We start from the raw sequence: 56,716 nt of genomic DNA on the forward strand, positions 1-56,716 counted from the left end.
TTTGGCGATAACTTGTGGGTCAGCAGTTCCTGCTCGCTGCTGCACAGCCCGGTGGACCTGGAGCGTGAAGACAAACTCGACCCGGAACTGAAAAGCTGGCTGGCGTTTGCCGTGCAGAAGTGCGGTGAAATCGCCGTGCTGCGTGATGCCCTCAACGATCCGCAAGCGCCAAAAGTGCAAGCTGCCCTGGCTGAAAGCCGCGCCATTGCGGCCAGTCGCGCCCAGTCTCCGCGTATCCACAAAGCGGATGTTCAGACCCGAATCAACGCCATCGGCGCCGCGGACAGCCAACGTCACTCGCCGTTTGCCAAACGTATCGAACAACAACAGGCACGGCTGAAACTGCCGGCGTTCCCGACCACCACCATTGGCTCGTTCCCACAGACTGGTTCGATCCGTCTGGCGCGCCAGGCCTTCAAGCAAGGCAAGCTGTCGGCCAACGATTACACCGATGCCATGCATAGCGAAATCCGCCACGCCGTGCAAATCCAGGAACGCCTGGGTCTGGACGTATTGGTACACGGTGAAGCCGAGCGCAACGACATGGTCGAGTACTTCGCCGAACAACTGGACGGCTACTTGTTCACCCGGTTCGGCTGGGTCCAGAGCTACGGTTCGCGCTGCGTCAAACCGGCGATCATTTATGGTGACCTGAGCCGTCCGAAGCCGATGACGGTTGACTGGATCACCTATGCTCAAAGCCTGACCGACAAGGTCATGAAAGGCATGCTCACCGGTCCCGTGACCATGCTGATGTGGTCGTTCCCGCGCGAAGACGTCTCGCGAAAAGTTCAGGCGCAGCAACTGGCCCTGGCCTTGCGCGATGAAGTGGTGGACCTGGAAAACGCCGGCATCAAAATCGTCCAGATCGACGAAGCCGCCTTCCGCGAAGGGCTGCCGCTACGCCGGGCGCAATGGCAGGAATACCTCGATTGGGCGGTGGAAGCCTTCCGTCTGAGTGCATCGGGCGTACGCGACGAAACCCAGATCCACACCCACATGTGCTACAGCGAATTCAACGACGTGATCCAGTCCATCGCCGCCATGGACGCCGACGTGATCACCATCGAAACCTCGCGCTCGGACATGGAACTGCTGGAAGCCTTCGAAGCGTTCGACTACCCGAACGACATCGGCCCGGGCGTCTATGACATCCACTCACCACGAGTGCCGGACACGGCCGAGATGGTGAAGTTGATGAGCAAAGCCGTTAAGCGTATTCCGGCCGAGCGGTTGTGGGTCAATCCCGATTGCGGGTTGAAGACCCGTGCCTGGCCGGAAACAGAAGCCGCGCTGGTGAACATGGTCGCGGCGGCACGTCTGCTGCGTAGTCAGCTGGCCTGACAGCTGACTGACAACGGAGCGCTTCGGGCGCTCCGTTGTCGTTCTTCACAGCAGTGGAAAATGTTTGAGCGCCAGCGGTTTGCCGATGTCGCCCCGCCAGATTGACTCCACCTGAGCGCCGCTGTTGGCTTGAGCCTGTTGCCATTGCAGGCCCAGGTTGCGTTGTTCAGGCAATTTCAGATGACCTTTGACGAACTCGTTGAACGGTGATTTCGCCGAGGGGTAATGAAAATGCGCATACCACAGCGTTTGCAGCGGCTGGCGGGTCAAATCGCGAACTTCATACTCCTGCAGAAAATCCCGTCGACCGTCCGGGCGCTTGCCGATATCGCGCAATGCGCCTTCCTTGCGAATGTCCACCACCCGTTGTTCCAGCAGGTAGTCCAGATAACCCTCGGTGGGGGTTCTGCTGTTCATGGACTGTTCGATACGCAGGGTGCGTCCGGCACGCGCAAGATCCCGGGCCTTCTCCTTCAATTGCACGATGATCGGATCGGTGGGTGACAGTCGTTCGATGTCCCGCGCCCGCATGATGAGTTCGTCAGCTTCGCTGTTCATCATGTGCTCAAGGTCGACCGGCAGCATGCCCTGGTCGGCATAACTTTTGACCTTGCTCTGGTAGTTTTCTATGGCAGCGAGCCGTGTTCGGGACTCCGCCAGCAACGGTCGAACATCCGTCTGCTGCGGACGTTGTACGGCGAAAGATTGCTCGCTGAGGTGATATTTACCGCTTGAGCGCGGCAGCCAGGTTTCCGTGTGCCCATCGACCCCCTCGATGGTGAACCGCTTCTGCTGAGTCACCGCATCGGTTTTTTCGACGCCGATCAGTAACTGGTTGTCTTCGGTCTCAAAAAACTTTTTACCGGATGCGACTTCATTCGGTGAGGTGGAGGTGCGGTTACCCAAGACTTTTTGAGCAGATGTCTCGAGATTCGCCAGGTTATCCAGAAACCGGGTGACTTGTTCCTTATCCAGGTGTTGCGGATAGCCCAGTACCCAGGCATTCAGGTCGCGGCGGAATTTGGAGTAAGTCTCCAGACAGTCTTTCAGCACTCTGTGGCGTTGTGTCACGTTGGCGTGCACGGTCGGAAGGTTGTGCTGGGTGACCATGGCACGATCCACTTTGATCCTGGCGTTTTTCAACTGCACATGAAAATACAACCAGGACTGGTCGTGGACGGCGTCGTATCGGGTAATGATTTCGAGGCTGTGTGCTGCTTTCAGGTAACGGTAGCTTGTCCCGCTGAACGCCTTGTTTACCTTCGCCAGATCATCGGCCATTTCCAGTTTTTGGTTTTTAAGGGTGATTCGACCATTCCACAGGTTGGCCTGTTCGGTCGCGGTGTAAGCGTATTCGAGGTCCTGAAGAAAAGCTTTACGGACCGCCGTGCGTTGCGCCATCAAGTCCAGGTGTTTGCGGATATCGCTCGCGGGTGTGGTGTTGGAAAGTTCATTGAATTCATCGATCCGGTCGAGGCAGCCCTGTAGTCGCTGATTGGCCAGGTCGATCCGGCACAGGGTGCGATCAACCACTAAAAAGGCGCATTTGTTTTTAACCTCAGCAATTTCCCGGGCTTGTCGTCGCTCGCCAAAACTGCGCAGTTCTTCCAGATCGGCGTATTGGTTCTGAGCGATGTCGATGTCTTTGGTACAGGCAGCGTCGACAGAAGGTTGCAGTTTTATGCGTTGTTCAGTGCCGGCTTCATAGTATTCCATGAGGGCGATTTTAGTTTTTTTGGACTGCGTAGTGAGCTGCCGGGTACTCGCGTCGATGGTGTGTTTCAATGTCCCCAGACGACGCGCAGTCCGATCAGCCCACCAGCGGGGCAGCCAACGCCTGATGACCGCTGGCCAGAGCGGATCCATGCCGTCGGCCAGATGCCCGAGCACCGCACCGCCGCCCACGCCACCGCCCTCCATCAATGTGCCGTACACCGCATAGTGGGTGTTCCAGTTGCCGGCCTCATCGAGGGCGATCGGCTGTTTATAGGCGCGTGCCCATGTGCCGTGCAAGCGCCAGCCACGAGGAGCATCGCTCAGCTCGATCCGGTAGATGCGCCCCTGGCTGATCATGAAATCGCCCTCGGCATGCCGATAGACATTGCGATAGATGCCGTGTGTGGCAGGTTGCAGTTCAGCCAGAGAAATTTCGTGTTCATATTCGTAGCCGTGAAAGTAATCACGGACGCGATGGGCCTGTCGACGCGAGGGCATCTGCAAAGCACCGGCCTTTCTGGCCACTGTGCGTAACTGACGATGGCGCGTTATTGCACGGGCAGCACCGGGAGCCGCGTTGGCACCCGGAAGCACATCCATGGCAGCGTCGATCAACGACAACAACACCGCCTCCACTTCGGCCAGACCATGACCGACATCGCCACGCAGGAAAGCAGCGACCGCCAGATTGGCGCTGCCCCAAGCGTCATACAATGCAATGGCCGAGCCCACGAATGGCACTATGCCCAGGGCCATTTTCAGATAGTTGAACATCGCGCCGGACTTCAGTGCGCAGTGCTCCAGGTACAAGGCGTCATTGGAGCGTGAGGTACTTCGATGGGCTTCCAGTAAACGCCCCATATGCACATCGAGCAGATGCGCCGCCAGCGACGTGGCGGCCGGCCACGCCATGCCGACGCCGATCAGCGCATTGAAGTTTCGCAGCAATGCCTCATTGATCCGACTGACGTGAAGGGCGAAGTCGCCTTGCAAGGCACGCCCGGCCAAATAGTTGACCATGCTGTTGTGCAGGCACAGGTTGAACAGGCTTTGGCGTGCCTGCTCAAGGGTGTCGTATTGGCGCAGGTGGATACCGTCCGGACTGTCCGGCAGGTAGAGCAGCGTCAGGCCACTGACCTGTTCCTCGATGAAGGTGACCCCCGACAAAGTGCTCGGGCCCTGATGCGGCGTGTCTTCACCGCCCACTGTCAGATGGGCCGGCAGCAGCACGATACGCTTGCCTTGGGCAGCAAAGGCTTGCGCGGTATTGGCGTCAATCGCGATATTCAGCACTTGCCGTCCATGGGCGTCGATCTGTCGTTGCAGCAGGGCAAATTCGCCTTGCAGTTTCAGCATCAGGCGCCAAGGCTCGGTGAGGCTTTCACGGCGATATTCAAGGTCGAAGGCCGAGGCGGTGGGGGCGCCTAGAAAAGCGTGGCGGATCTGTGTCTCGTAATGTCCGGCCAGATCCAGTTCGGTGATCAGCTTGCGCAGATAGGGTTGTGTGATGCCGGTTTTCAGCTTCTTGCGTTCTGCCTCGTCATCCGTAGAGATCTCGACCTGCATGAGCGACAGTCGCCACCATAACTCCTGATCGATATTGGTTTGGGCCAGATCGGCGAGGGACCGCTTGCTGCGGTTTTTACTGGCTATCAGCACATTTTTTTGCGGCGTTCCCGGCGCGGCGCCTTCGATCACGACCTTCTGCCAAGTGGTTGAATCGGGCAGATCCAGCATCACCTCAAAGCCTTGTTTAAGGGCGAAGTCCTTACGCAGGCGAGCGTCGATGCGCTTTTTGCTGAAATCATCCCGTGGCGGCAGATCCCGTTCGAGTAACTCATGGGAGCGTTTCATGGCCGCAATGTACGTCTTGAACAGATGCTTGAACTGCAAGCGCCGAGCATCGGACAGCGTGCCGAGCCACTGTGGCAGTGCTTTAGCCAGGACGCTGCTGTGGTTTTGCTCGAGGAGTTGCGCGAAGGCCAGTTCCCGCGCGGCGGGCATCGGCACTGTCAGGCGGGCGAGGGTGTGTTCGCGCAGTTTTTCCAGCGCCACGGTACGCTGCTGGGCTTTGGCTGGCACGGGGTTGTCGGCAATCAGTCGAGTCGCCTGCTGTACGCAGCGGTAAAGCTGATTTTGCAGGGCATATTCGAACGGGTCGCCGCTCAACTCGCTCAGGTGCAAGGCCAACACGTCGTCGTTGGCGCTCAATTTGAACAGTGCTTGTTCCAGTGCTCGCCGAGAGGCGAAACGCTGCAAGCCACCGAACCGGCCGGGCCAGTACAACAACAGACTGTGGGGCGCGACACCGCGCAGTATGGATGGGTGCGTGATCAGCAGCACGCCGTCCAGTTCCTCGCTTTGAGTGCCGCCGTCGCCTTCAGTGGTCGACAAAGTCAGCCGCGCCACCGCGACATCTGCATTGCGCGGCGCAGCGGGAGCATCGAGAACTGCTTGAACCCAGCGGTGTTCTTCAGGGCTGAGCTGGTTCAGGGGCAATTGAATCTCTGCCTCGCTGCGCAACCCCGCTAACCGTGCCTGATACAGCGCGGTGTAATGCGGATTCGATGCATGGCGCAGTTCCAGCATCTTCAGCGCGTCGCGGGTGTCCAGCAATGCGGAGGCGGCGGTTTGGCTGGCCTGTTCTGCTGCCGCCAAGGCGTCGAGGTGTTTTTTCAGGTTCTGCAGGCGCGAGTCATTCAGATCACCTGCGAAGTCTTTGCCAAGCAGGGTTTCGAGCGCTGCGCAGTGATACGCCAAGGCACTCTGGCGGGTGTCCAGCGCAATGTCGGGGGTGAGCAAGCCGAACTGCGGAACACTGTCGCTGGTCTCTTCCTCGCTGAGGATATCCGCCGGCAATTCGGCTGGCTCGGCAAAAGCAGCTTCTTGCCGGTGTTGTCGATCCAATCGGTCAGCGGCGTCCAGCGCGGTGGCGCCGTGCTCGGCGATATCACTGCCGTTGACCTGACGAATGCTGTTTATCCAGGCGACCGATACACGTGTAATCAGCTGCTCGGCGGCGACTGCCAGCGGTGTGGTTACGATGCGGGTGTATTCGAAGCTGATACCGTCGAGCGGAGGCATCCCGGCAATATTTTGCGGGTGTGTGGTCAGCCAGCTTTCCACCTCATGACGGTGCTGGAAGTGCCTCCAAGCCGGCTGCTGCTCTGGCAAGTACAGCAATTGCGCGGCCGGTTGTTCGGTGCTGATGAGCAGAACACCGGGCAACTCGACACGGCGACTGTCAGCGAATCTGAGCGCCAGTTGCTTGATCGTCATTGGAGGGGCGTCGACAACCGTACTGTCGCTGGGGGCATCGATCAGCGTCAGCAGCGACTTCATCAGTTCGGCCGTCAAGGTGCGCTGGGCATGGGCCACCTGGCTGGAGGCTTCGAAGTGCTGGCGATACAGCTGGATGGCCAGCGCTCTGCGCGATACCGCCGTCCCGCGTGCCCGGGCGCTCCACCAACGATCCCAGTCGTGATTGAGCAGGCGCTCCGGGTTCAGGTTTTTCAGCTGTTCGAGCAATTCGGAGGGAGGCTTGCCGAAGAGGCGGTGTTCCCGTGCAAGACCGATCACCGCGCAACGCGCGTCGAGTGAAATCTCGACCGCAGGCTGTTGCAGCACAAAGGCGCAGGCGTGGGTCAGGCTGACAAAATGTTCCGGCCGGTTGCTGGCGGTGAAGAAACTCAGACCGACCCGATTGCCATCCAGATCCCAGTGGTCTTTGAGCAAACGCGTAATCGAGGCACGCGCCTGCGGGCTTTGCGCCATGAGTTCGAGCCATTGTCGGCGACAGTCGCGCCAGCGTTCCGAGGCTGTCAGTAACAGGCTCTGATCGGGTGCGGGGGCAAGCAGGTGGGAAAAGCCGAAATCGGCCTGTAAGGGCTTGGTGGCGTCGGACATGGCGACTGGTCTCCAAAGGGCAAGAGGGCCGGGTGTTCCGGCATCGGGGCCATTAGAGGTCAGTTGTGAGGGGGGCAGGTGGTACATAGTTATAGGGTTGTGCGTTTATCAACCGCCAGGTTACGTCCTCCAGGCTACGACCCATTTTTATCGCGATGAGCGACGGTCGAACGCGCTCGGCCGTATCGGTCGATGACCGCTCGGCAATCTTCATCAAACTGTCACGTAACTGTGGCAGCGCGCTTGAACAAACTTCATCAGACTCGCGCTCTACTGGAGTTCTGCGTTTCGGTGTTTTTCATGCGTGCTTTATTTTTATCGGCGGCCACTTTTCTGGCCGCTTTATTGTTCAGCCTGTCGTCCCTGGCGGCTGCGCGGTGCGATGTCAATGTTCCGACCGAGCGGGTCGATCTGGAACAGGTGAGCCTGGCCTACCAGAGCATTGGCCGTGCCTCGGATCCTGCGTTGTTGCTAGTGATGGGCCTGGGCGGGCAGTTGATTCACTGGCCGGACGAGGTGGTGGTTGCGCTGTGTCAGCAGGGTTTTCGGGTGATTCGCTATGACAATCGCGATGTGGGCCTCTCGACTTGGCGGCAGACGCCTATCGAGGCCAACCTGACCTTCGAAGTGTTGCGCTACAAACTCGGTTTGCCGGTATCGGCGCCGTACACCCTGACCGACATGGCGGATGATGCCTTTGGACTGATGGATGCTTTGCACGTCAAACAATTCCACGTACTGGGCGCCAGCATGGGCGGGATGATCGCCCAACATATGGCGGCGATGGCACCGCAGCGTGTCGAGAGCCTGACGTTGTTGATGACCAGCTCGGGTGCCGAAGGTTTGCCGGCACCGAGTGCGGCGCTGGTGCAGTTACTCGCGCGACGCGGCGCACCGAATCGCGAGGTGGCGCTGGAGCAACAGGCCGATTTGCTGGCGGCGCTGGGTAGCCCGGCGGTGAGCGATGACCGGCAGGCGCTGTTGCAGCAGGCGGCGCAATCCTATGACCGGGCATTCAACCCGGAGGGCGTGAAGCGCCAGATCATGGCCATCCTCGCCGAACGGAGCCGGGTGGCGCTGCTTAATCAATTGCGGGTGCCGACGCTGGTGGTTCACGGCACCGCCGATCCGTTGTTGCCGGTGATGCATGGCGTGCACCTGGCGGCGCACATTCGCGGCAGTCAGTTGAAGCTGATCCCGGGGTTGGCCCATCGTTTTCAAGAGGCGTTCAAGGCGCCGTTGTTGGCGGCAGTGTTGCCGTATTTGCAGGCCCATCGCGAAGACACCTCGCACTGGGCGCAGATTGATCCGGTGACCGCCCCAAATCTCCTGTAACCCCAAAATCCAATGTGGGAGCGAGCAGGCTCGCTCCCACAGGGTTTAGGTTCTCCGACAGGTTCAGGTTTTACGTTGGAACGAAGTTATCAAGCACCCGGTTCACCGCCAGTTCACCCAACATGACGGAGTTCTGGATGCCGAGCACGGTGTTGCGTTGCGGGCCGTCCACCAGCCCCGCGAAATCACTCAACATCACGCTCGCCGCTGCCAGGGATTCGCAGGCGTTGACCAGCAGGGATTCGTTATCGGCGTCGGGGGCGACGGAGTAAAGGGCGCTGGGTTTGCGTGGGATGTCTTTGGGAATGACCGGTTTGAGGTAGTAATCGAGGGCGCGGTCGGCGGCTTCGTTGAGCTTTTTGGAGCCTGGGATTTCGTACGGGGAAACGTCGTCGGTTTCCGGTGGATTAGGTGTGATCTTGAACATTGGAGGGTACTCCTGATAGTAGAGCCGCAACCTGTCTCGCTACTAAACGGAAGGGTGGCGGCTGTGCGCAAGTTAGTAGACCGGCCACCCATCCAAAACCGGCGCGCCCGAAGGCACCATGCGCACAGCCACCATCAAGTGCAAGCGAATGCCTGACTGGATGACACTTATACGTCCGGATGGAAAAAGCCGGGCTACTAAACCCGATCACTGGGAATCAGTGACAGGAACCAAGTTACCGACGGGCCTCCAGGCGCACAAGCCGGCGGATTCTGACGTGGTTGTAGGCGATGACGCAAGGCGCTGTAGCTTTCAGGAAGTAACGCTAAACAGAACTAAACACGCCCCCCAAAACACCCCAAAACCTGTGGGAGCGGGCTTGCCCGCGATGGCGGCGTGTCAGTCACCACAGATGTCGTCTTGAACACCGTCATCGCGGGCAAGCCCGGCTCCCACAGGGAGAGTGGAACCGTTGCCACACGGGCTCAGCCTTCGGGTGTATCGTTCAAACTTTCCGGCGCGACCCAAGCCTGCGAGGTGTGTAATGAGTACCCCCCTGAAAATCGATTTCGTCAGCGACGTGTCCTGCCCCTGGTGCGTTGTCGGTCTGTATAGCCTGACCCGTGCCCTGGATTTGCTCGGCGACGAAGTCCAGGCCGAGATCCGTTTCCAGCCGTTCGAACTGAACCCGAAGATGGGCCCCGAAGGTCAGAACATCACCGAACACATCAGCGAAAAGTATGGCTCGACGCCTGAGCAATCGCAGAAGAACCGCGAAATGATCCGCGCGCGTGGCGCCGAGGTCGGGTTTGCCTTTCGCACGGACGGCAACAGCCGTATCTACAACACTTTCGATGCTCATCGCTTACTGCACTGGGCGGGGCTGGAAGGGTTGCAGTTCAACCTGAAAGACGCACTGTTCAAGGCGTATTTCACCGAGGGCGGCAATCCGTCCGATCACGGGCAATTGGCGCAGATAGCGGAAAGCGTGGGACTGGATCGGCAGCGGGCCGAGGCGATTCTGGCGTCCGATGAATTCGCCAAAGAGGTTCGCGAGGAAGAACAGTTGTGGTTAACGCGGGGAGTGAGTTCGGTGCCGACGGTGGTGTTCAACGGGCAGTACGCCGTCAGTGGCGGGCAACCGGTGGAGACGTTTGTCGGTGCGATTCGTCAGATCATGAGTGAAGCCAAGGGCGGAACGGTCAACTAACGATTGTCGGTCGAAAAATATATCAATGTGCCACTACGGTTTTTGCCGGTGCTGCCGACATAGGCAGCATCGTTAATAATCATAGGGACTTGATCCATGAATCTTCACGCTCTACGCACCTGGGCAGCCCTGACGTTGCTCGCCTGCCTGACCCTCACGGGCTGTGCTCACGTGCAACCTCCAGTACCGCTGGACCACCAATTCTGGGATGCCAAAGAGCCGACTATCGGCGTGGCGATCACTGTGGTTCCGGAGCCGGTGCTGGCGTTGACCGGTAATCAGGGGATTCTCGATTACGCCATCAACAAGGGCGTTAACAACAAGCTCAGTGACAATGTCGAAAAATGGCAAGTGGGCGACCTCAATACCTTGCCCGATGTCCTTGTCGCCAAGCTGCAGGCAAAGGGTTACAAAGCCAAGCGGATCAACGAGCCGTTCGACCTGAAGATTTATAAGGAAACCAGTTTCCGCGAAGGCTACATGACCCGTGACATGACGCCGGTCAAAGCCACCTACGGCGTCGATCGTCTGCTGCTGGTGAATGTCTACGCCACCGGCGCTACCCGCAGCTACTACAGCATCGTGCCGACCAGCGTGCCGATGGCGCAGGTGGGCGGACAGGGCATGGTGATCGATCTGGCAGACAACAAATTGCTGTGGTTCAAACCCTTTGTCGCTACGCAAGCCGCCCAGGGCGAGTGGGACGAGCCGACCTACACCAACCTGTCCAACGCGTTCTATCAGGCTGTGGACAATAGCCGTCAGCAAATGATCACCCCGTTCGCGCAATGAAGCGTCTGCCTATAGTGGCTGGTGCGCTGGCCCTGCTGATGCTGCCGGGGTGTGCGCAAAAACCGGCCCCTGAGGCCGGTTTCAAGGACCAGAGTGCCTTGCCTTATGTCCAGACCCACGGGCTTAAGGTCGATGTGCAGTTGCCGCAATCCTTTGTGGGTGCGAGCACCGTGATTGACTCCCAGGCAGCCTTGAAGGCTGCGTCGTCGAGTCATAATCTGGTGGCGAGCTCGGGCAACACTGCCGGGCTTGCCGGTTTGCTGGTCGCCAGCCTGATCAACACCCAGATGGGCAGCGGCAGCTTGCAGCGCGATGCGGAAAAAACCGCGCTCAACGAGGCGCGACCGATGGCCGACTTGCTCGCTGGCGTTCCGTTGCAGGAGCGTCTGCAAAAGCGCTATCAACAGGCTTCGCAAGTGGCCGGGTTCAAGCAAGGAGAAGGGCAGGTCACCGCGCGCTTGGTGATAGAGCCCAGACTGATGCTGACCCCCGATCGCGGCAGTTTCGTGCTGGTCAATCAGGTGCAGGTTCAGGACATTGCCGGTTCGGCGCTGTATCGCATGCGGATCGAAGTCGTCAGCCAGCCGATTCGGCGCTGTGGCAAGCAGTGCATCGATGACGGCGGCCTAGATTTGGCAAAGGTCACGGCCGTGCTCGACGAGTGTATCGACGAGTCGATGCGCGTTTTGTCCACCGACCTGATGCAGTCGACACCGCCAGCGGCAGCCCAGGAAACCTTGCGTTATATCCTTGATGGCCAGCGAGTGGTCGAGCGTGGTTATCAACTGGCCAACAACGGTAACTATTGGCGTTATCGCAACCTCTACGGGGCGGTGAAATCGGTGCCGGTGCCGTTTGAAGATGCGTTGACACAAGCACAGTTGCAGAAGGTTTACGGGCAGTAACCAAGGGACTTGCCCCTTACCCCGTCCCCGTAAGAGCTGCCGCAGGCTGCGATCTTTTGATCTTGATTTTTTCCAGACCGCTGAAGGTCAAGATCAAAAGATCGCAGCCTTCGGCAGCTCCTACAGGTGTATGCAAATGCCGCAGGCCGCGATCTTTTTAAATTTAGCCGTGCAGGCGAACCCACACACTGACCAATACCGTCGCCGCCATCAACCACGCCACCGCAGCCACCGCCAACGAAGCCTCCAGCCGCATCCGGTCGACCATCACATACAAGGTCGCCAGGTAGACGAAGTACGGAATGATCGACCACATGCCAAACACGATGGTGGTTTTCAAATCATCCAGCGAACGCCCCTTACCGACGATGTAATGAGCGATCAGCGCAAAGGTCGGAAACAGCGGCACCAGGCCTGCGATGTAATAGTTTTTGGTCTTGGCCAGCATGGCCAGAATCACCACCACCGCCGCGCCCAGGGTTGCTTTGAAAATCAGGTCCATCAGTGACTCAGCCCGTATTTCTTCACTTTGTCGAACAGCGTGGTCTTGGCCATCCCCAGTTCCTGGCTGGCCTGGGTCAGGTTGCCGCCGCTGCGCTGCAAGGCGTCGCTGAGCAAGTTGCGCTCGAAGGCTTCCACCGCTTCGGCGAAGGCCAGGCCCTGATTGTTGCCATTGGCGCCGGATTTTTTGAAGGCCGGCAGGCCCAATGCGAAACGCTCGGCGACGTTGCGTAGTTCGCGCACGTTGCCTGGCCAGTCGTGGCTCATCAGGTTCGACAGGGTCTGATTGTCCAGTTCCGGCACCGCGCGGTCGAAGCGCAGGGATGACAGCTGCAGGAAGTGTTCGAAAAGTTGCAGGATGTCTTCGCGGCGCTCGCGCAGCGGCGGCAGTTCCAGGGTTACCACGTTCAGGCGGTAATACAGGTCGCTGCGAAACTCGCCGGCCTTGCTCGATTGATCCAGATCGGACTTGGTCGCGGCGATCACCCGGCAATCCACCGCCACACTCTGGTTCGAGCCGAGGCGTTCAAGGGTGCGTTCCTGCAACACCCGCAGCAGTTTGATCTGCAACGGTAGCGGCATGCTTTCCACTTCATCGAGGAACAGCGTGCCGCCGTCGGCGTGTTCGATCTTGCCGATCCGCCGCTTGCCGGCACCGGTGAAGGCGTTGGCCTCGTGGCCGAAGATTTCGCTTTCGAACAGGTTCTCCGGCAGGCCACCGCAGTTCAGCGCGACGAACTGTTTGGTGTGCCGACGGCTGAAGTCATGCAGGCAGCGCGCAACCAATTCTTTACCGGTACCGGTCTCGCCTTCGATCAGCACGTTGGCCGAGGTGTCGGCGACGTTGGCGATCAGTTCCCGCAGGTTCTGCATGGCCGGCGAGCGCCCGATGATCCGGCCTTCGAGGGAGTCGCGCTCGAACAGTTGTCGACGTAGCGACGACACTTCCCGCGCCAGGCTGCGTTGCTCTAGCGCGCGGCGGGCGACGTCTACCAGACGTTCCGGGGAGAAGGGTTTTTCCATGAAATCGTAGGCGCCTTTCTGCATCGCGCCGACGGCCATGGAGATGTCGCCGTGGCCGGTAATCAGCACCACCGGCAGGCTGCGATCGCGGGCCTTGAGCCGGGTCAGCAGTTCCAGGCCATCGATGCCCGGCAGACGGATGTCACTGATGACGATGCCGGCGAAGTTATCGCCAACCCGCTCCAGCGCTTCTTCAGCGCTACCCACACCCACGCAGGGAATGTCTTCCAGGGTCAGCGCCTGTTGGCAACCGAGCAGGACATGGGGGTCGTCTTCGACGATCAGCACACTAAGGTCGTTGTTCATATTGGCTCGGCGGGAGTGGGGCTTACCAACGGTAAACTTAGGACGAAGGTGGTACCACCGCTGGCCGGGTGTTCGACACCCAGATGCCCGCCGGTGGCGGCGGCCAGGCTGGCTGAAAGCGTCAGGCCGAGGCCCAGGCCCTGTTCGCCGGGTTTGGTGGTGAAGAACGGTTCGAACAAATGCTTGCGCGCTTCGGCATCAATACCGTGGCCGTTGTCGCGTACCCGCAGGCGATATTTGCCGTCGAACTCCTCGCCTTCGAGCCACAACTCCGGCTGGGGCTGTGACTGCATGGCGTCGAGCGCGTTGCCGATCAGGTTGACCAGGATCTGCTCCAGACGGGTCTGGTCGATCAGCACCTGCACGTCTTCGAGGTCGCGGTGCAAGTGCAGTTGCGCGCTTTCCATCCGGCCGCCTAGCAATTGCAGGGCGGCGTCTACGGCTTTGCCAAAGCTGGCCTGGCCCTTGTCATCACCGCGCCGGGCGAAGGAGCGCAGGCTGGCGGTGATCCGGCCCATGCGGTCGATCAGCTCATTGATGGTCTTGAGGTTGGTGCTGGCCACATCCAGCTGACCGCGTTCCAGAAAGCGCACGGTATTACCGGACAAGGTCCGCAAGGCTGCCAGCGGCTGGTTCAATTCGTGGGCGATGCTGGTGGACATCTGACCGATGGCCGCCAGTTTGCCGGCCTGGACCAGTTCATCCTGGGCGCGGCGCAATGTCTCTTCGGCCTGCCGCCGTTCGCGGATCTGGCCCTTGAGCCGTTCGTTGCTGGCGCGCAGGTCGGTGGTGCGTTCGGTAATCCGACGCTCCAGTTGATTGTTGGCTTCCTGCAAGGCTTCCCGCGCCGCGAGGCGGGTGGCGATCACCTTGCGTCGCTCGTTCCAGGCGATCAGCAGAAACGCCACCAGGGCAAACGCCACCGCCACCAGAATCCCCTGATTGATCGCTTCACGCCGCAAATCCTGCAGGGGGGTGAGCAGGGTGAAATTCCATGGGGTGTCGCTCAGCGGCCGGGTTTGCGAGAGGTAGCTGATGTTCTCTTCATCGGACATCAATTCGCTGTTGGCGGGGAAGGTCAGTTTTTCCTCGCCTTCGGCCAGTTTCTCCCGCGCCAGCGGTTGCAGTTCATTCAGCGGAAACCAGTAATACTGCAGGCTACGGGCCAGTTTTTCCTTGGTTTCCTCGCTCAATGGCACAACCGATTTAAGCCGCCGCGCCGGATCGCTGGAGAGAATGATGATGCCGTTCTCGTCGCTGACGAAGGCTTCCAGGCGCGCGCGCTGCCAGCGTTCTTCCATGGCTTCGAGGCGAACCTTGACCACGGCGACGCCGATGATCTTGCCGTGCTCTTCCAGACCGTGCGCCAGGTAATAGCCGGGTTCGCCGCTGGTGCTGCCGATGCCGTAGAAACGCCCCGACTGACCGCGTACGGCGTTCTGGAAATAGGCGCGGAAGGACAGGTCTTCACCCAGATAACTGTCGACATCGCGCCAGTTGCTGGTGGCCAGTACGCGACCGGTGGTGTCCATCACATAAATGGCCCGACTGCGGCTGCGCCGGTTCAGGCCTTCAAGGTATTCGTTGACCGTCTGCCGGAGTTCCGGAGACGGGTCGGCCAACAGCTTGGAAACACTGGATTCGAGTTCCAGCAGGCTGGGCAGGTAGGTGTACTTGCTGATCTCGCTCTCGACGGCGCGGGCGTGCAGTTCCAACTGACGCTGGCCATTCTCGCTGAGGCTGCGAATTCCGTAGTGTTCACTGACCCAGAAGCCGATGTAACCCAATCCGATCATCAGGGCGATGACCAGCGGCGGCAGGAACAGATGGCGAATCAAACGGGGTTTCACGGCGAGTGATGGCGGCGCGGCGCGATAGAGGGTGGAGTCGCATTTCATCACAGATGCCTTGGGTCAACCACAACACAAATATCCATATACCCACAGATCCTTGTGGGAGTTGGCTCTGTGGCGAGGGGGCTTGCCCCCGTTCGGCTGCGAAGCAGTCGTAAACCCGTTGCATGCGGTTTGACTTCGAAATGCCGGGGCCGCTTCGCGACCCAACGGGGGCAAGCCCCCTCGCCACACAAGCCAGCTCCCACAGGGGGAGCGGCGTCCGATGCTTAGTGCTGCAAAATTTTCGCGAGGAAGTGCTGTGTACGCTCGGCACGGGCGTTGATGTCGCCGAAGAACTCTTCTTTCTTGCAGTCTTCGATGATCTTGCCCTGGTCCATGAAAATCACCCGGTCCGCCACCTTGCGGGCGAAGCCCATTTCGTGGGTCACGCACATCATGGTCATGCCTTCGTGGGCCAGTTGCACCATCACGTCGAGTACTTCGTTGACCATTTCCGGGTCCAGCGCCGAGGTCGGTTCGTCGAACAGCATGACGATCGGGTCCATCGCCAGCGCACGGGCAATCGCTACACGCTGTTGCTGACCACCAGAAAGCTGGCCCGGGTGCTTATGCGCATGGGCAGATAGCCCGACTCGCTCAAGCAGTTGCAGGGCTTTTTTTGAGGCTTCTTCCTTGCTGCGACCCAGCACCTTGATTTGCGCGATGGTCAGGTTATCCATGATGCTCAGGTGCGGGAACAGTTCGAAATGCTGGAACACCATGCCGACGCGCGAACGCAGTTTCGGCAGGTTGGTCTTCGGGTCGGCGATGGACGTGCCATCGACGATCACGTCGCCTTTCTGGAACGGTTCCAGCGCGTTGACGCATTTGATCAGGGTGGATTTGCCGGAACCGGATGGCCCGCACACCACGATCACTTCGCCTTTTTTGACCTCGGTGCTGCAGTCAGTCAGTACCTGGAAGTCGCCATACCACTTGTTGACATTCTTGATAGAGATCATACGGCAAACCTTTTTTGCAGACGCTTGACCAGCTGCGAGGCGGCAAAGCTGATGATGAAGTATGTGAAACCGGCGAAGATCAGGAACTCATTGGAGCGGCCGATGATGTCGCCACTGGCGCGCGAGGCATTGAGGAAGTCCACCAGACCCACCGCGTAAACCAGCGAGGTGTCCTGAAACAGGATAATGCTCTGTTGCAGCAGCAGCGGGGTCATCTTGCGGAACGCTTGCGGCAGGATGATCAATCGCATCATCTGGCCGTAGCCCATGCCCAATGCCTGGGCAGCACCCATCTGGCCCTTGGGGATCGACTGCACGCCGGCCCGGACGATTTCGCAGAAGTACGCTGCTTCGAACATCATGAAGGCTACGATGCACGAGGCGAACGCGCCGATCGGTGTGTCTTCGCCGGTGATCCAGCGCAGCACGAACGGCACCGCCAGGTAGAACCAGGTGATGACCAGCAGCAACGGGATCGAGCGGAAGTAGTTGACGTAGGCGCCGGCAATGTTCGACAGCAGTTTGCTGTGGGACAGGCGCATCAGTGCCAGGATCGTGCCGAGGATGATCCCGCCGGTCACGCCCAGGGCCATGAGTTTGAGGGTCATGACCATGCCGTTCCACAAACCCGGCAGGGACGGAATGATGCCCGAGAAGTCGAATTCCATCATTTACCCCCTACGGAGATCAGGCCTGGTACGGCAACTTTCTTCTCGACACCGCGCATCAGCAACATCAGGCCCATGTTCAGGGTGAAGTAGATCAGCGTCGCCAAGGTGAAGGCTTCGAACAGGTTGGCGGAGAACTCGGCGGTCTGTTTGGTCTGCGCGAGCAGCTCCATCAGGCCGATCAGCGATGCCACGGAGGAGTTCTTGAATACGTTCAGGAATTCCGAGGTAAGCGGCGGAATAATGATTCGATAAGCCTGGGGCAGCAGCACATTCCAGTAGATCTGTGGCAGCTTGAAACCCATGGCACGGGCAGCGGATTCCTGGCCGCGAGGGAGCGCCTGGATACCGGTGCGCACTTGTTCGCACACCCGAGCGGTGGTGAACAGGCCCAGGCACACGACGACGCTGAGGAAGGCCGAGGTGGTCGGGTTGAGATCCTGCTTGTACCACTCCTGGATGTCCGCAGGCAGCAGGTCGGGCACCAGGAAGTACCAGATGAACAGCTGAACCAGTAGCGGCACGTTACGGAAGAGTTCGACGTAGCAGGTCGCGATGCCCGATACGATGCGGTTAGGCACCGTGCGCATGACGCCCAGAATCGAGCCCAGCAGCAGCGCGATGATCCAGGCTGCGATGGCGATGGCAATGGTCCAGCCCAAACCGGAGAGGTACCAGTCGAAATAAATCTCGCTGCCCACGCCGGTGGACTTGAAGAACACGCCCCAGTCCCAGTTGTAATTCATTAGGGTCTCCCCTCGGATTCGTTCGATTTACAAATGCCCGCCTGGGGAATCTCCGTTCCCGCCCGACCATGACGTCAGGCACACACGAGCGGCTCGACAACCACCGGTTCGAGTGTTTCCAAAAATGCCAGCAGGGAGTGACAAATCCCTGAAAGGGCGCAGGCCCTCTCAGGGAATAAGGTTAGTCAGAAATCAGGATTTCTTTTCGTCAGCCGCTTTGTCGGTCGGATTGGCGATCAGGGCCTTGAGCTCTTCGCTCATCGGGAACATCAGGTTCAGGCCTTTTGGCGGAATTGGCTGCATGAACCATTTTTCGTAGATCTTGTTGATCTCGCCGGACTTGTAGGTCGCGGTGATGGCGTCGTCGACAGCTTTCTTGAACGGTGCGTCGCCCTTGCGAACCATGCAGCCGTAAATTTCGTTGGACTGCGCAGTCCCGGTCACGGCCCAATCGGTCGGTTTCTTGGCCTTGGCCATTTCACCGGCCAGCAAGGCGTCGTCCATCATGAAAGCCACGGCACGACCGGTTTCCAGCATCTGGAAGGACTCACCATGGTCTTTGGCGGAGATCACGTTCATGCCCATCTGCTTGTCGGCGTTCATCGACTTGAGGATGCGCTCGGACGTGGTGCCGGCGGTGGTCACAACGTTCTTGCCTTTCAGGTCGGCGAAGTCTTTGTACGGGGAATCTTTCTTGGACAGAAGCTTGGTGCCGATTTCGAAGATGCCGACGGAGAAGTCAACTTGCTGCTGACGTTCGACGTTGTTGGTGGTGGAGCCGCACTCGACGTCCACGGTGCCGTTCTGCACCAGCGGGATACGGGTTTGCGAGGTCACCAGGTTGTATTTGACCTGGAGGTTGGGCATGTCCAGGTCTTTCTTGATGGCTTCAACGATTTTCAGCTGGATATCGTGGGAGTAGCCAACCGGTTTGCCGGAAGCGTCCGCGATATAGGAAAACGGAATGGAAGCGTCACGATGCCCGAGGGTGATGGTGCCGGACTCTTTGATCTTCTTCAGTGTGCCGGTGAGTTCGGCTGCGAAAACTGGAGTGCTAATCAGAGCGGCAGCAATGGCTGCGCCCAGGATATGGGGAACGATGCGCATCAAATTTTCCTCGACATTGTTTTTTTTATGGAGCCAGTTCATCGGCCTTTTGGTGCTTCGAATGCCTGACGGCTCCTGAAGCGTTGGCGCAACAGGCATTCGTCCAAGAGTGTAGAGCATGACTCGTGCCAGGCCAGGCGTTATAGATCAACTCATTGATTTATAACGTTATTAAATATTTGTGGCGTTGAATTTTCTATTGGGCAATCCGGTTTACCGAATCGACTGGCAAGTCGCGTTCGGAAAACCGAATGCAATCTTGGGTTTTACTCAAACCCTGTGGGAGCGGGCTTGCCCGCGATAGCGGTGTATCAGTCGACATTATTATTGACTGTGCTGGCGTCATCGCGGGCGAGCCCGGCTCCCACAGGGGTTCGCGATGCGTTCGGAATACAAAAAAGCCCCTGAATCTCACGATTCAGGGGCTTTGGTTCACCGGACTCCCGATCAGGCCGCTTGGATCTTGCTGCGGTTCTGTTCGACCTTGTTCAGGTAATCCTTGAGCTTTTGCTGTTCCGCCGGGGTGGTGAACAGCCCGAGCTTGCTGCGGCGCCACAGAATATCGTGGGCGGTGGTCGCCCATTCTTCGCTGCACAGGTAATCGACTTCGCGGGTGTAGAGACCGCCGCCGATGTGTTCGCCCAGATCACTGAGGCTTTCCACGCCTTCGAGCATGCGCCAGGTGCGGCTGCCGTAAGTGGTGGCCCAACGTCGAGCGATCTCGGTGGGCACCCAGTCGAACTTGTCGCGGATCCGCAAGCTCAAGGCTTGCGGGGTGGTCATGTCTTCGCCGCCGGGCAGGGTGGCGCTGGCGGTCCAGCTTGGCTTGATGTGCGTGAAGTACGGGGCCAGTTGCGCCAGCGCCGATTCGGCCAGTTTGCGGTAAGTCGTCAGCTTGCCGCCGAACACCGACAGCAGCGGCGCTTCTTCGCCACTGCCCGACAACGCCAATGTGTAATCGCGGGTGACGGCCGATGGGTTGTCGGACTCGTCGTTGCACAGCGGGCGAACGCCGGAATAGCTGTGCAGGATGTCGTCGCGGCTGATTTGCTTCTTGAAGTGGGCGTTGACCACTTTGAGCAGGTAATCGGTTTCGCCTTCGGTGATCGCAACTTTCGCCGGGTCGCCGGTGTACTCGCGGTCGGTAGTGCCAATCAGGGTGAAGTGATTCAGGTACGGAATGGTGAACACGATGCGCTGATCTTCGTTTTGCAGAATGTGCGCGTGTTCGCCTTCATACAGTTTCGGCACGATCAGGTGGCTGCCCTGGATCAGACGGATGCCGTACGGCGATTCCATCTTCAGGTCGTCACGAATGAACTTGGCGACCCACGGGCCGGCTGCGTTCACCAGCGCTTTGGCGCGGATCGAAAACAGGCTGCCATCGGCGCGTTCCAGGTGCAGGTGCCACAGGCCTTTGGTGCGACGGGCACTGACGCAACGGGTTTGGGTATGGACGTGAGCGCCTTTCTCGCGGGCGGCCATGGCGTTCAGTACGACCAGGCGTGCGTCATCGACCCAGCAATCGGAATATTCGAAGCCTTTGGTGATTTCGCTTTTCAGCGGGCTGTCCGGGCCGAACTTCAGGCTTTTCGAGCCTTCGAGTTTTTCCCGTTTGCCGAGGTGATCATAAAGGAACAGGCCGGCGCGGATCATCCAGGCCGGACGGAGGTGCGGGCGGTGCGGCAGCACGAAACGCATCTGTTTAACGATGTGCGGCGCCTTGGCCAGCAGCACTTCGCGCTCGGCGAGGGCTTCGCGCACCAGGCGGAATTCGTAATGTTCGAGATAGCGCAGGCCGCCGTGGATCAGCTTGCTGCTGGCGGACGAGGTGTGGCTGGCCAAGTCATCCTTTTCGCAAAGGAATACCGAAAGACCGCGACCGGCGGCATCCGCTGCGATCCCCACGCCATTGATCCCACCACCAATGACGGCGATATCGTAAACCTCGGCAAGAGGGGGCGTAGGCAAGGTAGAAGTGGGCATCGGCTGGCCTCGGGCTTTTGATTTTCTATATTGGAATTCGAACATTAATGTTCATTTGCGAAAATATTAGCCCATAAAGACGCCCACAGCCAGTCCACTTCGATTGAAAATACTGATCGAAGGGCAGTTAAAGGAAAATTTACGAACATTTAATGAGCGTGGGAGGGCTTTTTTGGCGAGGGAGCTTGCTCCCGCTGGGCTGCGAAGCAGCCCTAAAACCGGTGAGCGCGGTTTTTCAGGAAGAACAAATTGTCTGATTTGCGTCTGCTGCGCAGCCGAGCGGGAGCAAGCTCCCTCGCCACAAGGGAGCGTGCTGTTTTCGAAGGGGGTTAAACCACTTCCAACCGAATCTTGTGCTGGCTCAACAACTGCGCCAAGGCCGGCGAAGGCTGCTGATCAGTGACCAGGCAATCGATCAGGCTGATCGGCCCCAGGCGAATCATGGCATTGCGCCCGAATTTGCTGGAGTCCGCCGCGAGGATTACCTGCCGGGCATTGGCGATGATCGCCTGGGACACCCGCACTTCCTGATAATCGAAGTCCAGCAAACTGCCGTCTTCATCGATGCCGCTGATGCCGACCAGTGCGAAGTCGACCTTGAACTGGTTAATGAAGTCGACACTCGCCTGACCGACCACGCCACCGTCCCGCCGCACGTTGCCACCGGTCAGCAGCACGTCGAAATCGTCCTTGGCGCTGAGCATCGAGGCCACATGCAGGTTGTTGGTGATGATCTTCAGGTGGTTGTGGTTGAGCAGCGCCCGAGCGATGGATTCGGTGGTGGTACCGATATTAATGAACAGCGAGGCGTGATCGGGAATCTGAGCGGCAATGGCTTCGCCGATACGCTGTTTTTCATCGCGCATCTGATCGGCGCGCATGGCGTAGGCGGTGTTTTCGACGCTGGAATCATAGGCTGCGCCGCCGTGGTAGCGACGCAGCAGATTGACTTCCGCCAGTTGATTGATATCGCGGCGGATGGTTTGCGGTGTAACGACGAACAGCTGAGCCATTTCCTCGATGCTGACATAGCCGCGTTCGCGGACCAGTTCGAGGATTTGCTGCTGACGGGGAGGCAGATTCATGGGGCTTCCTTTGGGCTGCCGTGCAAAATTTGCCCATGATGCCGCAGGAATCTGCTCCCTACCAGTTAGAACCCCATCCTTGGCTTATTCAGCGCCTTCGTGCGGTTCCCAATCACGAGTACGGCTGACAGCTTTCTTCCAGCCAGCGTAGAGTTTTTCCTTCGCGGTTTCGTCCAGCGTCGGTTCGAACTCGCGCTCGATCACTGCCTTGCCGCGCAACTCGTCCAGGCTGCCCCAGAAGCCACACGCCAGACCCGCCAGGTAAGCCGCGCCCAATGCGGTGGTTTCGCGCATTTGCGGGCGCTCGACCTGAGTGCCGAGGATGTCGGCCTGGAATTGCATCAGGAAGTTGTTTGCAACTGCGCCGCCGTCGACGCGCAGGGACTTGAGGCGTTCGCCGGAGTCCTGCTGCATGGCGTCCAGGACGTCGCGGGTCTGGTAGGCAATCGACTCCAGCGCGGCACGAATGATGTGATCCACGCGTACGCCGCGAGTCAGGCCGAACAGCGCGCCGCGGGCATACGGGTCCCAATACGGAGCGCCCAGACCGGTGAAGGCCGGCACCAGGTACACGCCGTTGCTGTCCTTGACCTTGTTGGCGAAGTATTCGGTGTCGTGGGCGTCGTTGATGATTTTCAACTCGTCACGCAGCCACTGCACGGTGGAGCCACCGTTGAATACCGCGCCTTCGAGGGCGTAGGCCACTTCGCCGCGCGGGCCGCAAGCGATGGTGGTGAGCATGCCGTGTTTGGACTTCACTGCTTTGTCGCCGGTGTTCATCAGCAGGAAGCAACCGGTACCGTAGGTGTTTTTCGCCTGGCCTGGTTCGACGCACATCTGGCCGAAGAGGGCCGCCTGCTGGTCGCCGGCAATACCGCCAATGGCGATGCCGCTTTTGGTGTGGCCGTAGATTTCGGACGAGGACTTAACTTCCGGGAGCATCTCGCGCGGGATGTCGAGGACTTCCAGCATCTTGGCGTCCCACTCCAGCGTGTGGATGTTGAAGAGCATGGTGCGCGAGGCGTTGGTGTAGTCGGTGACGTGCACTTTGCCGCCGGTAAATTTCCAGATCAGCCAGCTATCGATGGTGCCGAACAGCAGTTCACCCTTGCGCGCACGCTCACGGCTGCCTTCGACGTTGTCGAGGATCCACTTGAGTTTGGTGCCGGAGAAGTACGGGTCGGTGACCAGGCCAGTGGTGTCGCTGATGTATTGCTCGTGGCCATCGCGCTTGAGCTGCTGGCAGATTTCGGTGCTGCGGCGGCACTGCCAGACGATCGCGTTGTAGATCGGGCGGCCGGTGGTCTTGTCCCAGACTACGGTGGTTTCGCGCTGGTTGGTGATGCCGATGGCCGCGACCTGATCGTGATGCAGGCCGGCTTGAGCCAAGGCCTCGACCATCACGGCGCTTTGGGTGGCGAAGATTTCCATCGGGTCATGTTCGACCCAACCGGCTTGCGGGTAATGCTGCGCGAATTCGCGCTGGGCGGTGCAGACCACGTTCGCGTCACGGTCGAAAATGATCGCGCGGGAGCTGGTCGTACCCTGATCGAGGGCAATGATGTAGTTCTTATTCTGTATGTCGGTCATGTCGATTGCCTTGGACGAAAAATAGGAAGTGAGGTCAGGCGCGGGACCACATGGGCAGGATCACGCGCCAACGGTTTCAAGACGTTCTTGGTTTGCCGTCAATGGCCGGTGCTGCATCCTTTGTAGCAGGTATGGCGCTGGGCAGATGACGGGCAATCAGCCCGCGATAAGCTGCAGCACCGAGGCAGGCACCAACAATCGGTGCAAAAATCGGGATCAGGAAGTACGGGATATCGCGTCCGCCAGTGAAGGAAATTTCACCCCAGCCTGCGAAGAAAGTCATTAGTTTAGGACCGAAGTCGCGGGCCGGGTTCATCGCGAAACCGGTCAACGGGCCCATCGAGCTACCGATCACTGCAATCAGCAGGCCGATCAGCAACGGCGCCAGCGGCCCTTTGGGCAGGCCATTGTTGTCGTCGGTCAGCGACATGATCACGCCCATCAGGATGGCGGTGATGATCACTTCAACCAAAAAGGCCTGGGCTGTGGTCAGGGCCGGGTTCGGGAAGGTGGAGAACACCGAAGCCAATTCAAGGCTGGCCTGGGTGCCACGAACCATTTGGTGAGTTTGTTCGAAATCGAAGAAAAGATTGCTGTATAGCGTGTAAACCAACAAGGCCCCGCAGAAGGCGCCGGCCACCTGGGAGAGGATATAGAACGGCAGTTTGCGCTTTTCGAAGTCAGCGAAAATGCTCAGCGCGATACTCACGGCAGGATTGAGGTGCGCGCCGGAAACGCCGGCGGTGAGGTAGATCGCCATACTGACGCCCACCCCCCAAATGATGCTGATTTCCCACAGTCCGAAGCTGGCACCCGCCACCTTGAGCGCGGCAACGCAGCCGGTACCGAAAAAGATTAGCAGTGCAGTACCCAGAAACTCGGCCATGCATTGGCTCGAGAGCGACGGTTGTTGTAAAGCAGTTGTCATTGAAAACCTCGTTTTTGTTGTTGTCTGGCGCTTTTTCATCAAGGTCAAAGCGCGATTTTCACCAAGGCAGAATCCCCATCCTGTGCTCGGCTTACTGCTGGGTGCTGCGGTGAGACATTCGTACAGTATTCAGATTCGAAAAAATATAGACAAGAAACGCTGCTGTCAAAGGTCGAAAGTGAACTGTCGGTCACATTTCAACTATTAGTCACGTGAATGACCGCATCGTTCATCAGGCAGGCCGACCGTGGACGAGCGGCACCGAAGGCCGGCCAAGCTATTGAAATGGCGTTGTAATAGAGCCTTTTATCGATCAATGACCTAGAATCCTGCGCAGTATTTTTCTTCTGCCGCCAAGCTTGGAGCTGCCATGACCCCCGCATTGGATTTGTTGAAAAAAGTTCGTGCCGAACATCGCGTGCACAGTTACGAACATGATCCAAAGGCGGCGTCCTATGGTCTGGAGGCCGCGGAAAAACTGGGGTTGGACCCGGCTCAGGTGTTCAAGACATTGTTGGCGGCCAGCGAGAAGGGAGAGTTGTTGGTGGCGGTGGTGCCGGTCGTCGGAAGTCTGGACTTGAAGGCGCTGGCGCATGCCGCTGGCGTAAAAAAAGTCGAAATGGCCGACCCCGCGGCTGCACAGCGTTCGACGGGGTATCTGTTGGGCGGCATCAGCCCGCTCGGGCAGAAGAAGCGCCTGCGTACCTTTATTGACCGTTCAGCCCAGCCTTTTTCCAGCATTTTCGTCAGCGCCGGACGGCGTGGTCTGGAAGTTGAACTGGCGCCCGCCGTGTTGGCCGAACACACCCAGGCGAAGTTCGCCGATATCGGTCGCGCCTGAGTAGAGGGTCTCGGGCGTTCAGCCCGGCCCTGTATGGTGGAAATTGATTGGTTCTGTCACTGGTGAAGGGCTCTTCGTGGCTGCATGCTCGTCGACCTAAAAAAGGGAGATGTGGCATGCAGCTAGAGTTTCATCAGGTCGACGCGTTCAGTGATCGGCCGTTCAGTGGCAACCCGGCGATGGTGTACCGGCTCGATACCTGGCTCGACGATGAGTTGATGCAAAAAATCGCCGCCGAACACAACCTCGCCGAAACCGCGTTTCTGGTACGTGAGGGGGCCGTTTGGCACATCCGCTGGTTTACCCCGACCACCGAAGTCCCGTTATGCGGCCATGCGACCCTGGCCAGCGCCTATGTTCTGTTTGAAATCTATAAGGAACCGGTCGAACGGCTGGACTTCATCTGCCAGTCCGGCCTGCTGAGTGTCAGCCGTGAGGGCGAGCGCTTGTGGCTGGATTTCCCGGTCATCGTGCCGACGGAAGTGGGCGTGACCCTGGATATCGAGCGCGCCTTGGGTGTGAAAGCGGTTGATGTGCTGGGCTCGAAAGAATTGTTCGTGGTGCTGGAGTCCGAGCAAGCGGTGCTCGATTGTCAGCCGGACATGGTTGCGCTGGCAAAACTGCCGTGGCTGGGCGCCATTGTGACGGCCAAGGGCAACAAGCATGATTTTGTGTCGCGATACTTTGCCCCGGCAATCGGCATCAACGAAGACCCGGTGACCGGGTCGACCCATTGCAGCCTGATTCCGTATTGGTCGGAACGCTTGGGCAAGTCGAGTCTGACGGCTTATCAGTGTTCGGCACGGGGCGGGGAGTTGTTTTGCCAGCTGGAAGGGGATCGGGTGAGTATTGGCGGGAATGCGACGCTGGTCGCAAGCGGCAAATTATTGCTCGGATGATTTTTTGTAGGAGCGAGCGGTGCGGCGATCCGAGTTGCCCGCGAAGGCGCCGTGTCAGTCGACATCATCATTGACTGACACGACGCCTTCGCGGGCAAGCCTCGCTCCTACAGATTCTGGTGTCAGCTGGCGGTGCTGTACCGCCGAACACCGGATTCGATCACCGGGATCTGCGCCGCCGTGCTGCCGTTCGCCTGAAACAGCACCAGGTGTTCAGCCGCCACCCGAATGCCTACTTCAGCACCGACCAGATGATCGGCATGGCTCGGGAAAATCGACTCCAGCTGCGCGCCCGTAGGCAACTGCAAGCGGTACAGGGTTGATGCGCCCTGGAAGCTCTTGCCAACAATCTGCGCCCTCAGTGGGCTGTCCGGCGCATAGACGATATCGTCCGGACGCAACAACACATCCACGGCACAACCGATTGGCCAGGTGTAGGCACGGTTGCCGCGCAATTCACCCAACTCGGTCTGTACCGACTCCGGGCTGCTCAACTGACCGCGAATGAAGTAACCCTGGCCAATGAAACTGGCCACGAATGGCGTAAGGGGTTCGTGATAGAGGTTGTAGGGCGTGTCCCACTGCTCCAGGCGACCTTCCTTGAAAACCCCCACATGGTCACTGACCGCGAAGGCTTCTTCCTGATCGTGGGTCACCAGAATCGCACTGGTGCCGCGAGCCTTGAGAATGGCGCGTACTTCATGGCTGAGCTTGCGTCGCAATTCGCCGTCGAGGTTGGAAAACGGTTCGTCGAGCAACAGCAGCTGCGGTTCCGGCGCCAAGGCGCGGGCGAGGGCGACACGTTGCTGCTGACCACCGGACAACTCATGAGGGAAGCGCTTGCCGAGGTTTTTCAGGTTGACCAGTTCGAGCAGCTCTTCGGTGATGCGATCCTTTTGCGGGTGCTTGCGGATCCCGAAAGCGATGTTCTCGGCCACGCTCAAATGCGGAAACAGTGCGTAATCCTGGAACACCATGCCGATCCGGCGCTTCTCCGGGGCGAGGGTGAAACCAGCGCTGGAGATGGTCTCGCCCGCCAGCTGGATTTCGCCTTCGTGCACCGGTTCAAAACCGGCAATCGCCCGCAGGGTGGTGGTTTTGCCGCAGCCCGAAGACCCCAGCAGGCAACCGATATCGCCGGCATTCAAATGCAGGTTGAGGTTCTGCACAACCCGCTGGTTTTGGTAACCGCAGGCCAGGTTGCGCAGGTTCAGCAGTAATGGCTGGCTCATGCGTGGTGGTACGAAGGCGGGACGAGGAATTCGAGCAAGGCCTTTTGCGCATGAAGACGGTTTTCGGCTTGATCCCAGGCCACCGAGCGCGAGTCGTCGAGCAGGTCGAGGCTGATTTCCTCACCACGGTGGGCCGGCAGGCAATGCATGAACAGCACGTCCGGCGCGGCCAGGTCGAGCAGGGCACGGTTGACCTGGAACGGTGCGAACAACTTCAGGCGCTTGGCGGTTTCCTCTTCCTGGCCCATGGAGGTCCAGACGTCGGTGCTCACCAGGTGCGCGCCGTGCACGGCTTCCTGCGGATCGCGGACGATGGTCACCCGATCGCCGGCTTTAGCCACGAACTCAGGGTTGGGTTCGTAACCTTCCGGGCAGGCGATGCGCAACTGGAAGTCGAACTGGATCGCCGCTTCTATATAGCTGTTGCACATGTTGTTGCCATCGCCGATCCAGGCCACGGTCTTGCCTTGAATCGAACCGCGGTGTTCGAGGAAGGTTTGCATGTCGGCCAGTAACTGGCACGGGTGCAGGTCATCGGACAGGCCGTTGATCACGGGCACGCGGGAGTTGGCGGCGAATTCGGTCAGGGTGCTGTGGGCAAAGGTACGGATCATCACTGCATCGAGCATGCTCGACATGACGATGGCACAGTCGCCGATCGGCTCGCCGCGACCCAGTTGGGTATCGCGTGGCGACAGGAAGATCGCCTGCCCACCGAGCTGGATCATGCCGGCTTCGAACGAAATACGGGTGCGGGTCGACGATTTCTCGAAAATCATCCCGAGCACGCGGTTTTTCAGAGGCTCGAACAGTACGCCGCGGTTACGCAGGTCTTTGAGCTCAACGCCTCGACGGATCACGCTGACCAGCTCTTCGGGCGTGCAATCCATCAGGGAGAGAAAGTGCCTTGCGCTCATCATTGACTACCTTTTTGCAACAGACCGCAGATACTCAAAGCCTTGTTTAACTGAAAAACGGGCGAGACCTGCGGCGTAAGCCGCACGGGGCGACGAAATAGGGGAAGGCGCGATATTGACATTAAATGTCGCGTTTTTCCAATGGGCTACGGTGTTTAGAGGATTTCAGAGGGGCTACGGGTGACCGCAGTAGCGCTTTTGAAGCCTGTTTCCTGACAGCAGCTATCCATTTGTACACCGCGCTCGCCGGGCTTGGCAATCAAACAGGGCGCGGGCGACACGCTGGCGGTCGGTTTTTGACCTGTCATTCGGGCCTTTGGCGGGCAATGTGTCTTGTTCGAAATATTTGCTAAAGCAAAGTGCTGGGTTATAACTAGAGCACGAGTGACGCAGGAAGCCTCAGGAATGGAATCGAAAGAACAACTGTTAATGGAGCTACTCGGCCTTACGGCCCGCTCCCTGACTCACCTCACCGCTTCCATGACCTCGATGTCTTTCGAGCTGATGCGTAGTGAAGACGAAATCACGAAGGTGGCCGGCCGGCGCATGATCGACCGCATGGCCACCATCAGCGCCGGGCTCGACGAGCATTGGCGGCTGATCGGCGAGCTCACCGGCGTGCATGTTGCCCACGAGCAGATCGAAACCATCGAGGAGATCCAGTTGCAGGCGCCGCCGAGTCTGCCGCCGAACTGATCCCTTGCTGTCATCGGCTGGCCTGATGGTCGCCGATTCACAAGACGAACGTCGCTGGCAAAGGGGCGAGTCGCGCGCCATAGTTTTGTTCCCGCGGCCGATATTGCCCGCCCAGAACAAAACAGAGACTGGCCATGACCAAGACTCTCCATCACCGTGCGTGCCACCTGTGTGAAGCCATCTGCGGCCTGACCATCGAAACCACCGAGGTCGAAGGCAGCGGCGTACAGATCACCTCGATCAAGGGTGACCCCCAAGACACCTTCAGCCGCGGGCATATCTGCCCCAAAGCGGTTGCCCTGCAAGACATCCAGAACGATCCGGATCGCCTGCGTCAGCCGATGCTGCGAGTGGGCAGCGAGTGGCAGCCTATCGAGTGGGAAGATGCCTTCAGTCTTGTGGCCGAACGCCTGGCGGCGATTCAGGAGCGTCACGGGCAGAACGCGGTGGCGGTCTATCAGGGCAACCCCAGCGTGCACAACTACGGGTTGATGACCCATAGCAATTACTTCCTCGGTCTGTTGAAAACCCGCAACCGGTTTTCCGCGACGTCGGTCGATCAATTGCCCCATCACCTGACCAGTCACTTGATGTACGGCCACGGCTTGCTGTTGCCGATTCCGGACATCGATCACACCGATTTCATGCTGATCCTGGGCGGTAATCCACTGGCCTCCAACGGCAGCATCATGACCGTGCCGGATGTAGAGAAGCGCCTCAAGGCGATTCAGGCCCGGGGCGGCAAAGTAGTGGTGGTCGATCCGCGTCGCAGCGAAACGGCGGCGATTGCCGATCAGCATCTGTTCGTGCGCCCCGGTGGCGATGCGGCGCTGTTGTTCGGGCTGCTCAATACCTTGTTCGCCGAAGGCTTGACCCGCGACAGTCACTTACCGGTCGACGGCCTGGACGAAGTGCGTGAGGCGATCGCAGGTTTCACCACCGAAGCCATGAGCCCGCTGTGCGCGGTGCCCGCCGAGCAGATCCGTCAACTGGCACGGGACTTCGCGGCAGCGCCGACAGCGGTCTGCTACGGCCGCATGGGCGTTTCGACTCAGGCTTTCGGCACCCTGTGCCATTGGCTGGTGCAATTGATCAATTTGGTCACCGGTAACCTCGATCGGGTGGGCGGTGCGCTGTGCACCGAGCCTGCGGTGGATCTGGTGGCATCGACCTCGGGCGGGCATTTCAACCGGTGGCAGAGTCGCGTGTCCGGACGTCCGGAATACGCTGGAGAACTGCCAGTATCGGCGCTGGCCGAAGAGATGCTCACCGAAGGGGAAGGGCAGGTCCGCGCGCTGATCACCGTGGCGGGTAATCCGGTGCTGTCCACGCCTAATGGCCGGCAATTGGAGCAGGCACTGGACGGGTTGGAGTTCATGGTCAGTGTCGACCTGTACATCAATGAAACCACGCGTTATGCCGACCTGATCCTGCCGTCGACTTCGGCGCTGGAAAACGATCATTACGACACCACGTTCAACATGTTCGCGGTGCGCAACGTCACCCGCTTCAACCGGGCGATCCTCGCCAAGCCGGAAGGTGCGCTGCATGACTGGGAGATCTTCGTGGGGCTGGCCAAAGCCTTTGCGACCAAGACCGGCAAGGAACTGAAACCGACCATCGCGCCGGCGCAGATGATCGACCGAGGGCTGCGGATGGGCCTGTATGGCGACGCTTCGGAACACAAGTTGTCGCTGGCGACCTTGTTCGATCATCCTCACGGTATCGATCTGGGCGCGCTTAAACCCAACCTGGCGCCACGCCTGAAAACGGCCAATCAGCGAGTCCAGGCAGCGCCTGTCGAGATCCTCGCCGACCTGGCGCGCTTCGCGGCATTGCAAGCACCGGCCGCCGATGAGCTGCTGATGATCGGCCGCCGTCATGTGCGTAGTAACAACTCATGGATGCACAACTATCACCGTCTGGTGAAGGGCAAGCCGCGCCATCAACTGCTGATGAACCCGGACGACTTGGCCAGCCGGGGGCTCAGCGATGGGCAGCGGGTGCGCGTCAGTTCGCGGGTCGGTGTGATCGAGGTTGAAGTGGTCGCCAGCCTGGATATGATGAAAGGTGTGGTCAGCCTTCCTCACGGTTGGGGTCATGCGCGACCGGGTGTGCAGATGACGATTGCCAGCGGTCAACCCGGCTCCAGCGCCAATGACCTGACTGACGAATGTCAGCTCGATGAGTTGTCGGGCAATGCGGCGTTGAATGGCGTACCAGTGACCGTGGCGGCGGCGTGAACATGACTGTCGGGGAGGCCGAGCATGGCGCTCGGGTTTCCGTTACAATGCGCCACCGTGCCGACCACTGAGTCGGAAAGTTCAGCCGAGGTGCTCCATGGATATCATCGAAACGATTAAAGAGCAGATTGCCAACAACACCATTCTGCTTTACATGAAAGGCTCGCCGAATGCCCCACAGTGTGGGTTCTCCGCGAAAGCCGCTCAGGCTGTTATGGCCTGTGGCGAAAAGTTTGCCTATGTGGACATCCTGCAGAACCCGGAAATCCGCGCCAACCTGCCAAAGTACGCCAACTGGCCAACCTTCCCGCAACTGTGGGTCGGCGGCGAACTGGTCGGCGGTAGCGACATCATGACTGAAATGGCTGCCGACGGTTCGTTGCAAGCGACGATCAAAGCCGCTGTTGAAGCTGCTGCTGCCAACAAGACCGACGCCTGATTCGCTGTGTGTGGGAGCGGGCTTGCTCGCGAAGGCGGTATAACATTCAACAGATAAGTTGACTGACCTACCGCTTTCACGAGCAAGCCCGCTCCCACATTTGTTTTAGGGTGAGCCTGAAATTCGGTCATTAAAAAGCCCCGCCTCTTTAAAAGAGAGCGGGGTTTTTTATTGCATCGCGATTAGCGGCGTAGCATTTACTCTTCGCCCATCTGCGATTGCAGATAGTTCTCAAGACCGACTTTATCGATCAGGCCCAGTTGGGTTTCCAGCCAGTCGATATGTTCTTCTTCGGATTCCAGAATGTCTTCGAGCAGTTCACGGCTACCGAAGTCGCCGACAGTTTCGCAGTGAGCGATAGCGACTTTCAGGTCGGCATGGCCGTCGCGTTCGATCTTCAGGTCGCACTCAAGCATTTCCTTGGTGTGTTCGCCGATGTGCAGCTTGCCCAGGTCCTGGACGTTCGGCAGGCCTTCAAGGAACAGGATGCGCTTGATCAGCTTGTCCGCGTGCTTCATCTCGTCGATGGATTCGTGGTACTCGTGCTTGCCGAGCTTGTTCAGGCCCCAATCTTCATACATGCGTGCATGCAAAAAGTATTGATTGATCGCGACCAGCTCATTGGCAAGGATCTTGTTGAGATGCTGGATGACTGTAATGTCGCCTTTCATGATGGGGTCCTGCCCTGTATTAGCTGTCTATAAAGGCAGAGTTTGAGCCGCGTAATTAAGAGTGTCAAACCTAAGTTATTGAAACTTAAATGAAAATTAATCGGAATAAGAATGTTTGTGTTCCGCGTCTAGTGCCTAAGCGATTGATTTCCAGACATAAAAAAACCGGACATCAAGTCCGGTTCTTTGAAATACGGTAGTTATGCGGCGGTAAATTCTGCAGGGTAGGGGATCGCCGCCTGGGCCGATTGCACTTTACCCAGGGTGTCACGGACCACTTCCTTGGCAAGGCAGGCGCATTTACCGCATTGGCTGGCAACGCCGGTGGCCTGACGTACTTCCCGATAGCTGCAGCAACCTTCATAGATTGCATCGCGGATTTGACCGTCGGTGACGCCAGTGCAGAGGCAGACATACATAAGTGAGAACCGTCGCTGGTTGTGACTCAATTGCGATGGATCTTAATGTTAACGAGAATGATTGTCAAAGTGGTTTCTGAAGGTTTTCGTCATAAGGGCGTGTGACTGACGAACGGCTTCTTCTCAGCCTTCCATGAGGAAAATATAGCCGCGGCCTTTTTACCTTCCAGAAAAAACCGTTGAGGACAGGCCAAAAACGCGGTGTATGATGGTCGGCCTTTTGCGAAGGGGGATCGTGTCACAGGGCTGTCGCCTGAGGGTGGCAGGCTGATACGAACCCTGTTCTTCACCGTTATTACACCAGGAGATATCCAATGAGCGTACTCGTAGGCAAACAAGCCCCTGACTTCACCGTACCGGCCGTACTCGGCAATGGCGAAATCGTAGACAGCTTCACCCTGTCCTCGGCCATCAAAGGCAAATACGGCCTGGTGTTCTTCTACCCACTGGACTTCACCTTCGTTTGCCCGTCCGAGCTGATCGCTCTGGACAACCGCATGTCTGACTTCAAGGCACGCAACGTGGAAGTGGTAGCCGTTTCGATCGACTCGCACTTCACCCACAACGCCTGGCGCAACACCCCGGTCAACAATGGTGGCATCGGCGAAGTTCGCTACACCATGGCGGCCGACCTGAAGCACGAAATCGCCAAGGCCTACGACGTTGAGTCCGAAGGCGGCGTGGCTTTCCGTGGCGCGTTCCTGATCGACGACAAAGGCGTTGTCCGCTCGCAGATCATCAACGATCTGCCGCTGGGCCGTAACATCGAAGAGCTGATCCGTCTGGTCGACGCTCTGCAATTCCACGAAGAGCACGGCGAAGTTTGCCCTGCCAACTGGAAAAAAGGCGACAAAGGCATGACCGCTTCCACCGAAGGTGTTGCGGCTTACCTGACCGAGAACGCTGCTGCGCTGTAAGGCACGTTCGAGGCATAAAAAAACCGGCTGATAAGGCCGGTTTTTTTATGGGCGGGATAAACCCATGCTGTTCACTTGTGGTGAGGGAGCAAGCTCCCTCGCCTCAGATCAGTGACGGATCAGTCGTTGTAGTCTTCCCAGCCGCCCATTTGTTTCCAGCGATTGACGATGCCGCAGAACAGATCAGCCGTCTTCTCGGTGTCGTAGCGGGCCGAGTGGGCCTCGCGACCGTCGAAGTCGATATCCGCTGCTTGGCAGGCCTTGGCCAATACGGTTTGACCGTAAGCCAGACCGGCGAGGGTCGCCGTGTCGAAGCTGGAGAACGGGTGAAACGGGTTACGTTTCATGTCCAGGCGCGCGACAGCGGCGTTGAGGAAGCCCAGGTCGAAGCTGCTGTTGTGCCCGACCAGAATCGCCCGTTTGCAACCGTTGGCCTTCAGAGCCTTGCGCACACCGCGGAAGATATCGGTCAGGGCCGCTTCTTCACTCACGGCCATGCGCAACGGGTGATCGAGCTTGATCCCGGTGAACTCCAGGGCTGCCGCTTCGATGTTCGCGCCTTCGAACGGTTCGACCCGAAAGAAATAGGTGTGCTCAGGGTACACAAAGCCTTTTTCATCCATGCCGATCACGGTGGCGGCGATTTCCAGCAGGGCATCGGTGGCCGAGTTGAAGCCACCGGTTTCTACGTCGACAACGACCGGCAGGTAACCACGGAACCTGGCTGCCATTGGATGGCGGGAACCACCTCCGCCGCCATTACCGTCCTGTTCGTCGTCGAAATGGTCTTCACTCACGCGTGTTCCTCCAGCAGGCGCCAGCGCAGTTTTTCACCGGCGCGCAGCGGGATTACGGTCAGCTCGCCAAACGGCAGGCTGGTTGGGGCGGTCCACTCGTCGCGGACCAGGGTGATGCGATCGGTGTTCACCGGCAGGCCGTAGAAGCGCGGGCCGTTGAGGCTGGCGAAAGCTTCGAGCTTGTCCAGCGCGTTGCGCTGTTCGAAGGCTTCGGCATACATCTCGATCGCGGCATAAGCGGTGTAGCAACCGGCACAGCCGCAAGCCGCTTCTTTGGCGTGCTGGGCATGGGGCGCCGAGTCGGTGCCGAGGAAGAACTTGTCGCTGCCACTGGTGGCGGCGTCGAGCAGGGCTTCCTGATGGGTATTGCGCTTGAGGATCGGCAGGCAATAGAAGTGCGGCCGAATCCCGCCCACCAGCATGTGGTTGCGGTTGTACAGCAGGTGATGCGCGGTGATGGTTGCGCCAACGTTGGCCGAAGCCTCGTTGACGAACTGCACGGCGTCAGCGGTGGTGATGTGTTCGAACACCACTTTGAGGGTCGGGAAACGCTCGACCACCCGGCGCATGTGCTCATCAATGAAGATTTTTTCGCGATCGAAAACGTCGACATCGCCACGGGTGACTTCACCGTGAACCAACAAAGGCATCCCGACGTCGGCCATGGCCTCGAGTGCGGGGAAAATCTTGTCGATGCTGGTGACGCCAGAATCCGAGTTGGTGGTCGCGCCGGCCGGGTACAGCTTGGCGGCGTAGACGAAACCGCTGGCCTTGGCTTCACGAATCTCTTCGGGTTGAGTGCGGTCGGTCAGGTACAGAACCATCAGCGGTTCGAAACGGCTGCCGGCCGGGCGTGCGGCGAGAATCCGCTGGCGATAGCCATTGGCTTCAGCAGCGTTGCGCACCGGCGGTACCAGGTTGGGCATGATAATGGCGCGACCAAAGGTGCGCGCGACATCCGCGACGGTATTGGTCAATACAGCACCATCGCGAAGATGAATATGCCAGTCGTCGGGACGCAGCAGGGTCAGGCGGTCGGACATGAGGGGATTCCAGGCGGGTCAAACTCAGGGGAATGCTACCGGAAAAGACTCTTCCAGGCACTCGCTATCAAGTTTTGCAGCAAGCTTCCGATATCCAACAGGTACGCCGTAAATATGTGTGTCGGTCTTTTTGTTGCAGAAGCCAGTGGAGCCTCCCGTGCGCCAGCGTTATTTAGCCTTGCTCAGTGTGTTTGCCAGCCTTCCTGCGATGGCGCTCACTTTCCAGACCCGTCTGGAGAGCATTGAGTGGACGGTCGAGGGTGACAAGTTCGAATGCCGCCTGACTCAACCCATTACCGATTTCGGCTCCGGGGAGTTCGTGCGTCGTGCCGGCGAGCAGGCGACATTTCGCTTGAAGGCCTACAACTCGGTGATCGGTGGCGGTTCCGCGACTTTGCTGGCGGCCGCTGCGCCATGGCAGCCGGGGCGTGGCGACATCAACCTGGGCTCGGTGCGGATCGGCAGTGGCAACGTGCTGTTCAACAGCTCGCAAGTTCAGGCCGGGCGCCTGATCAGTGGGTTGATGGACGGTCGCAGCCCGGTCGTTCGACACTCCTCGGGCGACGGTCGGGTATCTGAAGTCCGTCTGCTGCCGGTCAAATTCAGCAAGGCCTACAGTGACTATCAGGGTTGCGTGGCCAAGTTGCTGCCGCAGAATTTCGAGCAGGTGAAGCAATCCGAAGTCGGCTTTCCGGGGGAGGGCATCGATCTCGATGCCCAAGCCAAGGCCCATTTGCAGGTCATGCTGGAATTCATGAAAGCCGATCCGACGGTCAATCACATTGAGCTCGACGGCCATTCCGACAACAGCGGCAACCGCCTGACCAACCGCGAACTGTCGCGACGCAGGGCGCTGGCCGTGATGGATTTCTTCAAAGCCAATGGTATTCAGGAATCGCAGATCACCCTGCGTTTTCACGGTGAGCGCTATCCTCTGGCGCCGAACAACAATGCCGCCAATCGGGCGAAGAACCGCCGGGTTGCCGTGCGCCTCGAACGGGTAGCGCCGACCGAGCAACCGGCGTCGCAAGCCACCGCTTCCGCGGGCACCGCGAAGGCCTCCTGAACCTGCTGAAATCGTCGCTCGCTCGACATAATCTGTCGCTTCGTCGTCATAAGCTGTCGCGCCTCTGTAAATTATTCTGCATGAGCGTTAGACTTGACGGCTTTCCGTAGAACCCCGTGGAGTGATGGCATGGCGGACGTAAACAAGGTCGTTCTGGCGTATTCCGGCGGCCTGGACACTTCGGTGATCCTCAAGTGGCTGCAGGATACTTATAACTGTGAAGTAGTGACCTTCACCGCTGACCTGGGTCAGGGCGAAGAGGTCGAACCGGCCCGCGCCAAGGCACAGGCCATGGGCGTAAAAGAAATCTACATCGACGATCTGCGCGAAGAATTCGTGCGCGATTTCGTGTTCCCGATGTTCCGCGCCAACACCGTTTACGAAGGTGAGTACCTGCTGGGTACTTCCATCGCTCGTCCGTTGATCGCCAAGCGCTTGATCGAAATCGCCAACGAAACCGGCGCTGACGCCATTTCCCACGGCGCGACCGGCAAGGGCAACGACCAGGTTCGTTTCGAACTGGGCGCCTACGCCTTGAAGCCAGGCGTGAAAGTGATCGCTCCGTGGCGCGAATGGGACCTGCTCTCCCGTGAAAAGCTGATGGATTATGCTGAAAAGCACAACATCCCGATCGAGCGTCACGGCAAGAAGAAATCCCCGTACTCGATGGATGCCAACCTGCTGCACATCTCCTATGAAGGCGGCGTGCTGGAAGACACCTGGACCGAGCACGAAGAAGACATGTGGAAATGGACCGTCTCCCCGGAGAACGCTCCAGACAAGCCGCAATACCTGGAACTGACCTACCGTAACGGCGATATCGTCGCACTGGACGGCGTCGAAATGACCCCGGCCACCGTGCTGGCGACCTTGAACCGTATCGGTGGCGAACACGGTATCGGCCGTCTCGATATCGTCGAGAACCGTTACGTGGGCATGAAGTCCCGTGGCTGCTACGAGACCCCGGGTGGCACCATCATGCTGCGCGCTCACCGTGCGATCGAATCGATCACCCTGGACCGCGAAGTGGCTCACCTCAAAGACGAGCTGATGCCGAAATACGCCAGCCTGATCTACACCGGTTACTGGTGGAGCCCTGAGCGTCTGATGCTGCAACAGATGATCGACGCTTCCCAGGTCCACGTGAACGGCGTAGTGCGCCTGAAGCTGTACAAGGGCAACGTGATCGTCACCGGCCGCAAGTCCGACGAGTCGTTGTTCGACGCCAACATCGCGACCTTCGAGGAAGATGGCGGCGCCTACAACCAGGCCGATGCGGCGGGCTTCATCAAGCTCAACGCCTTGCGCATGCGTATCGCGGCGAACAAAGGCCGGAAGCTTTTCTGAGACCTTTGAGTCGGTAATGGATGTGTGGCCTCGTTGAGGCCACATATCTGAAAGAGGGATACCCTGTCGTACACTGCGTATTCAGCTTTTCTTCTTGTTCCTTTCCTCGCTTCCTTCTTCTGTGGCTCTTCAAGAGCTGGCTGCTGTGTGCCTGTAAAGATTTTGACCAATCATCGTCAGGCCGTGTGAATTCAAATTGTAAGCAATGCAGAACGTTGCGCCGTTGCGTTTCCTGGTGTGCTTTGTAAGCCGGAGCGCACTTTCCTTCAGCAGCGTCTCCGACTCGGCACAGGTGAGAAATACGATCACTTGCGCAGGATTTTCCTGTGCTCGCTGAATTCTCTCCACCAGGGCGCTGAAGGCCATTTTGTTGTTCATCCAGCGTGTATCAATGATATGCAGGTCTTTTAAGTGCTCGGGCAAACGTACGTGGTGTTGGGTCGAGCTTTCTGGTGGTACCCAGGAAGGGTCGTTTCCTGACTGGTTGGCGTTGTCCATGACTTTCATGAAGTGCTTCCCTTTATTGAAGTCGGAGGGCGCGTAAAGTGATCGATAGTTGAAGTTTAGTGTGACGAAAAAAAGAAAAAGCAAATAAAAGGGAAAACTAATCAGAAACCAGACATAGAGTTCTTTCTCCTTGTTGTCGAGGAAGGGGAGGGATACAGCAGCCGATGTTTCAGACAGTACTGCAAATATTGCAATGATTGTCATGGGGTTGGTGATTCTTTTTTTGAGTTTTATCATGTCTTCTGCTCATGAGATATTATTTCTTCTCGATTTGTTTGTGGGTGTGGATCTCAGGGTGATAATGAGTGAATGAGATTTTCTCTGTTGTTATGTTGTGCTCCTTTCTTGCTGAGTGATATTGGTTGTTATAGTAGCTGTATTGTTCTTGGTTCAGGTATGGCTGTTTATTTGTTTTAAAGTTATATAGGTTTATTCCGCCGGTTAAATGTTGCTGTATGTGAGCTTTCATAAGTCGTTCGAGTGCGACTTGCACAGGGGCTGGCAAATGCTCGTTACTTTTGAGGGTAGCTCAATAGTCGAAGTCTGTCGGATTACTAGTATCAAACCCTGTTCTTGTGTTTTTCTGGTTGTAAGTCGATACAAAAAAATTGTCGAAGTGCTGAGCAGCGTTCGGCTAGTAGCAATCTCATGACTCATGATGTGCAATGATTTTTTGTAGGAATAATCCGTGTTGTTTGTAGGCCATGTCTCTCGCTGCGAGTGGCCGGGGGTGACGGCATGCCATGGGTGAAACGACTAGGCTATGGTGCGGGCTCTAAAAATTCGAACAGCGAAAATTGGACTTGCCCATGAATAAAGTGCTGATCGTGGATGATCACCCCGTCATTCGTCTTGCGGTACGTATGCTAATGGAACGTCATGGCTACGAAGTCATTGCAGAAACAGATAATGGTGTGGACGCATTGCAACTTGCCCGTGATCTTATGCCGGATATTGTCATATTGGATATTGGGATACCGAAGCTGGATGGGTTAGAAGTTATCGCGCGCCTGACGTCGACGGCGATGCCTCTTAAAGTACTGATATTGACGTCCCAGGCGCCAGGGCACTTTTCCATGCGTTGCATGCAATCGGGTGCCGCGGGATATGTCTGCAAGCAACAGGATCTCACTGAATTGCTCAGTGCAATAAAGGCCGTGTTATCAGGCTACAGCTACTTTCCTAATCAGGCTCTGCATACCGTGCGTTCCAGTCTTGGGAACGCCAGTGAAACCGATATGGTGGATCGTTTGTCCGGGCGGGAAATGATGGTCCTGCAACAGTTGGCCCGAGGAAAGACAAACAAGGAGATCGCCGATGGAATGTTCCTCAGCAATAAAACTGTCAGTACTTACAAAACCCGTTTGCTGTTAAAGCTTAATGCTCGCTCACTGGTCGACCTGATCGAATTGGCTCAGCGCAATGGCCTGGTATGAAGCTGCCAGCGTTTGACGAAGCGCGATGAACGGGCGTTTATCAGGGGGCGGCACTTAGTAAAAAGCCTCCGTTTCGGGAGGCTTTTAAGTGTCATAAGTCAAAATCGTAATCGGCCAATTGCTTCTGCAGTCGGCGCTCCTCCAGCAGATTGTCGATGGTGCGGCGTTTGCTCAGGTTGGTCTTTGCCACTTCCACTACCGGCTCTGCGTCATCGGCCTCAACGGGGGTGAAGTCGTCTTCTACGTCCAATTGCTCTTTGCCAGTGCTCATAAGGTTAACTCCAGGCTAAGGCTGCCCTTTGGCGCTCCTTATATCGACAATTTCCCGGCGGGTAAAAAAGATTTTTTCAATCGATCAATCAAAAAAACTAATAGAGCCTCAATCGTCCGAGGTCTTTTGCTTGTATTCGCACAAATCCTCGATCCGGCAACTGCCACAACGGGGCTTGCGGGCCAGGCAAACGTAGCGCCCATGAAGAATCAGCCAGTGATGAGCGTCGAGCAGATATTCCTTCGGCACGAATTTCATCAGTTTTTGCTCCACCTCGACCACGTTCTTGCCCGGAGCAATGCCGGTACGGTTACTGACCCGGAAAATATGGGTGTCCACGGCCATGGTCAGCTGACGAAAGGCGGTATTGAGCACCACGTTGGCGGTCTTGCGACCGACGCCGGGCAATGCCTCCAGTGCCTCGCGGGTCTGTGGCACTTCACCTCCATGGAGCTCCACCAACATGCGACAGGTTTCGATCACGTTTTTCGCTTTGCTGTTGAACAGGCCGATGGTCTTGATGTACTCAGACAGCCCTTCGACGCCCAAGGCATGGATCGCCGCTGGCGTGTTGGCCACCGGGAACAGTTTGGCGGTGGCCTTGTTCACGCCGACATCGGTCGACTGCGCCGAGAGGATCACGGCAATCAGCAATTCGAACGGTGAGGAGTAGGCCAGTTCGGTCTTCGGTTCAGGATTGTCTTCGTGAAACCTGCGGAAAATTTCAAGACGTTTTGCGGCATTCATGGGCGATGCGTTTCCTCGAAGGCGGTCAATGGGGGGCCGCCGGGCGGCGGGTCCAGGCTTGATGTGCGGCGATCAACAGTCCCAGCAGAATAAACCCGCCAGGGGCCAGCGTGGCCAGATGCAGGCCACCGTCGGCGATCAGCGTCCAGCCTTGCCAGTCCGGTTGCGTGACGCCGGCCATCCAGGACAAATGGCTAGCGAGTGTCCCGTTGCCGATGAACTCGCGCAGCAGGCCAAGGCCCACCATCAAGGCGCCGAACAGGCCACACAGACGCAGTCGATCACGCTGTGGGCTCTGGAAAAAACCGTTGTGTTCCAGTACGACGCATTGCAAAGCGATCAATCCTGCGTAGAAACCCAGATGCTGGTGCCATTGGAGCGACCAGGCTTGCGTGGCAAGTTCTGCGCAACTGGTCAGCGTGGCAGCCAGCAGCAGGCATGCCAGCAAATGTGTTGCCGGAATCAGTCGCGAGCGCAAGATGCCCATGCTCGCACCGTAAGCACTGAGTACCAGAGCAAACATCAGCCACAGGCCCAGGGCTGTTACCAATGAATCAGTAACACCGATCAGCGGCGTCAGCATCAGCGAGTTCTGCAGGGTCGATGACTTATTCATGAGCGCTGCTCCCGATCAGCGGTTGCCGGTGTTCATCGAAGTAGCGCAGCGCGTCATGGGTGGCATTGATCACCGCTCTTGAGGTGATGGTCGCGCCCGCGATCTGATCGAATTGCCCTTGGTCCTTTTTCAAGGCCCAGCCATTGTCATCGGGGTCGGTTAGCGACTTGCCGGTAAACACCTGAAGCCAGGCATTGGGCCAGTCGGCGAGCTTGCCGCCCAGCCCCGGGGTTTCCGATTGCTTGAGGGTTTTGACCCCCACTAACGTGCCTTGGGGGTCGATGGCGATCAGCAAGTCGATGGCGCCGGCGTAGCCCAGTGTCTGGCTGCGCAGCAACACAGCGCTCGGTTGGCCTGCCTTGGATGCCAGGTAGCCACCCAACAGTGTGCTGTTGGCCAGGCGAGTGCTTTCGAGACTGAGGGGGTGTTCCAGTGGCTGATTGTCGTAGCTGTCGGGCGGTAGTAGATCCAGTAACTGGCGGCTGTCGATCAAGTGTTGTTCGGCGGCAATGCGCGCGGCGCTGGTGTGCTGCACGAGGTAAGTCGCGCCCATCCCCAGGCCTGCCAGCACTACCAGGATCACAACGCTCGTCGCTCGGTTCATCGGGCAACCTGCTCCTGTCTGGACGCGGCAAACCGCTCCAACGCCGGTACACAGAGGTTCATCAACAGGACCGCAAAGGCCACGCCATCCGGATATCCGCCCCACGTCCGAATCAGGTAAGTCAGTAACCCCACGCCTGCGCCAAACAGTAATCGGGCAGTGGGGCTTTTCGCGCCGGATATCGGTTCTGTCACGATGAAGAAGGCACCGAGCATGCTCGCGCCGGTGAGCAGATGAAACAGTGGTGAGCCATGAGAGTCGGAGCCCGTACCGTTCCAACACAACAGGCTGATGATGAACAGGCTGGCGAGCATGCCGACCGGCGCATGCCAGCTGAATACCCGCCGTTGCAGCAGAAACGCACCGCCCGCCAGAAACGCCAGGTTGACCCATTCCACGCCTCGGCCGCCAAAACGGCCGAATGCCGGATTGTCGGCGAACAGTTCTTCCATGGTCAGGCTTTTGTTGATTCGCAGACTGTCCAGCGCCGTGGCCTGGGCCCACGCATCGGGCGCCTGACCGAAGCTGAAGCCGAACACCTGTTGCAACCCCCCGAACAAATCCATGCCATGGGACGCCGGCCAATGGGTCATTTGCTGGGGAAACATCACCAGAATCAGCGCGAAACCGAGCATCGCCGGATTGAACGGATTCTTGCCGACGCCGCCATACAAGTGCTTGCCGAAAAACAGTCCGAACGCCGCAGCACTGACTGTCAGCCACCACGGACAATAAGGCGGCAAGGCCAGCGCCAACAGCGTCGCACTGACCAGTGCACTGCCATCGCTCAGCGTCGGTTTTACCGGTTGCTTGCGCAGCTGCAATACCGCCGCTTCCACGGCCAATGCAGTAGCCGCCGCCAGAATCAGGTTGATCAATACACCCCAGCCGTACAGCCAGAACAACATCAGCATCCCCGGCACGGTGGCCAGCAATACCAGCTTCATGGCTTGCTGAAGGCGTTCGTCCACCGATTCAAGGGGTGACATAGGCATCCACCTGACGCTCGGCTTCGCTGAGTGCATGTTGCAACGCTTCGATCTGTTCGGCCGGCGCCTCGCTTGTTTGAGCTTTCTTGAGTTCGGCGCGGCGCATGGCCAGCTGGATCTTCGCCCGTTTCAGCTCGGCATCTTTTGCCGGGGCAGGTGGCGTAGAAACCGGCGGTGCGCTGCTCTCCAGTTGCGCCAGCGCCCGTTCGGCGACTTCGAACTGCTGTTGCAGCACGATCAGTTGCGATTGCTGTTCGAAGGTTGGCGGATGCCCGAAAGCCTTGAGCGATTTGTTCAGCTGCGCCCGACTCATCGCCAGATCGACCTTGGCCTTTTTCAGTGCCGCATCGGCATTGGCGGCCTTCTGTGCGCGGACACGCTCGAGTGCAGCCTGAACCGGATCGAGCGTCACTTCGCTGTGCTGCACGGCGCGCTGGGCGCGGGCCTGGCGTTCGGCTAGCTTCTGTTCTTCTTCGCGATGCAAACGGGCATTGCGCTGTTCGAAACGGCGTCGCGCGTGATTGCGTTTGGCGGCCCGAGCCTGTTGTTCCTCCAGGCTGAACGCCAACCCGCCGACAATCGGCAGCACCGTGGCCAGCGGTAACGGATGCATCTCGATGCAGTCCACCGGGCAGGGCGCCACGCAGAGGTCGCAACCGGTACATTCGTCGACGATGACCGTGTGCATGAATTTCGCCGCGCCGACAATGGCGTCGACCGGGCAGGCCTGAATGCACTTGGTGCAGCCGATGCATTCGGCTTCGCGGATGTAAGCGATCTGCGCGGGTGCCGAACCGCGACTGACGTCCAGTTCCAGCACTGGCACTTTCAGCAAGTCGGCCAGGGCCGCGATGGTTTCGCTGCCGCCCGGTGGGCACTTGTTGATCGGCTCGCCGCTGGCGATGCCTTCGGCGTAGGGTTTGCATCCGGGGTGGCCACACTTGCCGCATTGGGTCTGCGGCAAGAGGGCGTCGATGCGTTGAATCAGACTCATGTTTTGATCAGCCCGCTGAATCCGAGAAAAACCACCGCGATCAATCCGGCGCCGATCAACTCGATCGGCAGGCCGCGAAAGGGCAGGGGGATATCGTTATCGAGTGTGCGCTGGCGCAAGTCGCTGAACAGACTCAGCACCAGCCAGAAACCCAGCCCGGCGCCAAGGCTCAGGGCTATGGCGTGGAAAATTCCCTTGTCGTCTTGAGCGTTGAGCAATGTCAGCCCAAGCACGCCGGCATTCCCCAGCAGCAGGGGCCAGAGGCCATCGAATGACAGCTTCGCCAATAACCGGGAAAGCAGTTTCAGCAGTGGGCCGATCAGCAGAACGCTCAACGGCAGGAACACGAATAAACGCAGCGACGTCAGCCCTAACGGCACCAGTAGCCAATGATAGAGCGCATAGCCGAATGTGCCGACGATCAGCATCAGACACGTTGTCGCGATGCCCAGCGCGTGGACCTGCGGCCGCTCGCTGCCCAGCACCGAATCGACGCCCAGCGGCCAGTGCAACACGAGGTTGTTGATCAGGGCAGCGCTGATAAGCGTTAAAAGCAGTTCGGTCATGATCGTGCCGGCAAAAGGAGGCCTGTCTAACAAGGTTAGGCATTATCCGGCAAGGAAGGAGGGTGGGCCAGACATGAAAATCCCACAGTCGCGCCGGGCACGACTGTGGGATCGATTTACCGCAGAACTTTACTTGATGCGCTGACCCGGCTTGGCGCCGCTGTCGGGGCTCAGCAGGTAGATTTCTTCACCGCCAGGGCCGGCTGCCATCACCATGCCTTCGGAGATCCCGAATTTCATTTTGCGGGGCTTGAGGTTGGCGATCATCATGGTCAGGCGACCATTGAGCTTGGACGGGTCCGGGTAAGCGCTCTTGATCCCGGAGAACACGTTGCGTTGCTCGTCACCGATGTCCAGGGTCAGGCGCAGCAGCTTGTCGGCACCTTCCACGGCTTCGGCCTTGACGATCAGCGCCACGCGCAGGTCTACGGCGGCAAAGGCGTCGAACTCGATCTCTGGCGACAGCGGATCCTTGGCCAGTTCACCGTTGCCGGCGGGTGCAGCTTCGCCGGTGTCGGTTGCGCTGGCGGTCAGGTCTTCTTTCGAGGCGTCGGTCATGGCTTGTACTTTTACCGGGTCGATGCGGGTCATCAACGGTTTGAACTCGTTCAGCTGATGATTGCTGAGCAAGGTGGCGTGGTCGTTCCAGGTCAGCGGGGCGACATTCAGGAATGCCTCGGCATCGGCGGCCAGCAGCGGCAGTACCGGTTTGAGGAAAATCACCAGCTGGCGGAACAGGTTGATGCCCAAGGCGCAAATGGCCTGGACTTCATCTTGCTTGCCTTCCTGTTTGTTCAGCGACCACGGCGCCTTGTCGGCGATCCAGGCGTTGGCGCGGTCGGCCAGGCCCATGATTTCGCGCATGGCACGTGCGAAGTCGCGAGCTTCATAGGCTTCGGCAATGCTTGGCGCTGCCGCCAGGAAGGCGTCGGTCAGTTCCAGCGCGGCGTTGCCGGCTACCAGTACACCGGCGTTGCCTTTATGGATGAAACCGGCGCAACGGCTGGCGATGTTGACGACTTTGCCGACCAGGTCGGAGTTGACCTTCTGCACGAAGTCTTCGAGGTTCAGGTCCAGGTCGTCGACGCCACGGCTCAGCTTGGCGGCGTAGTAGTAGCGCAGGTATTCCGGCGACAGGTGATCCAGGTAAGTCCGTGCCTTGACGAACGTGCCGCGAGACTTGGACATCTTCTGGCCGTTGACGGTCAGGTAGCCGTGTACGTTGATGCCGGTCGGTTTGCGGAAACCGGCGCCTTCAAGCATGGCTGGCCAGAACAGCGCGTGGAAGTTAACGATGTCCTTGCCGATGAAATGGTACAGCTCGGCGGTGGAATCCTTGCTCCAGAACGCGTCGAAGTCCAGGTCCGGACGGCGGGCGCAGAGGTTCTTGAAGCTGGCCATGTAGCCGATTGGCGCGTCCAGCCACACGTAGAAATACTTGCCCGGCTCGTCGGGAATCTCGAAGCCGAAGTACGGCGCATCGCGGGAAATGTCCCACTGTTGCAGGCCGGCATCCAGCCATTCGGCGATCTTGTTGGCGACGGCCTCTTGCAACGTGCCGCTGCGAGTCCAGGCTTGCAGCATTTCCTGGAAGTCCGGCAGCTTGAAGAAGAAGTGCTGGGAGTCCTTGAGCACCGGGGTGGCGCCGGAGATTGCCGACTTCGGATCTTTGAGGTCGGTCGGCGCGTAGGTCGCACCGCATTTTTCGCAGTTGTCGCCGTATTGGTCCTCGGTGCCGCATTTCGGGCAGGTGCCCTTGATGAAGCGGTCGGCCAGGAACATTTTCTTTTCCGGGTCGAAGTACTGAGTGATCGAGCGCGTGGCGATGTGCCCGGCGTCGCGCAGCTTCAGGTAGATCTGGCTCGACAGCTCACGGTTTTCTTCAGAGTGAGTGGAGTGGAAGTTGTCGAAGTCCACCAGGAACTCGGCAAAGTCGGCGCTGTGTTCAGCCTGGACATTGGCGATCAGTTGTTCCGGGGTGATGCCTTCCTTTTCCGCGCGCAGCATGATGGCCGAACCGTGGGCGTCGTCGGCGCAGACATAAATGCATTGATTACCGCGATGCTTCTGGAAGCGCACCCACATATCGGTCTGGATGTACTCCAGCATATGGCCGAGGTGGATCGAACCATTGGCATAGGGCAGGGCGCTGGTGACGAGGATCTTGCGTGGCTCGGACATGGGGCTCGGCTACTTGATGAAACGGAGGTCGGCCACTATAAAGCGCCGGCGCATATTTTTCACCCCTGTGGCGAGGGGGCTTGTCGGAACGCCGCATCGCCCCGTTCGGCTGCGAAGCAGTCGTGAATCCAGACAACTCGGTCGGTCTGACAGATTGCAGGGGGCCGCTGCGCGACCCAACGGGGGCAAGCCCCCTCGCCACAGGGATGCTCTCCAGGCACAGGGATGTGTTTGCCACAAATCATCGTGGGGCATGCCGTCTATGATGTAGAACGGTTAGGATACCCGCCTGATTTTCCAGTCTTGCTATCGGAGTTGCCCATGAGCGCCGTCAATCGCGCAGCGGTGGAAGCCGTCCTTCGCCAATACACCGACCCTTACCTGAACCAGGACCCGGTCAGCGCCGGGTGCGTGCGCAGCATCGACATCCAGGGTGATCGCGTCAGCGTCCAGCTGGAGCTGGGTTACGCCGCCGGTCTGTTCAAGAGCGGCTGGGCGCAGTTGCTGCAACTGGCCATCGAAGGCCTGGACGGCGTCGTCACCGCGCGCGTCGAGATCACCAGTGTGATTGCCGCGCACAAGGCCCAGGCACAGATTCCGGGGCTGGCCAACGTCAAGAACGTCGTGGCCGTGGCGTCCGGCAAGGGTGGCGTGGGCAAATCCACCACCGCTGCCAACCTGGCCCTCGCGCTGGCCCGTGAAGGCGCCAAAGTCGGGATTCTCGACGCGGATATCTATGGTCCGAGCCAAGGCATCATGTTCGGCATCCCTGAAGGTACCCGACCAAAGGTCAAGGATCAGAAGTGGTTCATTCCGATTGAATCCCATGGCGTTGAAGTGATGTCCATGGCCTTCCTGACCGACGACAACACGCCGATGGTCTGGCGCGGGCCGATGGTGTCCGGCGCCCTGCTGCAACTGGTCACGCAAACGGCCTGGGGCGACCTGGATTACCTGGTTATCGACATGCCGCCAGGCACCGGCGATATCCAGCTGACCCTGGCGCAGAAAGTCCCGGTGGCCGGTGCGGTAATCGTGACCACTCCACAGGATCTGGCATTGCTGGACGCGCGCAAGGGCGTGGAGATGTTCCGCAAGGTCAACATCCCGGTGCTGGGCGTGGTGGAAAACATGGCCGTGCACATCTGCTCCAACTGCGGACATGCCGAGCATCTGTTCGGTGAGGGTGGCGGTGTGAAGCTGGCCAACCAGTACGGTGTCGAACTGTTGGCTTCGTTGCCACTGTCGATGCTGATCCGCGAACAGGCCGATGGCGGCAAGCCAACGGTGATCGCCGAGCCGGACAGTCAGATTGCGATGGTTTACCAGGAACTGGCCCGCCATGTCGGCGCGCGGATTGTGTTGCAGGAAGCGGTAACGCCGGCGATGCCGAACATTACCGTCAGCGACGATTGATTCGCTGAAAAGATCGCAGCCTCGCTTCGCTCGACAGCTCCTACATGGATAGGCTTACACCTGTAGGAGCTGTCGAGCGAAGCGAGGCTGCGATCTTTTGATCTTGCTCTAGATCCGCAACCCGCCATCCAATTCCAGAATCCGACCGGTGTAGTAGTCGTTCTCGAAAATGTAGGCCGCCGACTGGGCGATCTCTTCAGGTTTACCCATGCGCTTGAGCGGAATCCCCGAAGTCATTTTCTCCAGCGCTTCCGGCTTCATGCTCAGGGTCATCTCGGTCTCAATGAAGCCCGGTGCAATGCCCGCCACGCGAATGCCGTAACGTGCCAGTTCCTTGGCCCAGGTCACGGTCGCCGCAGCGACACCGGCCTTGGCGGCGGAGTAGTTGGTCTGGCCAACGTTGCCGGCGCGCGAAATCGACGAGATATTGATGATCGCGCCGCTGTTATTCAGCTCGACCATTTTTGCCGCGACTTCACGGGTGCACAGGAACACGCCGGTCAGGTTGACGTCGATGACTGCCTGCCATTGAGCCAGGCTCATCTTGGTCATTTCGCCGTCCTTGACCTTCAACAGCAGGCCGTCGCGCAGAATGCCGGCGTTGTTGATCAAGCCATGGATCGCACCGAAATCGTCAGCCACCTGGGCGGCCATGTGAGTCACTTGCTCTTCATCGGCGACGTTGCACAGATAGGCGCGGGCCTCGACACCCTTGGCTTTGCACGCCGCGACGGCGGCGTCGAGTTTTTCCTGATTCAGATCTACCAGCGCCAGCTTCGCGCCTTTGCCTGCGAGATACTCGGCCATGGAACGGCCTAAACCCTGGCAACCGCCGGTGATAATGATTACTTTGTCAGTGAGTTGCATTCGCATAGCCCCATAGCAGATCGGAGTGGTTTTCCTTCTAGAGGGCCTCTCGATCTGAGCCTGATGTGGCCTGGCTGCACATGAGAACTGCCCCTATGGCGTGCTGGAACTTTACCCAGGCGCCTGTCCGTTTTTTTGACGGATTCTATATAAGGAGTCATAAATTGAGCGTTGTAGTGGCTAAGCATGCCCGAGAATTGCTTCTCAAGGAATACCGTGGAGTGCTCTCGACGCACTCCAAATCGATGCCCGGTTTTCCGTTTGGCTCCGTGGTTCCTTACTGTCTGGACGAGCGGGGCCGGCCGCTGATCCTTATCAGCCGCATCGCCCAGCACACTCACAACCTGCAGAAAGATCCGAAATGCTCGCTGCTGGTGGGTGAGCGTGAAGCCGAAGACGTACAAGCCGTTGGTCGCCTGACTTACCTCGCCGAGGCAGAAAAGCTTCAAGACCCCGCTGCCATCGAAGCGGCCGCCGAGCGTTACTACCGCTATTTCCCCGATTCGCAGAACTATCACAAGGCCCATGATTTCGATTTCTGGGTGCTCAACGAGGTACGTCACCGCTACATCGGTGGCTTCGGCGCGATCCACTGGATCGATCAGTTGACCCTCGCCAACCCGTTCTCCGGCAAGGCCGAAGTGAGCATGGTCGAGCACATGAATGCCGATCACGCTAAAGCCATTGCGCACTACGTCGAGCTGGCGGGGCTGCCGAAAACTGCACCGGCGCAATTGGCCGGTATCGACACCGAAGGCATGCACTTGCGTATCGGGCAGGGGCTCTACTGGCTGCCGTTTCAAACGCCCTGTAATACGCCGACACAAGTCCGGGAAGCCTTGGTTTTCCTGGCTCACGCCGAGCATTGGCCGAAAAATGAAGTGGCCGACGCTTGAATTCACGAAACGGCGACGTCATCTAAGGAAAACTGGCAAGGTATTCTTGCGTTGAGGAACCATTTGATGCGCCCTTTTTTATTGCTCTTTGTACTGTTCCCGGTGTTGGAGCTGTTCGTATTCGTCAAGGTTAGTGGGGCGATCGGTTTTTTCCCGGCCCTGCTGCTGATCATTCTCGGCTCGATGCTCGGCGTGTTCGTGCTGCGTATCGCCGGTCTGGCTACTGCGCTGCGCGCCCGTGAAAGCCTGAATCGCGGCGAACTGCCGGCTCAGACCATGCTCGAAGGCCTGATGCTGGCCCTGGCTGGCGGTCTGTTGATTCTGCCGGGCTTCGTCACCGACGTGCTGGGTCTGATCATGTTGCTGCCGATCTCTCGTCGACTGCTGGCCAATAAAATGCGTCTACGCGCCGAGGAACAAGCGATACGTCAGCGTGCGTTCGCCGATGACCTTCAGCCACGGGGCGGTCCTGCTCCGCAGCAGCCACTGGGCCGTGAGCCCAATGTGATTGAAGGCGAGTTTGAACACCGCGATTCCAAGTAACACTTCCATCGACACGGCACCCTCGGGTGCCGTGTTCGTTTTCAGGGCATCGACGTAAAAAATTTTCGCTCCCAGCCCTTGAAATAAGCTTGTGCGCCCTTATGTAACGGTCACCGCAAGGTTTCTGGCAATTGCGCCAGACAGACTTCCGCGGTTCGCTTGACGAACCGCACCCGGCGCCGCCGGATTTGTTAAACCCGCCGGGACTACACCGGCCGATGAAAACCACAATTAGGAGAGATCGACAATGAAGCTTCGTCCTCTGCATGACCGCGTCGTCGTCCGTCGCAGCGAAGAAGAAAAGAAAACCGCTGGCGGTATCGTCCTGCCAGGTTCGGCTGCTGAAAAGCCAAACCAGGGCGAAGTCCTCGCTGTAGGCCCAGGCAAAGCACTGGACAACGGTGAAGTGCGTGCGCTGGCCGTGAAAGTGGGTGACAAGGTTGTGTTCGGCCCTTACTCCGGCAGCAACACTGTGAAAGTTGACGGCGAAGACCTGCTGGTAATTGGCGAGAGCGAAATCCTCGCCGTTATCGAAGGCTGATTCCCCGCTCATTTTCCCGCTACTACAAAGTATTTAAGGAATATCGATCATGGCTGCTAAAGAAGTTAAATTCGGCGATTCCGCCCGCAAGAAAATGCTCGCCGGTGTCAACGTCCTGGCTGACGCAGTAAAAGCGACCCTGGGCCCTAAAGGCCGTAACGTGATCATCGAGAAGAGCTTCGGCGCTCCGACCATCACCAAGGACGGCGTTTCCGTTGCCAAAGAAATCGAGCTGAAAGATCGCTTCGAAAACATGGGCGCGCAGCTGGTCAAAGACGTTGCCTCCCGTGCCAACGATGACGCAGGCGACGGCACCACCACCGCTACCGTTCTGGCTCAATCGATCGTCAACGAAGGCCTGAAAGCCGTCGCTGCCGGCATGAACCCGATGGACCTGAAGCGCGGTATCGACAAAGCGACCATCGCGATCGTCAAAGAGCTGAAAGCCCTGTCCAAGCCTTGCGCTGACACCAAGGCCATCGCTCAGGTCGGCACCATCTCGGCCAACTCCGACAGCTCCATCGGCGACATCATTGCCGAAGCCATGGAAAAAGTCGGTAAAGAAGGCGTGATCACCGTTGAAGAAGGCTCGGGCCTGGAAAACGAACTGTCGGTTGTTGAAGGCATGCAGTTCGACCGTGGCTACCTGTCCCCGTACTTCGTCAACAAGCCAGAGACCATGACTGCCGAGCTGGACGGTCCGCTGATCCTGCTGGTCGACAAAAAAATCTCGAACATCCGCGAAATGCTGCCAGTACTGGAAGCCGTTGCCAAAGCCGGCCGTCCACTGCTGATCGTTGCCGAAGACGTTGAAGGCGAAGCCCTGGCGACTCTGGTTGTGAACAACATGCGTGGCATCGTTAAAGTCGCAGCCGTCAAGGCTCCAGGCTTCGGCGACCGTCGCAAGGCCATGCTGCAGGACATCGCTGTTCTGACTGGCGGTACCGTTATCTCCGAAGAGATCGGTCTGAGCCTGGAAAGCACTACCCTGGAACACCTGGGTAATGCCAAGCGCGTGATCCTGTCCAAAGAAAACACCACCGTGATCGACGGTGCCGGCGTTGAGGCTGACATCCAGGCTCGCGTTCTGCAGATCCGTCAGCAAGTGGCTGATACTTCGTCCGACTACGACCGTGAAAAACTGCAAGAGCGTCTGGCCAAACTGTCCGGCGGCGTTGCAGTGATCAAGGTTGGCGCTGGTTCCGAAGTTGAAATGAAAGAGAAGAAAGCCCGCGTTGAAGACGCCCTGCACGCTACCCGTGCAGCCGTTGAAGAAGGCGTGGTACCTGGCGGCGGCGTGGCACTGGTTCGCGCTCTGCAGGCAATCTCCGAGCTGAAAGGCGACAACGATGACCAGAACGTTGGCATCCAGTTGCTGCGTCGCGCTGTCGAAGCGCCACTGCGTCAGATCGTTGCCAACTCCGGCGACGAGCCAAGCGTAGTAGTCGACAAGGTCAAGCAGGGTTCGGGTAACTACGGTTACAACGCTGCTACCGGCGAATACGGCGACATGATCGAAATGGGTATCCTGGACCCGGCTAAAGTGACTCGTTCGGCTCTGCAAGCGGCTTCGTCGATTGCCAGCCTGATGATCACCACCGAAGCCATGATCGCCGAGATCAAGGACGACGCACCAGCTGGCGGCGGCATGCCAGACATGGGCGGTATGGGCGGCATGGGCGGCATGATGTAAGCCAGCCTCACCCCGTACATAAAAACCCCGCCTGCGTTAAGCAGGCGGGGTTTTTTATTGTCCTCATTTTGGTAGGTCTGGAGACCGAGTCGCGCCCATCGCGGGCAAGCCACGCTCCCACAGTGGATTGCGTTAAACCTGTGGGAGCGGGCTTGCTCGCGAAGGCGTCAGCTCAGGCGTTGACCGGTTCTGCCTCACTCACCCGTTCAGCCTTGGAAGCCGGTCGATAAAGGATGTAGTAATACGCCCCCAGACAAATCAACCAGCAGAAAATCGCCGTCCACACATTGTGCGAAAAGAAGTGCGCTCCCTGCATCATCCGGCTGATGGAAAATACTGAGCCCAACGTGAAGGCCAGGACAAACGCCTTGCGTGCCAGACGCGGACGACGGTCGCGCAACACGAAGAACAGCGCAAACAACGTGAAGCCAGTCGCCGCATGACCGCCAGGCCAGCAGCGGCCAGGCTTGTCGGTGTGCGGGCGAGGGCTGAGCAGTTCGCTGTAGGTTTCGTGCCCGCCGAATTGCTCCAGGCTCCATGGGCATTGCACCGCCGTCACCGCTTTGACCGGGGTGACAAACGAGGTTGCCAGTGCCAGAGACAACACCAGGCAACCCAGTTCACGCTTGAACGGTTTGAGCCTTTCCATGAAAAAGGAGCCGATGAAGCCCAGGATGGCGAACACCGAAAAGGCGATGACCACTTGCTTGGCCCGGTCATGCAGGATGTTTTCCAGGAAGTAACTGTGCCGCCCGATGAACGCCCCGGCAACCGGGTCATAGAACAGCTTGGCAAGATCCATGTCCAGGGACGTCAGTTCGAGCAACAGCAGGGTGATCGCCGCAATGGCGGGCACTCCCAGGCATAGCCAGGCATTCAGTGGCCTGGAAGCGGGGTGGGCAGCGGTCGAAGCCATGGCAATTCCTTGGTGAGTGAAATGTTCTGAAGAGCACAACCGCGGGAGTCTGAACACGCCTCTGTCGTCAGCCTGTGAATCGATGGTGAAAAAGTTGTTAAGGCCGTTTCAGGTTTTTTTTGTCGGATTTACCCCTGCACGCCACCCTATCCCTGAGCCACACTTGGCCTTAAGCTGCGCGCCAAGACAGCCGTTACTGTGTACGGAGGAGGTGCCGATGCGAATTCTATTGGTTGAAGACAACCGCGATATCCTGGCCAATCTGGCCGATTATCTTGGGCTCAAGGGTTACACCGTGGATTGCGCGCAGGACGGTTTGTCGGGCCTGCACCTGGCCGCCACCGAGCATTACGATTTGATCGTGCTCGACATCATGCTGCCCGGCATTGACGGCTACACCCTGTGCAAACGCCTGCGCGAAGACGCCCGCCGCGACACTCCGGTGATCATGCTCACTGCGCGCGATCAACTGGATGATCGTTTGCAAGGCTTCAAGTCTGGTGCCGACGATTACCTGATCAAACCCTTTGCCCTGTCTGAACTGGCCGCGCGGATCGAGGCGGTCATGCGCCGTGCCCAAGGAGGCGGTCGCCGTGCCTTGCAGGTCGGTGATCTGAGCTACGACCTCGATACCCTGGAAGTGACGCGCGAAGGCCGTCTGCTGAAACTCAACCCGGTGGGCCTGAAGTTGCTGGCCGTGTTGATGCAGAAAAGCCCCCATGTGTTACGCCGCGAGGTTCTCGAAGAGGCCCTGTGGGGCGATGACTGCCCGGACAGCGACAGCCTGCGCAGCCACGTCCATCAACTGCGTCAGGTGATCGACAAGCCGTTCGACAAGCCCTTGTTGCACACGGTGCATGGCGTCGGTTATCGCTTGGCCGAGGGCCGTGATGGAGTTTAAACAGAGCCTTGCTCAACGGATCATCATCGCCTTTGCGTTGATGAGCGCACTGGTGGCGGGAGCCTTCGCCATGGGCATTGTGGCGACCGTGCACCTGGTGGAAGAAAAGCTGATTTCGGCAGGTCTGGGCGGCGATTTGCAACGCCTGTTGCTGATGGACAGCGTGTCGGACTGGAGCCACCGCCCCGAGCCGGACCAGCTGTTCTATTTCAGCGGCGGGCCGGGCGACTTCGAATTGCCCAAGGATTTGCGGCACCTGGACTCAGGCTTTCATGAAGTCTTTCGCGAGCAGCTGTCGTATCACGCGATGGTCGAAATCGTCGACGGTCGGCGTTACGTGCTGTTGCAGGACCAGAGCGATTTCGAAGAGCGTGAGCGGGTGCTGTTTGCCGTGGTGCTGGTGGGTTTCGTCCTGAGCCTGGCATTGGCGGTATTTCTTGGCTGGGTGCTGGCGCGCAAGGTCATGGCGCCGGTGGTGCGACTGGCCCGTCAGGTGCGTCATCGCGATCAGTTGCTGGGCCTGGCGCCGCCACTGGCGCCGGACTATGCCGCCGATGAAGTGGGCGAACTGGCCGTGGCCTTCGACGCTACCCTGGGGCGCTTGCGTCAGGCGTTGACCCGTGAGCGATTGTTCACCAGTGACGTCAGCCACGAACTGCGCACGCCGTTGATGGTGTTGGCCAGTTCCTGTGAGCTATTGCTGGAAAACCCCGGCATCGATCAGCGCGGCCGTGCCCAGGTCGAGCGAATCGCCCGTGCGTGTGCCGAGATGCGCGAGCTGGTGCAAACCTTCCTCATGCTGGCTCGTGCTCAACATGAAGACGCCAGCATGGCCCCCCAGCAGACCCTGAGCCAGGTAGCCGACGGGCTGCTCTCTCAATGGCGCGAGCCGATCGAAGCCAAGGGCCTGACGCTGAACTTTGAGCCGGGCAATCCGCCGGACACCCGCTATAACGCGACCCTTTTGCATGCAGTAATGGGCAACCTGTTGCGAAATGCGCTGCATTACACCGAGCACGGTTACATTCGCCTCGCCTTGACGGATACAGGGTTCGTGGTCGAGGACAGTGGTGTCGGCATTCCCGAGGAAAAACGCGAGGCGATGTTCGAGCCTTTCGTGCGCGGCAACGAGAAACGCGGTGAGGGCCTGGGGCTGGGGCTGTCGCTGGTGCAGCGGATTTGCGAGAACCAGGGCTGGAACGTCAGCCTGACTAACATGGAGCCCAATGGTTGCCGTTTCCAGGTGGATTTGACTCCGTCTTTGATCTGAAGGAAAAACGAAAAGATCCTGAATTGGCCCTGTAAAACCTTGAAATAATTCCGGGTTTTACATGACAAATTTTTCACAAACGCATGACCTGACGCTGACAGCGCGCTACCTAAGGTGGTGGTCATCAGAAGTTCAGGAGACTGCAGTGATGGCTGGCCCGATCAAACTCGATTTTTCCGAAAAGTACGACGATCAACACGCCCAGAAATATTTGCGCAAGCATCAGGAGGGGCTCAGCCGCCGACTGTCCCACTGGCGTGACGAACAATTGGCGCGAAAAGCGCTGACGCTGGCCGGTGAGCCTGGGTTGGTCCTCGATTTACCGTGCGGCGCGGGGCGTTTCTGGCCGCTGCTGGCGGAAAAACACAACCGCGTCATCATCGGGGCCGACAACTCGGAGTCCATGTTGAAGACTGCCATGCAGGCGCAACCCGCCGACGTGGTAAAACGGGTACAACCCTTGCACACTTCTGCATTCGACATTGCCTTACCCGATAACGCCGTCGACAGCATCTTCTGCATGCGCTTGCTCCATCACATCGGTGAAGCCGAGCATCGACTGGCCATCCTGCGCGAATTCGAGCGCGTCACCCGCGACAGCGTGATTGTTTCGTTGTGGGTGGACGGCAATTTCAAGGCCTGGAAACGCAAGCGCGCCGAGAAAAAGCGTGGGCAGGAGGGTTACCAAAATCGATTTGTGTTACCGGCTGCCACGGTTGAAAAAGAATTCGAGCAGGCGGGTTTTCGGATCCAGGAACGACTGGATTTTTTACCGCTCTACGCCATGTGGCGGGTATACGTAT

Annotated in this window: 52 protein-coding genes (2 of these 52 running past the window's edge); 22 read left to right on the forward strand and 30 right to left on the reverse strand. The window is 58.6% G+C overall.

What is annotated here, in order from left to right; genetic code table 11:
* A protein-coding gene (gene metE, locus JFU11_RS09785; RefSeq protein WP_201060520.1) for a 5-methyltetrahydropteroyltriglutamate--homocysteine S-methyltransferase crosses the window boundary here: on the forward strand, window positions 1-1,344 show its 3' portion. The gene continues 969 nt to the left of window position 1, outside the view; the window shows 1,344 of its 2,313 coding nt (coding positions 970-2,313); the start codon falls outside the window, past its left edge; it ends in the stop codon at window positions 1,342-1,344.
* Window positions 1,345-1,389: 45 nt separating this feature from the next.
* Here metE and JFU11_RS09790 read toward each other — a convergent pair whose 3' ends face one another.
* Window positions 1,390-6,966, reverse strand: a complete 5,577-nt coding sequence (locus tag JFU11_RS09790) for a DUF6543 domain-containing protein (RefSeq protein WP_201060521.1) — start codon at window positions 6,964-6,966, stop codon at window positions 1,390-1,392.
* A 300-nt stretch (window positions 6,967-7,266) separates the two neighbouring features.
* Between JFU11_RS09790 and JFU11_RS09795 the strand changes: the two genes are divergently transcribed.
* A complete protein-coding gene (locus JFU11_RS09795; RefSeq protein ID WP_123719370.1) occupies window positions 7,267-8,301 on the forward strand; it encodes an alpha/beta hydrolase in 1,035 nt (344 codons plus the stop codon).
* A gap of 70 nt (window positions 8,302-8,371) precedes the next feature.
* Here the strand turns inward: JFU11_RS09795 and JFU11_RS09800 are convergent, their stop codons facing one another.
* On the reverse strand, window positions 8,372-8,728 hold the full coding sequence (locus tag JFU11_RS09800; RefSeq protein WP_201060522.1) for a DUF6124 family protein: 357 nt from the start codon (window positions 8,726-8,728) through the stop codon (window positions 8,372-8,374).
* A 544-nt stretch (window positions 8,729-9,272) separates the two neighbouring features.
* On the opposite strand from JFU11_RS09800, the gene JFU11_RS09805 reads away from it, so the two are divergent.
* The 3 genes from JFU11_RS09805 to JFU11_RS09815 all read left to right on the forward strand — a co-directional run bounded on the left by JFU11_RS09805 (window position 9,273) and on the right by JFU11_RS09815 (window position 11,635).
* Window positions 9,273-9,938, forward strand: a complete 666-nt coding sequence (locus JFU11_RS09805) for a DsbA family oxidoreductase (RefSeq protein ID WP_201060523.1) — start codon at window positions 9,273-9,275, stop codon at window positions 9,936-9,938.
* 96 nt (window positions 9,939-10,034) lie between these two features.
* The gene (locus JFU11_RS09810) at window positions 10,035-10,730 is read left to right on the forward strand and encodes a hypothetical protein (RefSeq protein WP_123719367.1); all 696 of its coding nucleotides are present in this window, start codon (window positions 10,035-10,037) and stop codon (window positions 10,728-10,730) included.
* Window positions 10,727-11,635, forward strand: a complete 909-nt coding sequence (locus JFU11_RS09815) for a hypothetical protein (protein ID WP_038981850.1) — start codon at window positions 10,727-10,729, stop codon at window positions 11,633-11,635. Before JFU11_RS09810 ends, JFU11_RS09815 begins: the two co-directional genes overlap by 4 nt.
* Window positions 11,636-11,798: 163 nt before the next feature.
* Here the strand turns inward: JFU11_RS09815 and JFU11_RS09820 are convergent, their stop codons facing one another.
* The 11 genes from JFU11_RS09820 to JFU11_RS09870 form a co-directional block, all read right to left on the reverse strand.
* Window positions 11,799-12,128, reverse strand: coding sequence for a GlpM family protein (locus JFU11_RS09820; RefSeq protein ID WP_176466865.1), 330 nt, complete (start codon window positions 12,126-12,128; stop codon window positions 11,799-11,801).
* An 8-nt stretch (window positions 12,129-12,136) separates the two neighbouring features.
* Window positions 12,137-13,465 carry a sigma-54 dependent transcriptional regulator gene (locus JFU11_RS09825; protein ID WP_123719365.1) on the reverse strand — a complete coding sequence of 443 codons (1,329 nt, stop codon included), beginning with the start codon at window positions 13,463-13,465 and terminating at the stop codon, window positions 12,137-12,139.
* The gene (locus tag JFU11_RS09830) at window positions 13,462-15,363 is read right to left on the reverse strand and encodes a sensor histidine kinase (protein ID WP_123719364.1); all 1,902 of its coding nucleotides are present in this window, start codon (window positions 15,361-15,363) and stop codon (window positions 13,462-13,464) included. The genes JFU11_RS09825 and JFU11_RS09830 overlap by 4 nt, the downstream gene beginning before the upstream one ends.
* A 224-nt stretch (window positions 15,364-15,587) precedes the next feature.
* Window positions 15,588-16,322, reverse strand: a complete 735-nt coding sequence (locus JFU11_RS09835; protein WP_052966165.1) for an amino acid ABC transporter ATP-binding protein — start codon at window positions 16,320-16,322, stop codon at window positions 15,588-15,590.
* The gene (locus tag JFU11_RS09840; protein ID WP_123719363.1) at window positions 16,319-16,990 is read right to left on the reverse strand and encodes an ABC transporter permease subunit; all 672 of its coding nucleotides are present in this window, start codon (window positions 16,988-16,990) and stop codon (window positions 16,319-16,321) included. Before JFU11_RS09840 ends, JFU11_RS09835 begins: the two co-directional genes overlap by 4 nt.
* Window positions 16,990-17,736: an amino acid ABC transporter permease gene (locus JFU11_RS09845; RefSeq protein ID WP_201060524.1), complete on the reverse strand. Its 747-nt coding sequence runs from the start codon at window positions 17,734-17,736 to the stop codon at window positions 16,990-16,992. The genes JFU11_RS09840 and JFU11_RS09845 overlap by 1 nt, the downstream gene beginning before the upstream one ends.
* A gap of 192 nt (window positions 17,737-17,928) precedes the next feature.
* A complete protein-coding gene (locus JFU11_RS09850; protein ID WP_201060525.1) occupies window positions 17,929-18,843 on the reverse strand; it encodes a glutamate/aspartate ABC transporter substrate-binding protein in 915 nt (304 codons plus the stop codon).
* 447 nt (window positions 18,844-19,290) lie between these two features.
* Window positions 19,291-20,829 carry a glycerol-3-phosphate dehydrogenase gene (gene glpD, locus JFU11_RS09855; protein ID WP_123719362.1) on the reverse strand — a complete coding sequence of 513 codons (1,539 nt, stop codon included), beginning with the start codon at window positions 20,827-20,829 and terminating at the stop codon, window positions 19,291-19,293.
* Window positions 20,830-21,158: 329 nt separating this feature from the next.
* Window positions 21,159-21,914, reverse strand: a complete 756-nt coding sequence (locus JFU11_RS09860) for a DeoR/GlpR family transcriptional regulator (protein WP_007898523.1) — start codon at window positions 21,912-21,914, stop codon at window positions 21,159-21,161.
* Window positions 21,915-21,998: 84 nt separating this feature from the next.
* Window positions 21,999-23,504: a glycerol kinase GlpK gene (glpK, locus tag JFU11_RS09865; RefSeq protein WP_007898522.1), complete on the reverse strand. Its 1,506-nt coding sequence runs from the start codon at window positions 23,502-23,504 to the stop codon at window positions 21,999-22,001.
* Between the two features lie 76 nt (window positions 23,505-23,580).
* Complete coding sequence (locus JFU11_RS09870; RefSeq protein ID WP_123358047.1) at window positions 23,581-24,432, reverse strand: MIP/aquaporin family protein; 852 nt, start codon at window positions 24,430-24,432, stop codon at window positions 23,581-23,583.
* A gap of 370 nt (window positions 24,433-24,802) precedes the next feature.
* Between JFU11_RS09870 and ybaK the strand changes: the two genes are divergently transcribed.
* Window positions 24,803-25,273: a Cys-tRNA(Pro) deacylase gene (gene ybaK / locus JFU11_RS09875; protein WP_123719361.1), complete on the forward strand. Its 471-nt coding sequence runs from the start codon at window positions 24,803-24,805 to the stop codon at window positions 25,271-25,273.
* Window positions 25,274-25,389: 116 nt separating this feature from the next.
* Window positions 25,390-26,172 carry a PhzF family phenazine biosynthesis protein gene (locus JFU11_RS09880; protein WP_201060526.1) on the forward strand — a complete coding sequence of 261 codons (783 nt, stop codon included), beginning with the start codon at window positions 25,390-25,392 and terminating at the stop codon, window positions 26,170-26,172.
* Between the two features lie 122 nt (window positions 26,173-26,294).
* Here the strand turns inward: JFU11_RS09880 and JFU11_RS09885 are convergent, their stop codons facing one another.
* Window positions 26,295-27,404 (reverse strand): ABC transporter ATP-binding protein, encoded by a 1,110-nt coding sequence (locus JFU11_RS09885; RefSeq protein WP_123719359.1) that lies wholly within the window; start codon window positions 27,402-27,404, stop codon window positions 26,295-26,297.
* Window positions 27,401-28,321, reverse strand: a complete 921-nt coding sequence (gene argF, locus JFU11_RS09890) for an ornithine carbamoyltransferase (RefSeq protein WP_201087383.1) — start codon at window positions 28,319-28,321, stop codon at window positions 27,401-27,403. The genes JFU11_RS09885 and argF overlap by 4 nt, the downstream gene beginning before the upstream one ends.
* Window positions 28,322-28,726: 405 nt before the next feature.
* On the opposite strand from argF, the gene JFU11_RS09895 reads away from it, so the two are divergent.
* The 3 genes from JFU11_RS09895 (at window position 28,727) to grxD (ending at window position 31,699) form a co-directional block, all read left to right on the forward strand.
* Window positions 28,727-29,017 carry a hypothetical protein gene (locus JFU11_RS09895; RefSeq protein WP_201060528.1) on the forward strand — a complete coding sequence of 97 codons (291 nt, stop codon included), beginning with the start codon at window positions 28,727-28,729 and terminating at the stop codon, window positions 29,015-29,017.
* 134 nt (window positions 29,018-29,151) lie between these two features.
* Window positions 29,152-31,260 carry a molybdopterin oxidoreductase family protein gene (locus JFU11_RS09900; protein ID WP_123719357.1) on the forward strand — a complete coding sequence of 703 codons (2,109 nt, stop codon included), beginning with the start codon at window positions 29,152-29,154 and terminating at the stop codon, window positions 31,258-31,260.
* Between the two features lie 97 nt (window positions 31,261-31,357).
* Complete coding sequence (gene grxD, locus JFU11_RS09905; protein WP_007898513.1) at window positions 31,358-31,699, forward strand: Grx4 family monothiol glutaredoxin; 342 nt, start codon at window positions 31,358-31,360, stop codon at window positions 31,697-31,699.
* A gap of 197 nt (window positions 31,700-31,896) precedes the next feature.
* On the opposite strand, the gene bfr is transcribed toward grxD, so the two are convergent.
* On the reverse strand, window positions 31,897-32,370 hold the full coding sequence (bfr, locus tag JFU11_RS09910) for a bacterioferritin (protein WP_019651359.1): 474 nt from the start codon (window positions 32,368-32,370) through the stop codon (window positions 31,897-31,899).
* A 200-nt stretch (window positions 32,371-32,570) separates the two neighbouring features.
* On the reverse strand, window positions 32,571-32,789 hold the full coding sequence (locus tag JFU11_RS09915) for a bacterioferritin-associated ferredoxin (RefSeq protein ID WP_123358041.1): 219 nt from the start codon (window positions 32,787-32,789) through the stop codon (window positions 32,571-32,573).
* Between the two features lie 314 nt (window positions 32,790-33,103).
* On the opposite strand from JFU11_RS09915, the gene JFU11_RS09920 reads away from it, so the two are divergent.
* Entirely contained in the window at window positions 33,104-33,706 is a 603-nt protein-coding gene (locus tag JFU11_RS09920) for a peroxiredoxin (protein ID WP_007898510.1), read from the forward strand.
* A gap of 119 nt (window positions 33,707-33,825) precedes the next feature.
* Here the strand turns inward: JFU11_RS09920 and rnt are convergent, their stop codons facing one another.
* Window positions 33,826-34,503 (reverse strand): ribonuclease T, encoded by a 678-nt coding sequence (gene rnt / locus JFU11_RS09925; RefSeq protein ID WP_007898509.1) that lies wholly within the window; start codon window positions 34,501-34,503, stop codon window positions 33,826-33,828.
* Window positions 34,500-35,546, reverse strand: coding sequence for a dihydroorotase (pyrC, locus tag JFU11_RS09930; protein ID WP_201060529.1), 1,047 nt, complete (start codon window positions 35,544-35,546; stop codon window positions 34,500-34,502). The genes rnt and pyrC overlap by 4 nt, the downstream gene beginning before the upstream one ends.
* A 157-nt stretch (window positions 35,547-35,703) precedes the next feature.
* Between pyrC and JFU11_RS09935 the strand changes: the two genes are divergently transcribed.
* Both JFU11_RS09935 and JFU11_RS09940 read left to right on the forward strand, forming a co-directional pair.
* Window positions 35,704-36,612 carry an OmpA family protein gene (locus JFU11_RS09935; RefSeq protein WP_123719355.1) on the forward strand — a complete coding sequence of 303 codons (909 nt, stop codon included), beginning with the start codon at window positions 35,704-35,706 and terminating at the stop codon, window positions 36,610-36,612.
* Window positions 36,613-36,741: 129 nt separating this feature from the next.
* A complete protein-coding gene (locus JFU11_RS09940) occupies window positions 36,742-37,959 on the forward strand; it encodes an argininosuccinate synthase (RefSeq protein WP_123719354.1) in 1,218 nt (405 codons plus the stop codon).
* A gap of 129 nt (window positions 37,960-38,088) precedes the next feature.
* On the opposite strand, the gene JFU11_RS09945 is transcribed toward JFU11_RS09940, so the two are convergent.
* Window positions 38,089-38,703 (reverse strand): hypothetical protein, encoded by a 615-nt coding sequence (locus JFU11_RS09945; protein WP_123719353.1) that lies wholly within the window; start codon window positions 38,701-38,703, stop codon window positions 38,089-38,091.
* Between the two features lie 572 nt (window positions 38,704-39,275).
* On the opposite strand from JFU11_RS09945, the gene JFU11_RS09950 reads away from it, so the two are divergent.
* Entirely contained in the window at window positions 39,276-39,902 is a 627-nt protein-coding gene (locus tag JFU11_RS09950) for a response regulator transcription factor (protein WP_201060530.1), read from the forward strand.
* Between the two features lie 91 nt (window positions 39,903-39,993).
* Here the strand turns inward: JFU11_RS09950 and JFU11_RS09955 are convergent, their stop codons facing one another.
* The 8 genes from JFU11_RS09955 to metG all read right to left on the reverse strand — a co-directional run bounded on the left by JFU11_RS09955 (window position 39,994) and on the right by metG (window position 46,870).
* Window positions 39,994-40,173, reverse strand: coding sequence for a hypothetical protein (locus tag JFU11_RS09955; RefSeq protein WP_007898493.1), 180 nt, complete (start codon window positions 40,171-40,173; stop codon window positions 39,994-39,996).
* 108 nt (window positions 40,174-40,281) lie between these two features.
* Window positions 40,282-40,920 (reverse strand): endonuclease III, encoded by a 639-nt coding sequence (nth, locus tag JFU11_RS09960; RefSeq protein ID WP_052966146.1) that lies wholly within the window; start codon window positions 40,918-40,920, stop codon window positions 40,282-40,284.
* Window positions 40,921-40,945: 25 nt separating this feature from the next.
* Complete coding sequence (locus tag JFU11_RS09965; protein ID WP_123719351.1) at window positions 40,946-41,536, reverse strand: Rnf-Nqr domain containing protein; 591 nt, start codon at window positions 41,534-41,536, stop codon at window positions 40,946-40,948.
* The gene (locus tag JFU11_RS09970; protein WP_201060531.1) at window positions 41,529-42,140 is read right to left on the reverse strand and encodes an RnfABCDGE type electron transport complex subunit G; all 612 of its coding nucleotides are present in this window, start codon (window positions 42,138-42,140) and stop codon (window positions 41,529-41,531) included. The genes JFU11_RS09965 and JFU11_RS09970 overlap by 8 nt, the downstream gene beginning before the upstream one ends.
* Entirely contained in the window at window positions 42,137-43,129 is a 993-nt protein-coding gene (locus JFU11_RS09975; protein WP_201060532.1) for an RnfABCDGE type electron transport complex subunit D, read from the reverse strand. The genes JFU11_RS09970 and JFU11_RS09975 overlap by 4 nt, the downstream gene beginning before the upstream one ends.
* Window positions 43,116-44,123 (reverse strand): electron transport complex subunit RsxB, encoded by a 1,008-nt coding sequence (gene rsxB / locus JFU11_RS09980; RefSeq protein ID WP_201060533.1) that lies wholly within the window; start codon window positions 44,121-44,123, stop codon window positions 43,116-43,118. The genes JFU11_RS09975 and rsxB overlap by 14 nt, the downstream gene beginning before the upstream one ends.
* Window positions 44,120-44,689 carry an Rnf-Nqr domain containing protein gene (locus JFU11_RS09985; protein WP_123719347.1) on the reverse strand — a complete coding sequence of 190 codons (570 nt, stop codon included), beginning with the start codon at window positions 44,687-44,689 and terminating at the stop codon, window positions 44,120-44,122. Before JFU11_RS09985 ends, rsxB begins: the two co-directional genes overlap by 4 nt.
* Before the next feature lie 129 nt (window positions 44,690-44,818).
* Complete coding sequence (gene metG, locus JFU11_RS09990) at window positions 44,819-46,870, reverse strand: methionine--tRNA ligase (protein ID WP_201060534.1); 2,052 nt, start codon at window positions 46,868-46,870, stop codon at window positions 44,819-44,821.
* A 321-nt stretch (window positions 46,871-47,191) separates the two neighbouring features.
* Between metG and apbC the strand changes: the two genes are divergently transcribed.
* On the forward strand, window positions 47,192-48,286 hold the full coding sequence (gene apbC, locus JFU11_RS09995; RefSeq protein ID WP_123719345.1) for an iron-sulfur cluster carrier protein ApbC: 1,095 nt from the start codon (window positions 47,192-47,194) through the stop codon (window positions 48,284-48,286).
* A gap of 108 nt (window positions 48,287-48,394) precedes the next feature.
* Here apbC and JFU11_RS10000 read toward each other — a convergent pair whose 3' ends face one another.
* Window positions 48,395-49,153, reverse strand: coding sequence for an SDR family oxidoreductase (locus tag JFU11_RS10000; protein WP_038981884.1), 759 nt, complete (start codon window positions 49,151-49,153; stop codon window positions 48,395-48,397).
* A gap of 164 nt (window positions 49,154-49,317) precedes the next feature.
* Here JFU11_RS10000 and JFU11_RS10005 point away from each other — a divergent pair, with 164 nt between their 5' ends.
* The 4 genes from JFU11_RS10005 to groL all read left to right on the forward strand — a co-directional run bounded on the left by JFU11_RS10005 (window position 49,318) and on the right by groL (window position 52,826).
* Window positions 49,318-50,049, forward strand: a complete 732-nt coding sequence (locus tag JFU11_RS10005) for a HugZ family protein (protein ID WP_123719344.1) — start codon at window positions 49,318-49,320, stop codon at window positions 50,047-50,049.
* Window positions 50,050-50,115: 66 nt separating this feature from the next.
* Window positions 50,116-50,592 carry an FxsA family protein gene (locus JFU11_RS10010; protein ID WP_052966136.1) on the forward strand — a complete coding sequence of 159 codons (477 nt, stop codon included), beginning with the start codon at window positions 50,116-50,118 and terminating at the stop codon, window positions 50,590-50,592.
* Between the two features lie 247 nt (window positions 50,593-50,839).
* Entirely contained in the window at window positions 50,840-51,133 is a 294-nt protein-coding gene (locus JFU11_RS10015) for a co-chaperone GroES (RefSeq protein WP_007898444.1), read from the forward strand.
* A gap of 49 nt (window positions 51,134-51,182) precedes the next feature.
* Complete coding sequence (gene groL, locus JFU11_RS10020; protein ID WP_074874047.1) at window positions 51,183-52,826, forward strand: chaperonin GroEL; 1,644 nt, start codon at window positions 51,183-51,185, stop codon at window positions 52,824-52,826.
* Between the two features lie 172 nt (window positions 52,827-52,998).
* Here the strand turns inward: groL and JFU11_RS10025 are convergent, their stop codons facing one another.
* Window positions 52,999-53,742: a phosphatase PAP2 family protein gene (locus tag JFU11_RS10025; RefSeq protein WP_201060535.1), complete on the reverse strand. Its 744-nt coding sequence runs from the start codon at window positions 53,740-53,742 to the stop codon at window positions 52,999-53,001.
* 217 nt (window positions 53,743-53,959) lie between these two features.
* On the opposite strand from JFU11_RS10025, the gene colR reads away from it, so the two are divergent.
* From colR to JFU11_RS10040, 3 genes are all read left to right on the forward strand, one after another.
* Window positions 53,960-54,643, forward strand: a complete 684-nt coding sequence (gene colR / locus JFU11_RS10030; RefSeq protein ID WP_008069526.1) for a two-component system response regulator ColR — start codon at window positions 53,960-53,962, stop codon at window positions 54,641-54,643.
* Window positions 54,633-55,913 (forward strand): HAMP domain-containing sensor histidine kinase, encoded by a 1,281-nt coding sequence (locus JFU11_RS10035; RefSeq protein WP_123719342.1) that lies wholly within the window; start codon window positions 54,633-54,635, stop codon window positions 55,911-55,913. The genes colR and JFU11_RS10035 overlap by 11 nt, the downstream gene beginning before the upstream one ends.
* A 148-nt stretch (window positions 55,914-56,061) precedes the next feature.
* Window positions 56,062-56,716, forward strand: partial view of a class I SAM-dependent methyltransferase gene (locus JFU11_RS10040; RefSeq protein WP_123719341.1) — the 5' portion only. It continues 14 nt past the right edge of the window; 655 of the gene's 669 nt are visible here — the first part of the coding sequence; it begins with the start codon at window positions 56,062-56,064; its stop codon lies beyond the right edge, outside the window.

It is taken from the genome of Pseudomonas sp. TH37, from assembly GCF_016650735.1.
Lineage (GTDB): Bacteria > Pseudomonadota > Gammaproteobacteria > Pseudomonadales > Pseudomonadaceae > Aquipseudomonas > Aquipseudomonas farris.

Bases quoted from the DNA above. Each gene is read 5' to 3' on its own strand.
- JFU11_RS09790 (WP_201060521.1), bottom strand. From the start codon at position 6,966: ATGTCCGACGCCACCAAGCCCTTACAGGCCGATTTCGGCTTTTCCCAC.
- JFU11_RS09795 (WP_123719370.1), top strand. From the start codon at position 7,267: ATGCGTGCTTTATTTTTATCGGCGGCCACTTTTCTGGCCGCTTTATTG.
- JFU11_RS09800 (WP_201060522.1), bottom strand. From the start codon at position 8,728: ATGTTCAAGATCACACCTAATCCACCGGAAACCGACGACGTTTCCCCG.
- JFU11_RS09805 (WP_201060523.1), top strand. From the start codon at position 9,273: ATGAGTACCCCCCTGAAAATCGATTTCGTCAGCGACGTGTCCTGCCCC.
- JFU11_RS09810 (WP_123719367.1), top strand. From the start codon at position 10,035: ATGAATCTTCACGCTCTACGCACCTGGGCAGCCCTGACGTTGCTCGCC.
- JFU11_RS09815 (WP_038981850.1), top strand. From the start codon at position 10,727: ATGAAGCGTCTGCCTATAGTGGCTGGTGCGCTGGCCCTGCTGATGCTG.
- JFU11_RS09825 (WP_123719365.1), bottom strand. From the start codon at position 13,465: ATGAACAACGACCTTAGTGTGCTGATCGTCGAAGACGACCCCCATGTC.
- JFU11_RS09830 (WP_123719364.1), bottom strand. From the start codon at position 15,363: ATGAAATGCGACTCCACCCTCTATCGCGCCGCGCCGCCATCACTCGCC.
- JFU11_RS09835 (WP_052966165.1), bottom strand. From the start codon at position 16,322: ATGATCTCTATCAAGAATGTCAACAAGTGGTATGGCGACTTCCAGGTA.
- JFU11_RS09840 (WP_123719363.1), bottom strand. From the start codon at position 16,990: ATGGAATTCGACTTCTCGGGCATCATTCCGTCCCTGCCGGGTTTGTGG.
- JFU11_RS09845 (WP_201060524.1), bottom strand. From the start codon at position 17,736: ATGAATTACAACTGGGACTGGGGCGTGTTCTTCAAGTCCACCGGCGTG.
- JFU11_RS09850 (WP_201060525.1), bottom strand. From the start codon at position 18,843: ATGCGCATCGTTCCCCATATCCTGGGCGCAGCCATTGCTGCCGCTCTG.
- glpD (WP_123719362.1), bottom strand. From the start codon at position 20,829: ATGCCCACTTCTACCTTGCCTACGCCCCCTCTTGCCGAGGTTTACGAT.
- JFU11_RS09860 (WP_007898523.1), bottom strand. From the start codon at position 21,914: ATGAATCTGCCTCCCCGTCAGCAGCAAATCCTCGAACTGGTCCGCGAA.
- glpK (WP_007898522.1), bottom strand. From the start codon at position 23,504: ATGACCGACATACAGAATAAGAACTACATCATTGCCCTCGATCAGGGT.
- JFU11_RS09870 (WP_123358047.1), bottom strand. From the start codon at position 24,432: ATGACAACTGCTTTACAACAACCGTCGCTCTCGAGCCAATGCATGGCC.
- ybaK (WP_123719361.1), top strand. From the start codon at position 24,803: ATGACCCCCGCATTGGATTTGTTGAAAAAAGTTCGTGCCGAACATCGC.
- JFU11_RS09880 (WP_201060526.1), top strand. From the start codon at position 25,390: ATGCAGCTAGAGTTTCATCAGGTCGACGCGTTCAGTGATCGGCCGTTC.
- JFU11_RS09885 (WP_123719359.1), bottom strand. From the start codon at position 27,404: ATGAGCCAGCCATTACTGCTGAACCTGCGCAACCTGGCCTGCGGTTAC.
- argF (WP_201087383.1), bottom strand. From the start codon at position 28,321: ATGAGCGCAAGGCACTTTCTCTCCCTGATGGATTGCACGCCCGAAGAG.
- JFU11_RS09895 (WP_201060528.1), top strand. From the start codon at position 28,727: ATGGAATCGAAAGAACAACTGTTAATGGAGCTACTCGGCCTTACGGCC.
- JFU11_RS09900 (WP_123719357.1), top strand. From the start codon at position 29,152: ATGACCAAGACTCTCCATCACCGTGCGTGCCACCTGTGTGAAGCCATC.
- grxD (WP_007898513.1), top strand. From the start codon at position 31,358: ATGGATATCATCGAAACGATTAAAGAGCAGATTGCCAACAACACCATT.
- bfr (WP_019651359.1), bottom strand. From the start codon at position 32,370: ATGAAAGGCGACATTACAGTCATCCAGCATCTCAACAAGATCCTTGCC.
- JFU11_RS09915 (WP_123358041.1), bottom strand. From the start codon at position 32,789: ATGTATGTCTGCCTCTGCACTGGCGTCACCGACGGTCAAATCCGCGAT.
- JFU11_RS09920 (WP_007898510.1), top strand. From the start codon at position 33,104: ATGAGCGTACTCGTAGGCAAACAAGCCCCTGACTTCACCGTACCGGCC.
- pyrC (WP_201060529.1), bottom strand. From the start codon at position 35,546: ATGTCCGACCGCCTGACCCTGCTGCGTCCCGACGACTGGCATATTCAT.
- JFU11_RS09940 (WP_123719354.1), top strand. From the start codon at position 36,742: ATGGCGGACGTAAACAAGGTCGTTCTGGCGTATTCCGGCGGCCTGGAC.
- JFU11_RS09945 (WP_123719353.1), bottom strand. From the start codon at position 38,703: ATGATAAAACTCAAAAAAAGAATCACCAACCCCATGACAATCATTGCA.
- JFU11_RS09950 (WP_201060530.1), top strand. From the start codon at position 39,276: ATGAATAAAGTGCTGATCGTGGATGATCACCCCGTCATTCGTCTTGCG.
- JFU11_RS09955 (WP_007898493.1), bottom strand. From the start codon at position 40,173: ATGAGCACTGGCAAAGAGCAATTGGACGTAGAAGACGACTTCACCCCC.
- nth (WP_052966146.1), bottom strand. From the start codon at position 40,920: ATGAATGCCGCAAAACGTCTTGAAATTTTCCGCAGGTTTCACGAAGAC.
- JFU11_RS09965 (WP_123719351.1), bottom strand. From the start codon at position 41,536: ATGAATAAGTCATCGACCCTGCAGAACTCGCTGATGCTGACGCCGCTG.
- JFU11_RS09970 (WP_201060531.1), bottom strand. From the start codon at position 42,140: ATGAACCGAGCGACGAGCGTTGTGATCCTGGTAGTGCTGGCAGGCCTG.
- JFU11_RS09975 (WP_201060532.1), bottom strand. From the start codon at position 43,129: ATGTCACCCCTTGAATCGGTGGACGAACGCCTTCAGCAAGCCATGAAG.
- rsxB (WP_201060533.1), bottom strand. From the start codon at position 44,123: ATGAGTCTGATTCAACGCATCGACGCCCTCTTGCCGCAGACCCAATGC.
- JFU11_RS09985 (WP_123719347.1), bottom strand. From the start codon at position 44,689: ATGACCGAACTGCTTTTAACGCTTATCAGCGCTGCCCTGATCAACAAC.
- metG (WP_201060534.1), bottom strand. From the start codon at position 46,870: ATGTCCGAGCCACGCAAGATCCTCGTCACCAGCGCCCTGCCCTATGCC.
- apbC (WP_123719345.1), top strand. From the start codon at position 47,192: ATGAGCGCCGTCAATCGCGCAGCGGTGGAAGCCGTCCTTCGCCAATAC.
- JFU11_RS10000 (WP_038981884.1), bottom strand. From the start codon at position 49,153: ATGCAACTCACTGACAAAGTAATCATTATCACCGGCGGTTGCCAGGGT.
- JFU11_RS10010 (WP_052966136.1), top strand. From the start codon at position 50,116: ATGCGCCCTTTTTTATTGCTCTTTGTACTGTTCCCGGTGTTGGAGCTG.
- JFU11_RS10015 (WP_007898444.1), top strand. From the start codon at position 50,840: ATGAAGCTTCGTCCTCTGCATGACCGCGTCGTCGTCCGTCGCAGCGAA.
- groL (WP_074874047.1), top strand. From the start codon at position 51,183: ATGGCTGCTAAAGAAGTTAAATTCGGCGATTCCGCCCGCAAGAAAATG.
- JFU11_RS10025 (WP_201060535.1), bottom strand. From the start codon at position 53,742: ATGGCTTCGACCGCTGCCCACCCCGCTTCCAGGCCACTGAATGCCTGG.
- colR (WP_008069526.1), top strand. From the start codon at position 53,960: ATGCGAATTCTATTGGTTGAAGACAACCGCGATATCCTGGCCAATCTG.
- JFU11_RS10035 (WP_123719342.1), top strand. From the start codon at position 54,633: ATGGAGTTTAAACAGAGCCTTGCTCAACGGATCATCATCGCCTTTGCG.